The sequence below is a fragment of the Streptomyces sp. NPDC051133 genome, assembly GCF_040682635.1.
In the GTDB taxonomy this organism is placed as follows: Bacteria; Actinomycetota; Actinomycetes; order Streptomycetales; family Streptomycetaceae; genus Streptomyces.
Map to the genome: position 1 here is coordinate 62282 of NZ_JBFBBK010000022.1, position 57671 is coordinate 119952.

At 71.9% G+C, this 57671-nt stretch carries 45 protein-coding genes, 1 tRNA gene and 2 pseudogenes (1 of these 48 cut by a window edge); 20 read left to right on the forward strand and 28 right to left on the reverse strand.

Annotated features, from left to right (window positions below; translation table 11 throughout):
- Positions 1 to 410 precede the first annotated feature (410 nt).
- Positions 411 to 3137 (reverse strand): DNA polymerase I, encoded by a 2727-nt coding sequence (polA, locus tag AB0N17_RS23050; protein WP_366013303.1) that lies wholly within the window; start codon positions 3135 to 3137, stop codon positions 411 to 413.
- A 223-nt stretch (positions 3138 to 3360) separates the two neighbouring features.
- Between polA and AB0N17_RS23055 the strand changes: the two genes are divergently transcribed.
- The 7 genes from AB0N17_RS23055 (at position 3361) to AB0N17_RS23085 (ending at position 12779) form a co-directional block, all read left to right on the forward strand.
- The gene (locus AB0N17_RS23055) at positions 3361 to 5685 is read left to right on the forward strand and encodes an FdhF/YdeP family oxidoreductase (protein WP_366013304.1); all 2325 of its coding nucleotides are present in this window, start codon (positions 3361 to 3363) and stop codon (positions 5683 to 5685) included.
- Between the two features lie 48 nt (positions 5686 to 5733).
- Positions 5734 to 6225 (forward strand): hotdog fold thioesterase, encoded by a 492-nt coding sequence (locus tag AB0N17_RS23060; RefSeq protein WP_366013305.1) that lies wholly within the window; start codon positions 5734 to 5736, stop codon positions 6223 to 6225.
- A gap of 694 nt (positions 6226 to 6919) precedes the next feature.
- A complete protein-coding gene (locus tag AB0N17_RS23065; RefSeq protein ID WP_366013376.1) occupies positions 6920 to 8128 on the forward strand; it encodes a branched-chain amino acid ABC transporter substrate-binding protein in 1209 nt (402 codons plus the stop codon).
- Between the two features lie 111 nt (positions 8129 to 8239).
- Positions 8240 to 9178, forward strand: coding sequence for a branched-chain amino acid ABC transporter permease (locus AB0N17_RS23070; RefSeq protein ID WP_366013306.1), 939 nt, complete (start codon positions 8240 to 8242; stop codon positions 9176 to 9178).
- Between the two features lie 5 nt (positions 9179 to 9183).
- Positions 9184 to 10974, forward strand: a complete 1791-nt coding sequence (locus tag AB0N17_RS23075) for a branched-chain amino acid ABC transporter permease (protein WP_366013377.1) — start codon at positions 9184 to 9186, stop codon at positions 10972 to 10974.
- 6 nt (positions 10975 to 10980) lie between these two features.
- The gene (locus AB0N17_RS23080) at positions 10981 to 12066 is read left to right on the forward strand and encodes an ABC transporter ATP-binding protein (RefSeq protein ID WP_366013307.1); all 1086 of its coding nucleotides are present in this window, start codon (positions 10981 to 10983) and stop codon (positions 12064 to 12066) included.
- Positions 12063 to 12779 (forward strand): ABC transporter ATP-binding protein, encoded by a 717-nt coding sequence (locus tag AB0N17_RS23085; protein WP_366013308.1) that lies wholly within the window; start codon positions 12063 to 12065, stop codon positions 12777 to 12779. The genes AB0N17_RS23080 and AB0N17_RS23085 overlap by 4 nt, the downstream gene beginning before the upstream one ends.
- A 65-nt stretch (positions 12780 to 12844) precedes the next feature.
- On the opposite strand, the gene AB0N17_RS23090 is transcribed toward AB0N17_RS23085, so the two are convergent.
- Complete coding sequence (locus AB0N17_RS23090; protein WP_366013309.1) at positions 12845 to 13501, reverse strand: response regulator; 657 nt, start codon at positions 13499 to 13501, stop codon at positions 12845 to 12847.
- A 101-nt stretch (positions 13502 to 13602) separates the two neighbouring features.
- Here AB0N17_RS23090 and AB0N17_RS23095 point away from each other — a divergent pair.
- Positions 13603 to 13677: transfer RNA gene (locus AB0N17_RS23095), tRNA-Leu, on the forward strand.
- 106 nt (positions 13678 to 13783) lie between these two features.
- Entirely contained in the window at positions 13784 to 14542 is a 759-nt protein-coding gene (locus AB0N17_RS23100; RefSeq protein ID WP_366013310.1) for a helix-turn-helix domain-containing protein, read from the forward strand.
- A 31-nt stretch (positions 14543 to 14573) separates the two neighbouring features.
- Here AB0N17_RS23100 and pyk read toward each other — a convergent pair whose 3' ends face one another.
- The 6 genes and pseudogenes from pyk to AB0N17_RS23130 all read right to left on the reverse strand — a co-directional run.
- Positions 14574 to 16010, reverse strand: a complete 1437-nt coding sequence (gene pyk, locus AB0N17_RS23105) for a pyruvate kinase (RefSeq protein ID WP_366013311.1) — start codon at positions 16008 to 16010, stop codon at positions 14574 to 14576.
- A 154-nt stretch (positions 16011 to 16164) separates the two neighbouring features.
- Entirely contained in the window at positions 16165 to 17574 is a 1410-nt protein-coding gene (locus AB0N17_RS23110; protein WP_366013312.1) for a SidA/IucD/PvdA family monooxygenase, read from the reverse strand.
- Positions 17571 to 18992 carry a pyridoxal-dependent decarboxylase gene (locus AB0N17_RS23115; RefSeq protein WP_366013313.1) on the reverse strand — a complete coding sequence of 474 codons (1422 nt, stop codon included), beginning with the start codon at positions 18990 to 18992 and terminating at the stop codon, positions 17571 to 17573. The genes AB0N17_RS23110 and AB0N17_RS23115 overlap by 4 nt, the downstream gene beginning before the upstream one ends.
- 463 nt (positions 18993 to 19455) lie before the next feature.
- Positions 19456 to 21984 (reverse strand): aminopeptidase N, encoded by a 2529-nt coding sequence (gene pepN / locus AB0N17_RS23120; protein ID WP_366013314.1) that lies wholly within the window; start codon positions 21982 to 21984, stop codon positions 19456 to 19458.
- Positions 21985 to 22110: 126 nt separating this feature from the next.
- Complete coding sequence (locus AB0N17_RS23125) at positions 22111 to 22458, reverse strand: chorismate mutase (protein ID WP_366013378.1); 348 nt, start codon at positions 22456 to 22458, stop codon at positions 22111 to 22113.
- Positions 22459 to 22512: 54 nt separating this feature from the next.
- Positions 22513 to 23382, reverse strand: a pseudogene (locus tag AB0N17_RS23130) (AraC family transcriptional regulator); the annotation flags it as partial.
- A 99-nt stretch (positions 23383 to 23481) separates the two neighbouring features.
- Between AB0N17_RS23130 and AB0N17_RS23135 the strand changes: the two are divergent.
- The gene (locus AB0N17_RS23135) at positions 23482 to 25239 is read left to right on the forward strand and encodes a beta-galactosidase family protein (protein ID WP_366013315.1); all 1758 of its coding nucleotides are present in this window, start codon (positions 23482 to 23484) and stop codon (positions 25237 to 25239) included.
- Between the two features lie 58 nt (positions 25240 to 25297).
- Positions 25298 to 26179 (forward strand): hypothetical protein, encoded by an 882-nt coding sequence (locus AB0N17_RS23140; RefSeq protein WP_366013316.1) that lies wholly within the window; start codon positions 25298 to 25300, stop codon positions 26177 to 26179.
- Between the two features lie 413 nt (positions 26180 to 26592).
- Here AB0N17_RS23140 and AB0N17_RS23145 read toward each other — a convergent pair whose 3' ends face one another.
- The 5 genes from AB0N17_RS23145 to AB0N17_RS23165 all read right to left on the reverse strand — a co-directional run bounded on the left by AB0N17_RS23145 (position 26593) and on the right by AB0N17_RS23165 (position 35289).
- Positions 26593 to 27204 (reverse strand): TetR/AcrR family transcriptional regulator, encoded by a 612-nt coding sequence (locus AB0N17_RS23145; protein ID WP_366013317.1) that lies wholly within the window; start codon positions 27202 to 27204, stop codon positions 26593 to 26595.
- A gap of 10 nt (positions 27205 to 27214) precedes the next feature.
- Positions 27215 to 27940 carry a VWA domain-containing protein gene (locus AB0N17_RS23150; RefSeq protein WP_366013318.1) on the reverse strand — a complete coding sequence of 242 codons (726 nt, stop codon included), beginning with the start codon at positions 27938 to 27940 and terminating at the stop codon, positions 27215 to 27217.
- 112 nt (positions 27941 to 28052) lie between these two features.
- The gene (locus AB0N17_RS23155; RefSeq protein ID WP_366013319.1) at positions 28053 to 29516 is read right to left on the reverse strand and encodes a glutamate synthase subunit beta; all 1464 of its coding nucleotides are present in this window, start codon (positions 29514 to 29516) and stop codon (positions 28053 to 28055) included.
- Positions 29509 to 34107, reverse strand: coding sequence for a glutamate synthase large subunit (gltB, locus tag AB0N17_RS23160; protein WP_366013320.1), 4599 nt, complete (start codon positions 34105 to 34107; stop codon positions 29509 to 29511). The genes AB0N17_RS23155 and gltB overlap by 8 nt, the downstream gene beginning before the upstream one ends.
- Before the next feature lie 450 nt (positions 34108 to 34557).
- Positions 34558 to 35289, reverse strand: a complete 732-nt coding sequence (locus tag AB0N17_RS23165) for a VIT1/CCC1 transporter family protein (RefSeq protein ID WP_366013321.1) — start codon at positions 35287 to 35289, stop codon at positions 34558 to 34560.
- A 262-nt stretch (positions 35290 to 35551) separates the two neighbouring features.
- Between AB0N17_RS23165 and AB0N17_RS23170 the strand changes: the two are divergent.
- The 7 genes and pseudogenes from AB0N17_RS23170 to AB0N17_RS23200 form a co-directional block, all read left to right on the forward strand.
- Positions 35552 to 36571, forward strand: a pseudogene (locus tag AB0N17_RS23170) (ADP-ribosylglycohydrolase family protein); the annotation flags it as partial.
- 1004 nt (positions 36572 to 37575) lie between these two features.
- Entirely contained in the window at positions 37576 to 38709 is a 1134-nt protein-coding gene (locus AB0N17_RS23175) for an ADP-ribosylglycohydrolase family protein (RefSeq protein WP_366013322.1), read from the forward strand.
- An 8-nt stretch (positions 38710 to 38717) separates the two neighbouring features.
- Positions 38718 to 39923 (forward strand): ADP-ribosylglycohydrolase family protein, encoded by a 1206-nt coding sequence (locus AB0N17_RS23180; protein WP_366013323.1) that lies wholly within the window; start codon positions 38718 to 38720, stop codon positions 39921 to 39923.
- Complete coding sequence (locus AB0N17_RS23185; protein WP_366013324.1) at positions 39911 to 41281, forward strand: ADP-ribosylglycohydrolase family protein; 1371 nt, start codon at positions 39911 to 39913, stop codon at positions 41279 to 41281. Before AB0N17_RS23180 ends, AB0N17_RS23185 begins: the two co-directional genes overlap by 13 nt.
- Before the next feature lie 31 nt (positions 41282 to 41312).
- On the forward strand, positions 41313 to 42206 hold the full coding sequence (gene rbsK / locus AB0N17_RS23190; RefSeq protein ID WP_366013325.1) for a ribokinase: 894 nt from the start codon (positions 41313 to 41315) through the stop codon (positions 42204 to 42206).
- Complete coding sequence (locus AB0N17_RS23195) at positions 42203 to 43417, forward strand: CoA transferase (protein WP_366013326.1); 1215 nt, start codon at positions 42203 to 42205, stop codon at positions 43415 to 43417. The genes rbsK and AB0N17_RS23195 overlap by 4 nt, the downstream gene beginning before the upstream one ends.
- On the forward strand, positions 43414 to 44226 hold the full coding sequence (locus tag AB0N17_RS23200; protein WP_366013327.1) for a CoA ester lyase: 813 nt from the start codon (positions 43414 to 43416) through the stop codon (positions 44224 to 44226). The genes AB0N17_RS23195 and AB0N17_RS23200 overlap by 4 nt, the downstream gene beginning before the upstream one ends.
- 84 nt (positions 44227 to 44310) lie before the next feature.
- Here AB0N17_RS23200 and lgt read toward each other — a convergent pair whose 3' ends face one another.
- From lgt to hisI, 10 genes are all read right to left on the reverse strand, one after another.
- Positions 44311 to 45288: a prolipoprotein diacylglyceryl transferase gene (gene lgt / locus AB0N17_RS23205; protein WP_366013328.1), complete on the reverse strand. Its 978-nt coding sequence runs from the start codon at positions 45286 to 45288 to the stop codon at positions 44311 to 44313.
- Positions 45289 to 45370: 82 nt separating this feature from the next.
- Complete coding sequence (locus tag AB0N17_RS23210; protein ID WP_366013329.1) at positions 45371 to 46153, reverse strand: thioredoxin domain-containing protein; 783 nt, start codon at positions 46151 to 46153, stop codon at positions 45371 to 45373.
- 97 nt (positions 46154 to 46250) lie between these two features.
- A complete protein-coding gene (gene trpA, locus AB0N17_RS23215) occupies positions 46251 to 47069 on the reverse strand; it encodes a tryptophan synthase subunit alpha (protein ID WP_366013330.1) in 819 nt (272 codons plus the stop codon).
- A complete protein-coding gene (gene trpB, locus AB0N17_RS23220) occupies positions 47066 to 48349 on the reverse strand; it encodes a tryptophan synthase subunit beta (protein WP_366013331.1) in 1284 nt (427 codons plus the stop codon). Before trpB ends, trpA begins: the two co-directional genes overlap by 4 nt.
- Before the next feature lie 337 nt (positions 48350 to 48686).
- Positions 48687 to 49496 (reverse strand): indole-3-glycerol phosphate synthase TrpC, encoded by an 810-nt coding sequence (gene trpC, locus AB0N17_RS23225; RefSeq protein WP_366013332.1) that lies wholly within the window; start codon positions 49494 to 49496, stop codon positions 48687 to 48689.
- A gap of 134 nt (positions 49497 to 49630) precedes the next feature.
- Positions 49631 to 50029, reverse strand: a complete 399-nt coding sequence (locus AB0N17_RS23230) for a DUF2752 domain-containing protein (protein WP_366013379.1) — start codon at positions 50027 to 50029, stop codon at positions 49631 to 49633.
- A 199-nt stretch (positions 50030 to 50228) separates the two neighbouring features.
- Positions 50229 to 50492: an HGxxPAAW family protein gene (locus AB0N17_RS23235; protein ID WP_366013333.1), complete on the reverse strand. Its 264-nt coding sequence runs from the start codon at positions 50490 to 50492 to the stop codon at positions 50229 to 50231.
- Positions 50493 to 50669: 177 nt separating this feature from the next.
- Positions 50670 to 51308, reverse strand: a complete 639-nt coding sequence (locus AB0N17_RS23240; protein ID WP_366013334.1) for a TIGR02234 family membrane protein — start codon at positions 51306 to 51308, stop codon at positions 50670 to 50672.
- A gap of 71 nt (positions 51309 to 51379) precedes the next feature.
- Entirely contained in the window at positions 51380 to 52858 is a 1479-nt protein-coding gene (locus AB0N17_RS23245) for an anthranilate synthase component I (RefSeq protein WP_366013335.1), read from the reverse strand.
- Positions 52859 to 52869: 11 nt separating this feature from the next.
- Positions 52870 to 53271 carry a phosphoribosyl-AMP cyclohydrolase gene (gene hisI, locus AB0N17_RS23250; protein ID WP_366013336.1) on the reverse strand — a complete coding sequence of 134 codons (402 nt, stop codon included), beginning with the start codon at positions 53269 to 53271 and terminating at the stop codon, positions 52870 to 52872.
- A gap of 83 nt (positions 53272 to 53354) precedes the next feature.
- On the opposite strand from hisI, the gene AB0N17_RS23255 reads away from it, so the two are divergent.
- Complete coding sequence (locus tag AB0N17_RS23255; RefSeq protein WP_366013337.1) at positions 53355 to 53990, forward strand: TIGR03085 family metal-binding protein; 636 nt, start codon at positions 53355 to 53357, stop codon at positions 53988 to 53990.
- An 11-nt stretch (positions 53991 to 54001) separates the two neighbouring features.
- Positions 54002 to 54400: a VOC family protein gene (locus tag AB0N17_RS23260; RefSeq protein ID WP_366013338.1), complete on the forward strand. Its 399-nt coding sequence runs from the start codon at positions 54002 to 54004 to the stop codon at positions 54398 to 54400.
- Between the two features lie 7 nt (positions 54401 to 54407).
- Here the strand turns inward: AB0N17_RS23260 and AB0N17_RS23265 are convergent, their stop codons facing one another.
- The 5 genes from AB0N17_RS23265 to priA all read right to left on the reverse strand — a co-directional run.
- Positions 54408 to 55652 carry an MFS transporter gene (locus tag AB0N17_RS23265; protein ID WP_366013339.1) on the reverse strand — a complete coding sequence of 415 codons (1245 nt, stop codon included), beginning with the start codon at positions 55650 to 55652 and terminating at the stop codon, positions 54408 to 54410.
- A 25-nt stretch (positions 55653 to 55677) separates the two neighbouring features.
- Entirely contained in the window at positions 55678 to 56265 is a 588-nt protein-coding gene (locus AB0N17_RS23270; protein ID WP_366013340.1) for a helix-turn-helix domain-containing protein, read from the reverse strand.
- An 87-nt stretch (positions 56266 to 56352) separates the two neighbouring features.
- Positions 56353 to 57108, reverse strand: a complete 756-nt coding sequence (hisF, locus tag AB0N17_RS23275) for an imidazole glycerol phosphate synthase subunit HisF (protein ID WP_366013341.1) — start codon at positions 57106 to 57108, stop codon at positions 56353 to 56355.
- 6 nt (positions 57109 to 57114) lie between these two features.
- Positions 57115 to 57510 (reverse strand): RidA family protein, encoded by a 396-nt coding sequence (locus AB0N17_RS23280; RefSeq protein WP_366013342.1) that lies wholly within the window; start codon positions 57508 to 57510, stop codon positions 57115 to 57117.
- A 16-nt stretch (positions 57511 to 57526) separates the two neighbouring features.
- Positions 57527 to 57671, reverse strand: the end of a protein-coding gene (gene priA, locus AB0N17_RS23285; RefSeq protein ID WP_366013343.1) for a bifunctional 1-(5-phosphoribosyl)-5-((5-phosphoribosylamino)methylideneamino)imidazole-4-carboxamide isomerase/phosphoribosylanthranilate isomerase PriA. Its footprint extends 578 nt past the window's final position; only the last 145 of its 723 coding nucleotides appear in the window; its start codon lies beyond the right edge, outside the window; it ends in the stop codon at positions 57527 to 57529.

The following is a 57671-nucleotide window of genomic DNA, read 5'->3' on the forward strand; positions in this document are numbered from 1 at the left end:
GGCCCGGCACCGCCCGGATGCACCATCGCGGCCGATCGCCGCTGCCACAAAGACCCGTCGCCGGGCCAGCGGCTGAGAGCAGCCCGTGCGGCGGGCCCGGCACCGCCGGGATGCACCATCGCGGCCAATCACCGCTACCGCAAAGACCCGTCGCCGGGCCAGCGGCTGAGAGCAGCCCGTGCGGCGGGCCCGGCACCGCCCGGATGCACCATCGCGGCCGATCGCCGCTGCCACAAAGACCCGTCGCCGGGCCAGCGGCTGAGAGCAGCCCGTGCGGCGGGGTCGGCATCGCCGGGGTGCACCGCCGGAGCTAAACACCGTTGCCGCGAAGGCTGCCGTCGGAAGGGGCGGGGAGGGGGCGTTGTCGCCGGGCTTTGCCGGGAACGCCCCCTCCGGCCGTGTGCCGTGGGTCAGTGCGCCGCGGACTCCCAGTCCGGGCCCACGCCCACCGAGACGTCCAGGGGGGCGCGGAGCTGGACGGCGCTCGCCATCTCGCGGCGGACGATCTCCTCCACGGCCTCGCGCTCGCCGGCGGCGATCTCCAGGACGATTTCGTCGTGGACCTGCAGCAGCATGCGGGAGGTGAGGTTCGCCTCGCGCAGCGCCCGGTCGACATGGAGCATGGCGATCTTGACGATGTCCGCCGCCGTGCCCTGGATGGGCGCGTTGAGGGCCATGCGCTCGGCCGCCTCGCGCCGCTGGCGGTTGTCGCTGTTGAGGTCGGGGAGATAACGGCGGCGGCCGAACAGCGTCGCCGTGTAGCCCGTCGCCCGCGCCTCGTCGACCACCCTGCGCAGATAGTCCCGCACGCCGCCGAAGCGCTCGAAGTACGTGTCCATCAGGGCGCGCGCCTCGCCCGCCTCGATGTTCAACTGCTGGGAGAGGCCGAACGCCGACAGGCCGTAGGCGAGGCCGTACGACATCGCCTTGATCTTGCGGCGCATCTCCGCGTCCACCGCGGACCGGTCCACCGAGAAGACCTGGGAGGCGACCGTGGTGTGCAGGTCCTCACCGGAGGTGAACGCCTCGATCAGGCCCGCGTCCTCGGAGAGGTGGGCCATCACACGCAGCTCGATCTGGCTGTAGTCGGCGGTCATCAGGGACTCGTAGCCCTCGCCGACCACGAAGCCGCGGCGGATCGCCCGGCCCTCGTCCGTGCGGACCGGGATGTTCTGCAGGTTCGGGTCCGTGGAGGAGAGGCGGCCGGTCGCGGCCACCGTCTGGTTGAAGGTGGTGTGGATCCGGCCGTCGCCCGCGATCGTCTTGATCAGGCCCTCGACGGTGACGCGGAGCTTCGCCTGCTCACGGTGGCGGAGCATGATCACCGGGAGTTCGTTGTCCGTCTGGGCGGCGAGCCAGGCCAGGGCGTCGGCGTCCGTGGTGTAGCCGGTCTTGGTCTTCTTGGTCTTGGGCAGCGCCAGCTCGCCGAAGAGGACCTCCTGCAGCTGCTTGGGCGAGCCCAGGTTGAACTCGTGGCCGGCCGCCGCGTGGGCCTCCTTCACGGCCTGCTGCACCGCACCCGCGAACATCTGTTCCATCGCTTCGAGGTGCGCGCGGTCGGCCGCGATGCCGTGCCGCTCCATGCGGGCCAGCAGGGCGGAGGTGGGCAGCTCCATGTCCCGGAGCAGGTCGGCCGCGCCGACCTCCTCCAGACGGCTCGTGAAGGCCTCGCCCAGGTCGAGGACGGCCCGGGCCTGGATCATCAGGGCCTCGGCCTCGGCGCCCTCGTCCGCGCCGAAGGCCAGCTGGCCGTCGGCCACGGCGGCGGGGGCCAGCTCGCGGTGCAGGTACTCCAGGGACAGCGCGTCCAGGTCGAAGGAGCGGCGGCCCGGCTTGACCAGGTAGGCGGCGAGCGCGGTGTCCATGGCCACGCCCTGAACGGACCAGCCGTGCTCGGCGAAGACGCGCATGGCGCCCTTGGCGCTGTGGAACACCTTCGGGCGGCCGGCGTCGGCCAGCCAGGCCGAGAACGCGTTCTCGTCGGTCTCGTCCAGCTCCGTCGGGTCGAACCAGGCGGCGGCTCCGTCGGCCGCGGCGAGGGCGATCTCGGCGACCGAGCCGGTGCCCAGCGCCCAGGTGTCCACCGTGGCCACGCCCAGGGTCCGGGTGCCGTGCCCGGCGAGCCAGGGGGCCAGCTCACCGGTGCGCAGGACGGTGCCGTCCACCTCCACGCCCTCGGCGGCGACCGGGGTGGTCTCGGCCTCCTCCCCGCCGGGGTCGACGGCGAAGAGACGCTCGCGCAGGGACGGGTTGCGGATCTCCAGGGTGTCCAGGACCAGTGCGACGGCCTTGCGGTCGTACGGCGCCCGCTCCAGGTCGGTGACCGTCCTCGGCAGCTCGACCTGGCGCTCCAGCTCGGTGAGGACGCGGTTGAGCTTGACCGACTCCAGGTGGTCGCGGAGGTTCTGCCCGGCCTTGCCCTTGACCTCCTCGACGCGCTCGACCAGCTCCGCGAACGAGCCGAACTGGTTGATCCACTTCGCGGCGGTCTTCTCACCGACGCCGGGGATGCCGGGGAGGTTGTCGGACGGGTCGCCGCGCAGGGCCGCGAAGTCGGGGTACTGGGCGGGCGTCAATCCGTACTTCTCGAAAACCTTCTCCGGGGTGAACCGGGTCAGCTCCGAGACGCCCTTCGTCGGGTAGAGCACCGTGGTGTGCTCGGTGACCAGCTGGAAGGAGTCCCGGTCGCCGGTGACGATCAGCACCTCGAAGCCCGCGGCCTCGGCCTGGGTGGCGAGGGTGGCGATGATGTCGTCCGCCTCGAACCCCTCGACGGCGAAGCGCTGGGCGTGCATCGCGTCGAGCAGCTCGCCGATCAGCTCGACCTGCCCCTTGAACTCGTCCGGGGTCTTGGAGCGGTTCGCCTTGTACTCGGTGAACTGCTCGGAGCGCCAGGTCTTGCGCGAGACGTCGAAGGCCACCGCGAAGTGGGTGGGGGCCTCGTCACGCAGGGTGTTCGCCAGCATCGACGCGAAGCCGTAGATCGCGTTCGTCGGCTGGCCGGTCGCGGTCGTGAAGTTCTCCGCGGGCAGCGCGAAGAACGCGCGGTAGGCCAGCGAGTGCCCGTCCATGAGCATCAGCCGGGGACGGGTGCCGCCGGGGGTCTTGTCGGATTGCTTCGATGCTGTCTCTGCCACGTCCCCGATCCTGCCACGGCCCACTGACACCGCGGGCCGCGCGGCCCCGGCCGGTGTGAGCCCCGGCACAGCGCCCGGGGCCCGGGCGGGCGTGCCGCGAGTCCCGCACCGCCCCGCGCGCGTTGCCCGCCTCCTCCCCCGCCCGGCCGGGACTCACGGTTGTCAGCGGCTCGTGGGAGGATCGGCGTCGTACTTCTCACACGCAGTCGAAGGGGACCGTGCGATGGCGACGAAGCCGCCCAAGGGTGATCCGGTTCAGGACGCGCCGCAGGTCGCGGAGCCGAAGCACGCGGCGGCGGGGTTGCCGGCCATCGGGCACACCCTGCGCATCGCCCAGCGGCAGATGGGTGTCAAGCGCACCGCGCTGACCCTGCTGCGGGTGAACCAGAAGGACGGGTTCGACTGCCCGGGCTGCGCCTGGCCGGAGCCGGACCACCGGCACAAGGCGGAGTTCTGCGAGAACGGCGCGAAGGCGGTCGCCGAGGAGGCCACCCTGCGCCGGGTCACCCCGGAGTTCTTCGCCGAGCACTCCGTCGCCGACCTGGCGACCAGGAGCGGGTACTGGCTGGGCCAGCAGGGCCGGCTCACGCACCCCCTGTATCTGCCCGAGGGGGCGGAGCACTACGAGCCGGTCACCTGGGAGCGGGCCTTCGGCATCGTCGCCGAGGAGATCACCGCCCTCGGCTCCCCCGACGAGGCCGTGTTCTACACCTCGGGCCGCACCAGCAACGAGGCCGCGTTCCTGTACCAGCTCTTCGCGCGCGAGCTGGGCACCAACAACCTCCCCGACTGCTCGAACATGTGCCACGAGTCGTCCGGGTCGGCGCTCAGCGAGACCATCGGCATCGGCAAGGGCAGCGTCCTGCTGGAGGACCTGTACCGGGCGGACCTGATCATCGTCGCGGGCCAGAACCCCGGGACGAACCATCCGCGCATGCTCTCCGCGCTGGAGAAGGCGAAGGCGAACGGCGCGAAGGTGATCAGCGTCAACCCGCTGCCCGAGGCCGGTCTGGAGCGGTTCAAGAACCCGCAGACCCCGCAGGGCATGCTGAAGGGCGCCGCGCTCACCGACCTGTTCCTGCAGATCCGCATCGGCGGCGACCAGGCCCTCTTCCGCCTCCTCAACAAGCTCGTCCTGGAGACGGACGGGGCGGTCGACGAGGACTTCGTCCGCGAACACACCCACGGCTTCGAGGAGTTCGCCGACGCGGCCCGGGCCGCCGACTGGGACGAGACGCTGCGGGCGACCGGTCTGACGCGCGGCGAGATAGAGGAAGCCCTGCGCATGGTGCTCGCCTCGCAGCGGACCATCGTGTGCTGGGCGATGGGCCTCACCCAGCACAAGCACTCCGTCCCGACCATCCGCGAGGTCGTCAACTTCCTGCTGCTGCGCGGCAACATCGGCCGGCCCGGCGCGGGCGTGTGCCCGGTGCGCGGCCACTCCAACGTGCAGGGCGACCGCACGATGGGCATCTTCGAGCGGCCCGCCCCGGCCTTCCTGGACGCGCTGGAGAAGGAGTTCGGGTTCGCGCCGCCGCGCGAGCACGGCTTCGACGTCGTACGGGCCATCCGCGCGCTGCGCGACGGCGAGGCGAAGGTGTTCTTCGCCATGGGCGGCAACTTCGTCTCCGCCTCCCCCGACACCGAGGTCACCGAGGCCGCGATGCGGCGCGCGCGGCTGACCGTGCACGTGTCGACGAAGCTCAACCGCTCGCACGTCGTCACCGGCGCGCGAGCCCTGATCCTGCCCACGCTGGGGCGCACCGAGCGCGATCTGCAGGGCGGCGGCGAGCAGTTCGTGACCGTCGAGGACTCGATGGGCATGGTGCACGCCTCGCGCGGACGGCTCGCGCCGGCGAGCCCGCAGCTGCTGTCGGAGCCCGCGATCGTGTGCCGGATGGCGCGCCGGGTGCTCGGCGAGAACAGCGTCGTGCCGTGGGAGGAATTCGAGAAGGACTACGCGACGATCCGGGACCGCATCGCGCGGGTGATCCCCGGCTTCGACGACTTCAACGCGCGCGTGGCCCGCCCCGGCGGCTTCACGCTGCCGCACGCCCCGCGCGACGAGCGCCGCTTCCCGACCGCCACGGGCAAGGCGAACTTCACCGCCGCCCCGGTGGAGTACCCCGAACTGCCCGACGGCCGGCTGCTGTTGCAGACCCTGCGCTCGCACGACCAGTACAACACCACGATCTACGGCCTCGACGACCGCTACCGCGGCATCACGGGCGGCCGCCGGGTGGTGCTGGTGAATCCCGAGGACGCGCGGGCGCTCGGCGTCGCCGAGGGCTCCTACGTCGACCTGGTGAGCGAGTGGAAGGACGGCGTGGAGCGGCGGGCACCCGGCTTCCGGGTGGTGCACTACCCGACGGCGCGGGGATGCGCGGCGGCGTACTACCCCGAGACGAACGTGCTGGTCCCGCTGGACGCCACAGCCGACACCAGCAACACCCCGGCCAGCAAGTCCGTCGTCGTACGGCTCGAACAGCACCTGCGGGACCACGAGGACCGGGCTCAGGACCGTCTGGAACAATCGACAGCCGACTGAGCGTTCGCTCAGCCAAGAGACAGCTGGACGATGAACGGAGCCGGGCCGATGGGCGAGCAGCAGCGAGTGAAGTTCCCGCAGGAGATCATCGACGAGTACGCGGCGCTCGGTGTCGACCTGCCCGCCCTGTTCTCGGCCGGACACCTGGGCACGCGCATGGGTGTGCAGATCCTGGAGGCCTCCCCGGAGAAGGTCGTCGGGACCATGCCGGTGGAGGGCAACACCCAGCCCTACGGCCTGCTGCACGGCGGCGCCTCGGCGGTGCTGGCGGAGACCCTGGGCTCGGTCGGCTCCATGCTGCACGGCGGCAGCTCGAAGATCGCGGTCGGGGTGGACCTCAACTGCACGCACCACCGCGGCGCCCGCTCGGGCCTGGTGACCGGCGTGGCCACACCCGTGCACCGGGGCCGCTCGACGGCGACGTACGAGATCGTGATCAGCGACGAGGAGGGCCGCCGGGTGTGCAGCGCCCGGCTGACCTGCCTGCTGCGGGACGTGAACAAGGACGACGCGGCCCGCGCCCGGGGCGAGCGCGGCTGACGACGACACGGCGGGGCCACCCGGCCCCGCCGACCGAATCGCCGCGGACAGAAAGCGATTTGACATACCGCCAGGCCCGGCGGCGCGCCCACCGGCCCGCCCGGCACCCGGCACCCCGGCACACCCCCTGAAACGACGAGCGCGTGCAGACCCCCGCGCCTTCGCACGCCGCCGAACCCCCCCCCCGCACCCCGCACCCCGCGCCCCGCCGGCGCGGCCCCACGGGGAATCACGAAGAAGCTCCGAAGAAGCTCCGGGGCTTGACTTCCTTTCCCCCGTGTAACTCAGCGTAATACGCGTGCAATATGCATTCGTCGTTTCACCCCCTCCCTCCCGTTGCGCACAACCCCCTCGGCGGAGCCCGGAAGTAGCCTGCAGCAACGGTGATGCGTAATCACCAAAACCTCTGAGACGCCTGAACGCATTGCGGTGAGTCCTGCAGGTTCTCAGAATGCGGACGGGGTGAATCGGCCTGAATTCCTGTTTTCCCCCCACGCTGCACCGCTCTGCATTACCGCGTGTCATAACAAGAGCGTCACAGCCTTGGTCAAGCACTCCTCCACGTTCCCCACACACGCTTAGAGTCACCGCCAGTCACCGCTCCATCGGGAGTTCGGTACCGGCGCGGCACCCGTCGCCCCCCACAGGGGGGTGAACGTGCCTGCGGAAAGGATCGATTGTGCGCAAGCGTTCTCTGGTGATTCTTACCTCCGTGCTGACCACCGGAGCTCTGACCCTCACCGCGTGTGGCTCCCGCGACAAGGACAACAAGGGCGGCGACAGCGGCAACGTGACGGTCACGATCGGCGTCGATGCCCCGCTGACCGGCCAGAACTCCGCGACGGGCCTGGGCATTCAGTACGGCGCCCAGATCGCCGTCGACGATGCCAACAAGAACAAGACCGTCCCCGGCGTCACCTTCAAGATCAAGGCGCTGGACGACAAGGCGATCCCCGCCACCGGCCAGCAGAACGCCACCCAGCTCGTCCAGGACAAGACCGTCCTCGGCGTCGTCGGCCCGCTCAACTCCGGTGTGGCCACCCAGATGCAGCAGGTCTTCGCCACCGCGAACATCGTGCAGATCTCCCCGTCCAACACCGCCCCCGAGCTGACCCAGGGCAAGAACTGGCAGACCAGCAAGTCCCGCCCGTTCAAGACCTACTTCCGCACCGCGACCACCGACGCCCTGCAGGGTGCCTACGCGGCGGACTACGCCTTCAACGGCATCCACAAGAAGAAGGCGTTCGTCGTCGATGACAAGCAGACCTACGGCGCGGGCCTCTCCAAGATCTTCAAGGAGCAGTTCACCAAGCAGGGCGGCAAGGTCATCGGCACCGACCACATCAACGTGGGCGACCGTGACTTCTCCACGCTGGCCACCAAGATCAAGAACTCGGGCGCCGACATCCTCTACTACGGCGGCCAGTACGACGAGTCCGAGGTGCTCACCAAGCAGCTCAAGGACGCCGGCGCCAAGATCCCGCTCTTCGGCGGCGACGGCATGTTCACCCCGACCTACATCAAGACCGCCGGCAAGTCCGCCGAAGGCGACCTGGTGACCTCCATCGGCGTCCCCGTCGACACCCTGCCCGCCGCCAAGGACTTCGTGGCCACCTACAAGGCCAAGAAGTACCCCGGCGACTACGGCACCTACGGCTCCTACGCCTACGACGCCACCACGGCCATCATCAAGGCCGTCGGCCAGGTCATCAAGGACGGCAAGCTCCCCGACGACGCCCGCGCCCAAGTCGTCGACGGCGTCCAGAAGACCTCCTTCGACGGCCTCTCCGGCAAGATCTCGTTCGACCAGTACGGCGACACCACCAACAAGCAGCTGACTGTCTACCAGGTCACCAACGGTGAGTGGAAGTCCGTCAAGAGCGGTACCGCCAACCCGAAGTAGACCCACCGCAGCACAACGCACCACCAGGGCCGCGCGGCGCAGACCACCGTCACCGCGCGGCCCGCTCTCTACCGCCCCCCTTGACTCTCCCCACCACATGGAGGCCACGCGGTGAACACCTTGCCGCAGCAGCTGGCCAACGGGCTGTTCCTCGGCTCGATGTACGGGCTGATCGCCATCGGCTACACGATGGTGTACGGCATCGTCCAGCTCATCAACTTCGCCCACGGCGAGATCTTCATGACCGGAGGTTTCGGCGCCCTCACGGTCTACCTCGCCCTGCCGGACGGCATATCCATGTGGATAGCCCTGCCGGCGATGCTCATCGGCGGTGCCCTGGTCGCCGTACTCATCGCCGTCGGCGCCGAACGCTTCGCCTACCGACCACTGCGCGGCGCACCACGCCTCGCCCCACTGATCACCGCCATCGGCCTGTCACTCGCACTGCAGCAGGCGGTCTTCAACTGGTACCACGTCGACGGCGACGCCAAGTCCGCCCGCGTCTTCCCGCAACTGCCCTTCGGCCCCCTGCACATCGGCTCCGTGACCGTGCAGAGCGGTGACGTCTTCCTGATCATCGCCGCCCCCGTGTGCATGGCGGTCCTCGCCTTCTTCGTCCGCCTCTCCCGCACCGGCCGCGCCATGCAGGCCACCGCCCAGGACCCGGACACCGCCCAGCTCATGGGCATCGACACCAACCGCATCATCGTCATCGCCTTCGCCATCGGCGGCTTCTTCGCCGCCGTCGCCGGCGTCTCCTACGGCCTCAAGTACGGCTCCGTCTCCTACGACATGGGCTTCATCGCCGGCCTCAAGGCATTCACCGCGGCCGTCCTCGGCGGCATCGGCAACATCTACGGCGCCATGCTCGGCGGTCTCGTCCTCGGCGTCGCCGAAGCCATGGCCACCGCCTACATCTCCGACATCCCCGGAATGCACCAGCTCGGCGGCGGCAGCTGGGCTCCGGTCTGGGCCTTCGTCCTCCTCATCCTCGTACTCCTCTTCAGGCCACAAGGCCTGCTCGGCGAACGCGTCGCGGACAGGGCGTGAGCAGCATGACCGACACCACCACCGAGACGACCGCCGCGACCCCCGAACCGGCCGGACGCGGACCCGTCCCCCTCCCGCACGCCGCAGCCCGCCTGCTCATCGTGACCGGCGCCATCGGCACCATCGCCAGCGCCTTCCTCAGCTGGACCTGGACCCCCGACTTCCCCGGCGACCTCACCGTCTACGGCTACCCCGCGGGCCTGCAGACCATCGCCCTCGTGACCGGCGCCCTCACCCTGCTCTTCGGCCTCGGCCTGTGGAACGTACGCGGACTGGGCTGGCTCAACCCGGCCAAGGCCACCACCCCGGTCCTCCTCATCGCCCTCTCGGCCTTCGCCGTCTGCTGGTTCACCGGCATCGCCATCGCCGTCGACCTCGGCGGCCTGGTCAACCTGGACCCCGGCGCGTACGTCGCCATGGCGGCCTCCGCACTCCCCGTCATCGGCGCACTCGCGCTGCCCCACCCCGCCCCCGGCGAAGGCCTGCGCGGCTACCTCACCAAGCCCGACCAGCCCCGCCCCGGCACCCTCTCCCCGGTCACCGAACGCCTCGTCATCACCGTCGCCACCGCACTCGCCCTGGTCGTCTTCAGCTACGGCATCGGCATCAACGACGACGACAGCGAGACCTTCATCGGCTTCCTGCTCGTCCTCGTCTTCGGCGCCTGGGGCCTGGTCCACACCGGCCTCCTCGACCGCTACACGACGATGTCCAACCGGCACAAGGGCCTCGCGACCAGCCTCGCCTTCGTCGCCGCCGCACTCTTCCCCTTCACCCAGAACGACGACCACAACGCCAACATCGGCGTCAACATCCTCATCTTCGCCACCGTCGCCCTCGGCCTCAACATCGTCGTCGGCCTCACCGGACTCCTCGACCTCGGATACGTCGCCTTCCTCGGCGTCGGCGCCTACGCGGCCGCCCTGGTCTCCGGATCCGAATACTCCCCCTACAACGTCCACTTCCCCTTCTGGGCCGCCGCCCTCACCGGCATGGCCGCCTCACTCGTGTTCGGCGTACTGATCGGCGGCCCCACGCTGCGCCTGCGCGGCGACTACCTCGCCATCGTCACCCTCGGCTTCGGAGAGATCTTCCGCATCACCGTCAACAGCCTCGACGGCGACTCCGGACCCAACGTCACACGCGGCCCCAACGGCATCACCCAGATCCCCGACATCAACCTCTTCGGGTTCAACCTGGGCAACGCCCACGACGTCGCCGGCTTCACCCTCGGCCGCTTCGCCAACTACCTCATCCTGATGCTCGTCATCACGGCCATCGTCGTCCTCGTCTTCACCCGCGCCGCCGACTCCCGCATCGGCCGCTCCTGGATCGCCATCCGCGAGGACGAGACCGCCGCCACCGCCATGGGCATCAACGGCTTCCGCGTCAAGCTGATCGCCTTCGCCCTCGGCGCCTCCCTCGCCGGCCTCGCCGGCACCGTGATGGCCCACGTCAACTACAGCGTCAACCCCCAGCCGTACCAGTTCGCCGGCGCCGCCCCGCCCAACTCGGCCTTCCTCCTGGCCGCCGTCGTCCTCGGCGGCATGGGCACCGTCAGCGGCCCGCTGCTCGGCGCCAGCGTGCTCTACCTCGTCCCCGAGAAGCTCCAGTTCCTCCAGAACTACGAGCTGTTCGCCTTCGGCATCGCACTCATCCTGCTGATGCGCTTCCGGCCGGAAGGCATCATCGCCAACCGCCGCCGCCAGCTGGAGTTCCACGAGACCGGCCAGCTCGACGTGCCGGCGCAGAAGACGCTCACCGACGAACCGGCCGTCACCAAGGCAGGGGCGTAAGGAACCATGACGACACCTGTACTCGAAGCCCGTGACGTCACGATGCGCTTCGGCGGCCTGACCGCCGTCCGGTCCGTCGACTTCACCGTCAACAGCGGCGAGATCGTCGGTCTCATCGGCCCGAACGGCGCCGGCAAGACCACCTTCTTCAACTGCCTCACCGGCCTCTACGTCCCCACCGAGGGCACGGTCGCCTACCAGGGCAAGGTGCTGCCGCCCAAACCGCACCTGGTGACGCAGGCGGGCATCGCCCGCACCTTCCAGAACATCCGGCTCTTCGCCAACATGACCGTCCTGGAAAACGTCCTCGTCGGCCGCCACACGCGGACCAAGGAAGGCCTGTGGTCCGCGCTCCTGCGCGGCCCCGGATTCCGCAAGGCCGAGAAGGAGTCCGAGGCGAAGGCCATGGAACTCCTGGAGTTCGTCGGCCTCGCCGCCAAGCGCGACCACCTCGCACGCAACCTGCCCTACGGCGAACAGCGCAAGCTGGAGATCGCCCGGGCACTGGCCAGCGAGCCGGGCCTGCTGCTGCTCGACGAACCGACGGCCGGCATGAACCCGCAGGAGACCCGCACCACCGAGGAACTGGTCTTCGCCATCCGCGACAAGGGCGTCGCCGTCCTCGTCATCGAGCACGACATGCGCTTCATCTTCAACCTGTGCGACCGCGTCGCCGTGCTCGTCCAGGGCGAGAAGCTCATCGAGGGCACCTCCGAGGTCGTCCAGGCCGACGAGCGCGTCGTCGCCGCCTACCTGGGCGAGCCCTTCGAGGGCGACCCCGGCGAGGCGGAGGCCGCGGAGGTCGAGGCCGCGGAGGCCGAGGCCGCGGAGGCCGAGGCCGCAGAGGCCGCCGCCGAGACGGACGCCGAACCGGCCGCGGAGGCAGAGCCGGCGGCGGAAGCGGAGCCGGCTGCGGACGCGGCTGAGGAAGCGGACGCGGCTGAGGACACGGAGGCCGAGCCGGCCGCCGACACCGAACCCGCCGACACCGAGCCCGCCGACGCGGCGAACACCGACGCGGACACCACCGACGACCCGGAAGGCACCGCGGACGCGGAGAGCACCAGCACCACCAAGGGAGAAGCCCAGTGACCGCACTGCTGGAGGTCGAAGACCTCAGGGTCGCCTACGGCAAGATCGAAGCCGTCAAGGGCATCTCGTTCAGCGTCGAGGCCGGCCAGGTCGTCACCCTCATCGGCACCAACGGCGCCGGCAAGACGACCACCCTGCGCACCCTCTCGGGCCTGCTCAAGCCCACCTCCGGAAAGATCGTCTTCGACGGCAAGCCACTCACCAACGTCCCCGCCCACAAGATCGTCGCCCTCGGACTCGCCCACTCCCCCGAAGGCCGGCACATCTTCCCCCGCCTCTCCATCGCAGAGAACCTCCAGCTCGGCGCCTTCCTCCGCAAGGACAAGGACGGCATCGAAAAGGACATCCAGCGCGCCTACGACCTCTTCCCCATCCTCGGAGAACGCAGGAAGCAGGCCGCCGGCACCCTCTCCGGCGGAGAACAGCAGATGCTGGCCATGGGCAGGGCACTCATGTCCCAGCCCAAGCTGCTGATGCTGGACGAACCGTCCATGGGACTGTCGCCGATCATGATGCAGAAGATCATGGCGACCATCGTCGAACTGAAGTCCCAGGGCACCACGATCCTCCTCGTCGAGCAGAACGCCCAAGCGGCGCTCTCGCTCGCCGACCAGGGCCACGTCATGGAGGTCGGATCCATCGTCCTGTCCGGCACAGGCCAGGACCTGCTGCACGACGAGTCCGTACGCAAGGCCTACCTCGGCGAGGACTGACCACACATACGACAAGGCCCGCGCCCCCTTCTTTGGGGCGCGGGCCTCTCGTACACCTACGGCACTCAGTCCTTCTTGGCCGCCTTCTTCTCGTCGCTGTCCTCGATGACCGCCTCGGCCACCTGCTGCATCGACATACGGCGGTCCATCGACGTCTTCTGGATCCAACGGAACGCGGCCGGCTCCGTCAGCCCGTACTCCGTCTGGAGGATCGACTTCGCACGGTCCACCAGCTTGCGCGTCTCCAGCCGCTGCGTGAGGTCGGCGACCTCCGCCTCCAGCTGCTTCAGCTCCGTGAAACGGGAGACGGCCATCTCGATCGCCGGGACGACGTCGCTCTTGCTGAACGGCTTCACCAGGTACGCCATGGCACCGGCGTCCCGGGCACGCTCGACGAGGTCGCGCTGCGAGAAGGCGGTGAGCATCAGGACCGGCGCGATGGACTCCTCGGCGATCTTCTCCGCCGCGGAGATACCGTCCAGCTTGGGCATCTTCACATCGAGGATCACGAGGTCCGGGCGGTGCTCGCGGGCCAGCTCGACGGCCTGCTCACCGTCCCCGGCCTCGCCGACGACGGAGTAGCCCTCCTCCTCCAGCATCTCTTTGAGGTCGAGCCGGATCAGGGCCTCGTCCTCGGCGATGACGACACGGGTCGTCAGCGGAGGCACGTGCGACTTGTCGTCGTCGGGCGCGTCTACGGGCTGGGGCGACTCGGGGGTCACGGGGGGCTCCTCGTTCAGGGCAGGGGTACTGCTGACAAGAGCCTACCTAGCTGCGGTAAGGTGGACGCGCGGAGGGTCAGGGAAAACCTTTGATTCCTCGAGCCCCGGTAGCCCAATTGGCAGCAGGCAATGGATTCAAAACCCATACAGTGTCGGTTCGAGTCCGACCCGGGGCACTTTTCCTTGGATTCCAAGGTCGCGAGTTGCAAGCGGAGGATCACGTTCGCGTGGCTCTCCGCTTTTTGCTGCGCGTAGCGCGAGTCGGCGGATCAGAGTGATCACATGTACGACATCAGCACGCGCAAGCGAGCACTCTCGCTGGTGGCACAGGGGCGCAGCCTGAACTCCGTGAGCAAGGAGACCGGTATCTCCCGACACGCGATCACGTGTTGGCTGAGCCGACTGGAGCCCCTGACTCGCATGGCGACCGCAGATCCCGGACCACCCGCCGACGACTGCGCATACTCCTACCTGCTCGGCCTGTACCTCGGTGACGGCTGTATCAGCGCCCACCCACGCGGCACTGGGTACTACCTCGCAATCGCGTGCGCCGACGCGTGGCCCGGTCTGATGCAGCAATGCCGCGAGGCCATCCAGCAAGTGCGCCCCGGCATCGGTGTCTACACCCGTCAGAAGAAGGGCTGCTCGATGGTGACCAGCTACTCCCGCCACTGGCCACGGCTTTTCCCCCAACACGGCCCCGGCAGGAAGCACGAACGTCCCATCGCCCTCGCACCCTGGCAGCAGCAGATCGTCGACGCCCACCCCTGGGAGTTCGTCCGAGGCCTCATCCACTCCGACGGGTGCCGCATCACCAACTGGACAACCCGGCTCGTCGCCGGTGAGCGTAAACGGTATGAATACCCGCGCTACTTCTTCACCAACACCTCGACCGACATCGTCCGCCTCTTTACGGACGCCCTCGATAGGGTCGGCATCGAGTGGAAGCCGCTGAACCAGAGCCGCGCCGCCGTCACCATCTCCGTCGCCCGTAAGGCCTCCGTAGCCCTCATGGACACCCACATCGGCCCCAAGCACTGAAGAGGGGCCCCGCCGAAGGGGCCCCGTCCGCTCACTTCGGGCTGTCGTCCTCGCCGATGTGGTGGACCCGGACCATGTTGGTCGAGCCGGAGACGCCGGGTGGGGAGCCGGCCGTGATGACGACGACGTCACCCTTCTGGCAGCGGCCGTACTTCAGCAGCAGTTCGTCCACCTGGTCGACCATCGCGTCCGTGGAGTCCACGTGCGGTCCGAGGAAGGTCTCGGCGCCCCAGGTGAGGCTGAGCTGGGAGCGGGTGGCCTGTTCGGGGGTGAAGGCCAGCAGGGGGATGGGTGAGCGGTAGCGGGAGAGGCGGCGCGCGGTGTCTCCCGACTGGGTGAACGCGACGAGGAACTTCGCGCCGAGGAAGTCGCCCATCTCGGCGGCGGCGCGGGCGACGGCGCCGCCCTGGGTGCGGGGTTTGTTCCGTTCGGTCAGCGGCGGCAGTCCCTTGGCGAGCATGTCCTCCTCGGCGGCGGTGACGATCTTCGCCATGGTGCGTACGGTCTCGACCGGGTATTTGCCGACGCTGGTCTCGCCGGAGAGCATGACCGCGTCGGTGCCGTCGAGGACGGCGTTGGCCACGTCGGAGGCCTCGGCGCGGGTGGGCCGGGAGTTGTCGATCATGGAGTCGAGCATCTGGGTGGCGACGATGACGGGCTTGGCGTTGCGCTTGGCGAGCTTGACGGCGCGTTTCTGCACGATCGGCACTTGTTCGAGGGGCATCTCGACGCCGAGGTCGCCGCGGGCGACCATGAGGCCGTCGAAGGCGGCGACGATGTCGTCGAGGTTGGCGACGGCCTGGGGTTTTTCGATTTTGGCGATGACGGGGAGGCGGCGGCCTTCCTCGGCCATGATGCGGTGGACGGTTCTGGCGTCGTCGGCGCTGCGAACGAAGGAGAGGGCGATCACGTCGAAGCCGGTGTGCAGTGCCCAGCGGAGGTCGTCCTCGTCCTTTTCGGAGAGGGCGGGGACGGAGACGGCGACGCCGGGGAGGTTGAGGCCTTTGTGGTCGGAGACGACGCCGCCTTCGACGACCTCGGTGTGGACGCGGGGGCCGTCGATGTCGGTGACCTGGAGGCAGACCTTGCCGTCGTCGACGAGGATGCGTTCGCCGGGGGTGACGTCGGCGGCGAGGCCGGCGTAGGTGGTTCCGCAGTGGTGGCGGTCGCCTTGGGCGCCGTCTTCCACGGTGATGGTGAAGGTGTCTCCGCGTTCAAGGAGTACGGGGCCTTCGGTGAAGCGGCCGAGGCGGATCTTCGGGCCTTGAAGGTCGGCGAGGATTCCGACGCTGCGGCCGGTTTCGTCGGCCGCCTTTCGCACGTGCCGATACCGCTCCTCGTGTTCGGTGTGGGTGCCGTGGCTGAGATTGAATCGGGCGACGTCCATTCCGGCTTCGACCAGTGCTTTGATCTGGTCGTACGAGTCGGTGGCGGGTCCCAATGTGCAGACGATCTTTGCTCGGCGCATGGGTCGAGCCTAGGGCTTACCCGCGGGTAGAGAATTGGCCGCCCATGACTACTCAACACACTTTGGGTGAAGGCTTATTAACAAGTGTTGAATTGTGCGGCCACTCGCTCCGATGAGCGAATTCTCTTACCGACCCGCGCTCACCGATCCCCGCTCACTGATCCACGAGTGGGGTGAGTCGCTGTGACTCCCGGGCCTGAGGCAGCCGGCTCCGGGGGTGTTCGAGGCCGAAGGTGGTGAAGGCCGTGCGGGGTGCCAGGCGGTACGTCTCCTTGCCGGTGAGGGAGTTGAGGATGGTGGCGCTGCGCCAGGCGGCGAGGCCGAGGTCGGGGGCGCCGACGCCGTGGGTGTGCAGTTCGGCGTTCTGGACGTACACGGAGCCGGTGACGGAGGGGTCGAGGACGTAGCGGAACTCCTCGTCGATGCGCGGGCGTTCGCTGCTGTCGCGGCGCAGGTAGGGGTCGAGTCCGGCGAGGAGTGCGCCGAGGGGGCGTTCGCGGTAGCCGGTGGCGAGGACGACGGCGTCGGTGGTGAGGCGGGAGCGGCTGTCCTGCTGGAGGTGTTCGAGGTGGAGTTCGACGCGGGTGTTGGCGATGCGGCCGGCGGTGCGGACCCGGACGCCGGGGGTGAGGACCACGTCGGGCCAGCCGCCGTGGAGGGTGCGGTGGTACAGCTCGTCGTGGATGGCGGCGAGGGTGCCGGCGTCGATGCCTTTGTGGAGTTGCCATTGGGCGGTGACGAGCCGGTCGCGGACGGGTTCGGTGAGGGCGTGGAAGTAGCGGGTGTAGTCGGGGGTGAAGTGTTCGAGGCCGAGTTTGGAGTATTCCATCGGGGCGAATGCCTCGGTGCGGCCGATCCAGTGGAGTTTTTCGCGGCGGGCGGGGCGGTGGCGGAGCAGGTCGAGGAAGATTTCGGCGCCGGATTGTCCGGAGCCGACGACGGTGATGTGGTCGGCGGTGAGGATGTCGGTGCGGTGGTCGAGGTAGTCGGCGGCGTGGATGACGGGTACGCCGGGGGTGTCGACCAGTGGTTTGAGGGGGTCGGGTACGTGGGGGACGGTGCCGACGCCGAGGACGATGTTGCGGGTGTAGGTGCGGCCGAGGGCTTCGGCCTCGCCTTGGGTGTCGAGTTGGGTGTAGTCGACTTCGAAGACGTCGCGTTCGGGGTTCCAGCGCACTGCGTCGACCTGGTGGCGGAAGTGGAGTCCGGGGAGGTTGTGGGCGACCCAGCGGCAGTAGGCGTCGTACTCGGTGCGCTGGATGTGGAAGCGCTCGGCGAAGTAGAAGGGGAAGAGGCGTTCGCGGTTCTTGAGGTGGTTGAGGAAGCTCCAGGGGCTGGTGGGGTCGGCGAGGGTGACGAGGTCGGCGAGGAAGGGGACCTGGATGGTGGCGCCTTCGATGAGCAGGCCGGGGTGCCAGTCGAAGCCGGGGCGCTGTTCGTAGAAGACGGTGTCGAGTTCGGCGAGTGGGTGGGCGAGGGCGGCGAGGGAGAGGTTGCTCGGTCCGATGCCGATGCCGACGAGGTCGCGGGGGGTCTCGGGGGTGTGGTGTGGGGGGATGGTCATGCGGGGGTGCCTTCTTCTGCGAGTTTCAGGAGTCGGGCGAGGTCGTCCGGTCCGGTGTGGGGGTTGAGGAGGGTGGCTTTGAGCCAGAGGCGGCCGTCGAGGTGGGCGCGGCCGAGGACGGCGCGGCCTTCGTGGAGGAGTCTGCGGCGTACGGCGGCGACGGTGGTGTCGTCGGTGTCGGTGGGCCGGAACAGGACGGTGCTGATGGTGGGTTGGTCGTACAGCTCGAAGCGGGGGTGTTCCTGGACCAGTGCGGCGAACTCCTGGGCGCGGGCGCAGACTTGGTCGATGAGGGTGCCGAGTCCGTTGCGGCCGAGGGTTTTGAGGGTGACGGCGGTTTTGAGGATGTCGGGGCGGCGGGTGGTGCGCAGGGAGCGGCCGAGCAGGTCGGGGAGGCCGGCTTCGGTGTCGTCGTCGGCGTTGAGGTAGTCGGCGTGCTGGTGGAGGACGGCGAGTTCGTGGGGGTGGGCGACGGCGAGGAGGCCGGCGGGGACGGGTTGCCAGCCGAGTTTGTGCAGGTCGAGGGTGATGGTGTGGGCGGCTTCGAGTCCGGCGAGTTTGGTGCGGTGTCGTGTGCTGAACAGGAGGGCTCCGCCGTAGGCGGCGTCGATGTGCAGGCGGGTGCCGTGGGTGGTGCAGAGGGCGGCGATGTCGGGGAGGGGGTCGATGAGTCCGGCGTCGGTGGTGCCTGCGGTGGCGGCGACGAGGAGGGGGCCGGTGAAGGTGGTGAGGACGTCGTCGAGGGCGGCGGGGTCGAGGGTGCCGCCGGGGGCGGGGACGACGATGGGGTCGGGGAGGCCGAGGAGCCAGGCGGCGCGTGGCAGGGAGTGGTGGGCGTTGGCTCCGCAGACGAGTTGGATGCTGCCGCCGTGGGCTTCGCGGGCGAGCAGGAGGGCGAGTTGGTTGGATTCGGTGCCGCCGGTGGTGACCAGGGCGTCGGCGAGTCCGGTGGTGTGGGCGAGGGTTCGGGTGAGGGTGGTTTCCAGGGCGGAGGCGGCCGGGGCCTGGTCCCAGGAGTCGAGGGAGGGGTTGAGGGCGCTGACGGCGAGGTCGGCGGCGGTGGCCACGGCGAGTGGGGGGCAGTGCAGGTGGGCTGCGCAGAGGGGGTCGGCGGGGTCGGCGGCGCCTTCGGCGAGGGTGTGGACGAGGGTGCGCAGGGCGTCGGGGTCGCCGTGGTCGGGCAGGACGTCGCCGAGGGCGGCGGTGACGCGGGCGGCGACGTTTTCCGGGCCGCCGGCGGGGAGTGGTCCGCCGCGTGCGGTGCGGCCGGTTTCGAGTGCGTCGAGTACGACGTCGATGAGCGGCCGCAGGGCCTGGGTTCCTGTGGGGCCGGAGGCGAGGGGTGGGGTCGTCCGGGTGTCCGTGGGGTGTGGGGTGTTGGTCTGCGGGCCGCCGCGTGTGGGTGAAGCCTCGTGCATGGGCTCTCCTCCACTCGTGGCTGTCCTCCGGGCGCGGCGCGGGGCGTGCGGCGGGCTTCCGGGGCGTGGGTCTCCGGGCCGGTGGGTTCCGGCTGGGGGTGGAGGTCCAGCTTGTACGGGAGGGGGGCCGTGTGTCCCGGAGGAGCAACGATCGGAACCCGAAAGTGGGTACTGCGGTGTGGGGAGAGGTGGGGAGGCGGGGTTGACGTCCGCCGGGCACGGGAGTCGCGGGTGTGGTCGCGGGTCCGTGGGGTGAGGGTGGGGCCGGGGTGCCGGTGGGTTCGGCGGAGCCGCGGCGGCGGGTTCACCTGGGCGGTGCTGTCTGCGGGGGCGTGGCTGGTCGTGTCGGCCCGTTCGGGCTCCGACGCGGCCGGTGTCCCCGCCGCGTCGGGGGCGGGGACACCGCCGGCCGCGTCGGCGGCGGGGACGGGCCGTGGCCCGGGTGGGGAGGTCGTCTGGTCCGTCAGGCCTCCTGCCGGCGTTCGCGCACGCGCAGGGCGCGGGCGAGGTCGTCGAGCCGGTCGGCGAGGGTGCGGCGCAGGGCGGGGGTGGGGTCGGCGTCGCGCAGGCAGTCCTGGCCGAGGCGCAGGTGGTCGGTGTCGACGGCGTGGGCGGGGAAGGCCCAGCGGCCGGCGGCCTGGGCGATGGCGGGGCCGCGGCGGGCGGCTGTGGGGATCGCGTCGGTGTAGAAGCGGGGGACGTAGGTGCTCAGCAGCTCGGCCTGTTCGGGCTGCCAGAAGCCCTGGGCGGTGGCGGTGAACAGGTAGTTGGACAGGTCGTCGCCGGCGAACATGGCCTGCCAGGCGGCGTGCTTGGCGTCGGGGTCGGGGAGGGCGGCGCGGCAGCGGGCGGCGCCCTCCTGGCCGCTGGCGCTCGGGTCGCGTTCGAGTTCGGCGGCGATGGCGGTCTCGTCGGTGGCGCCGAGTACGGCGAGCCGGGCGAGGATGCGCCAGCGCAGTTCGGGGTCGAGTTCGGGTCCGCCGGGCACGGTGCCGTCGGCGAGCCAGGCGGCGATGGTGTCGGGGTGGGCGGCGGCGCCGATCAGGTGGCGTACGGCGATGAGGCGCAGGCCGGGGTGGTCGCCGTCCTCGGTGCGGCGCAGCAGGTCGCGGCAGAGGGAGGTGAGGGTGGCCAGGGCGGCCGGGCGGTCCTGCGGCGGCAGGTACTGGTCGGCGATGTGGCCGGTGGCGAAGGCGAGGACGCCTTGGGTGACGGCGAGGTCGGTCTCGTGCGGGAGGTGGGTGCGGGCGGTGTCGAGGTAGGCGGCGGGCGGGAGTTCGCCGTCGCGTACGGCGTCCCTGAGGGCGTTCCAGACGACCGCGCGGGTGAGGGGGTCGGGCAGGCCGGACAGGCGGGTGCGGACGGCGTCGGCGGAGCCGGTGTCGAAGCGGATCTTGGTGTAGGTGAGGTCGCCGTCGTTGAGGAGGACGAACGCGGGGCGGGGTCCGGTGGCGGTCAGTCGGGCGTCGCCGTCGGCGGGGATGTCGGCCTCGACGCGGTCGCGGGGCGTGAGTGCGCGTTCGTCGTGCAGGTCGTGGTCGTAGATGCCGACGGTGATGCGGTGCGGGCGGCCGGCCGTGGCCCCGGCGCCGTCCTGGTGCCGGATGTCGAGGTGCCAGGTGCCGTTGTCGGTGCGGATCTGGGGGCGGAGGGTGTCGACGCCGGTGGTGCGCAGCCAGCTGTCGGCCCAGGCGGGTACGTCGCGGTCGGTGGCGGAGGCGAGGGAGTCGATGAAGTCGGCGAGGGTGGCGTTGGCGAACCTGTGCCGCTTGAAGTGGGTGTTGATGCCGGCGAGGAAGTCCTTCTCGCCGAGCCAGGCGGCCAGCTGGCGCAGGGCGGAGGCGCCCTTGGCGTAGGAGATGCCGTCGAAGTTGAGCAGGGCGGAGGCGGTGTCGTCGACGTTCTCGGGGGCGACGGGGTGGGTGGTGGGCCGTTGGTCGGCGTCGTAGCCCCAGGCTTTGCGGGTGACGCCGAACTCGGTCCAGGGGTCGGTGAAGCGGGTGGCTTCGGCGGTGGTCTGGTAGCCCATGTACTCGGCGAAGGACTCGTTCAGCCAGATGTCGTCCCACCACTTGAGGGTGACGAGGTCGCCGAACCACATGTGGGCCATCTCGTGCGCGATGACCATGGCGCGGGTCTGGCGTTCGGTGTCGGTGACGGCGGAGCGGTAGACGAATTCGTCGCGGAAGGTGACGAGGCCGGGGTTCTCCATGGCGCCCGCGTTGAATTCGGGGACGAAGGCCTGGTCGTAGGAGTCGAAGGGGTAGGGCTCCTCGAACTTCTCGTGGTAGCGGTCGAAGCAGGCGCGCGTGATGTCGAGGATTTCCTCGGCGTCGCTGTCGAGGTGGGGTGCGAGGGAGCGGCGGCAGTGGATGCCGAAGGGCAGTCCGCGGTGTTCGGTGTGTACCGAGTGCCAGGGGCCGGCGGCGACGGCGACGAGGTAGGTGGAGATCGGCGGGGTGGGTGCGGCCTGCCAGTGGCCGTCGCCGCGGTGGTCGGTGACGCCGTTGGCGAGGACGGTCCAGCCTTCGGGGGCGCGTGCGGAGACCTCGAAGACGGCCTTCAGGTCGGGCTGGTCGAAGGCGGCGAAGACACGCTGGACGTCGTCCATGAACATCTGCGTGTAGACGTAGGTCTCGCCGTCGCTGGGGTCGGTGAAGCGGTGCATGCCTTCGCCGGTGCGGGAGTAGCGCATGGCCGCGTCGATGGTCAGCTCGTGTGCGCCGGCGGTGAGGTTGTTCAGCGGCAGTCGGCCGTCGTGCAGCGACTCGGGGTCGAGGGGGTGTCCGTCGAGCGTGGCGGTGCGCAGCTCGGCGGGCTTCAGCTCGACGAACGTGTCCCCCGTGGTGCGGGCGGTGAAGCGGATCACGGTGCGGGAGTCGAAGGTCTCGTCCCCGGTGGTGAGGTCCAGTTCGACCGTGTAGCGGTGGACGTCGAGGAGCTGTGCTCGGAGCTGCGCTTCGTCGCGCGTGAGTACGGACATGCGGGCCATGCTGCCTGATGGGGCCGACAGCGCACAGGGGCGGATCGGTACACGGCTTATGTCCGGTACGGCGCGCGGTCTCGGGTGCGCGCCCCTGGCGCCCTCTTGACGCCGGTCGTCCGCCGCTGCCCGGTGTCAGTCCCCGGCCGGTTGTCCGTTGGCGGTGTCCTCGGCGATGCGCTCGTGGTGCCGGATCACCTCGGCGATGATGAAGTTCAGGAACTTCTCGGCGAAGGCCGGGTCGAGTTTGGCGTTCTCGGCGAGGCGGCGCAGCCGGTCGATCTGCCGGGCCTCGCGTGCGGGGTCGGCGGGCGGCAGCTGGTGCACGGCCTTGAGCCGGCCGACCTGCTGTGTGGCCTTGAAACGCTCGGCGAGCATGTGGACGACGGCCGCGTCGATGTTGTCGATGCTGTCGCGCAGCCGCTCCAGTTCCTGGCGGACCTCGGGGTCCACGTCACCGGTGCCGGTGTTGCTGGTGCTCATGGGGGTCAACCCTATGTGGTCGCGGGGCCGCGTCCACGGGGTGTCCGGAGAGTGGATCATCGGGGGGTCGTCGGGGTCGGGGACGCGGTCGCTCCAGCCGCCGGGGACGGTGCGGCCCTGCTGGGCGCGGAAGCGGACCGGGGCGAGTCCGACGCGGCGGGTGAAGAGCCGGGAGAAGTAGGCGGGGTCGTCGTAGCCGACGCGCCGGGCGACGGCCGCGACGGGCAGTTCGGTGCCGGCGAGGAGTTCCTTGGCGCGGCCGAGGCGGATGCCGAGCAGGTAGTCCTTGGGGCTGCATCCGGCGGCCCGGCGGACGGCGCCGCGCAGTTCGGCGGGGGTCATGCGGTGCACGCGCGCGTGGTCGGCGACGCTCATGGGGGTGCAGGCGTCCCGTGCGAGCGCTTCGAGGACCTGGTCGCCGTCGGGGGCGAGGTCGGCGCGGGCGCGGCGCAGGACGACGAGGAGTTCGTGCACGGCGGCGCCGGTCTCGACCTCCAGCAGGGGGTTGCCGCGGCGGGCGGCGCGGGCGATGCGGGCGACGACCGCGCGGGGTGCGGAGGGGTCGGAGAGCGGGACGACGGGCCGCTCGGGTTCGATGTAGCCGAGTTCGGTGTAGGTGCCGGTGGCGGGTCCGGCGAAGTCGACGAATCCCTCGTCCCAGCCGGTGTCGGGGTCGGGTGCGTAGTGGTGGGGGACGCCGGGGGTGAGCCACAGCAGGGCGGGGGCGGTGACGGTGGTGCGGCGGCCGTCGGCGCTCCGGTGCCAGCCGCGGCCGGAGCTGATCACGACGGCCACGTGGTGGTCGAGGGTGCGGGGGCCGACCGTGGGCAGTGCGCCGTGCTGGAGGCCGACGCCGAGGCAGACCAGGCCGAGGCGGTGGTGGGCGGGGCCGGGGCTGAAGAACCGCATCCAGGTCTGGTACATCGTCGCTCCTCCCGGGCCTGCCGTGCGGCGGACTTTTGTCCAAGCAGCGCCGATCTTCGTCCATGGCGCTGATCACGGGAAGGGGTGAGGCTGGGGCGCATGAGCGAGTTCACGGTGGGGGAATCGGACTTCCTGCTGGACGGGCGGCCGGTGCGGCTGCTGTCCGGGGCGCTGCATTACTTCCGGGTGCACGAGGGTCATTGGCGGCACCGGCTGGCGATGCTGCGGGCGATGGGCCTGAACTGTGTGGAGACGTACGTTCCGTGGAATCTGCACCGGCCGGCTCCGGGGGGTCACCGGGACGTGGAGGCGCTCGGCCGGTTCCTGGACGCGGCCGGGGAGGTGGGTCTGTGGGCGATCGTGCGGCCGGGCCCGTACATCTGCGCCGAGTGGGAGAACGGCGGTCTGCCGCCCTGGGTGTCGGGCGGGGCGGGCACGCGCGTGCGTACGCGTGACGAGCGTTTTCTGGCGCCCGTGCGGAGCTGGTTCCACCACCTGATGCGCGAGGTCGTGCCCCGGCAGATCGACCGCGGCGGTCCGGTGGTGCTGGTGCAGGTGGAGAACGAGTACGGCAGTTACGGCAGCGACCGCGGCTATCTTCAGGAGCTGGCCGGGCTGCTGCGCGCCGAGGGCGTCACGGTGCCGCTGTTCACCTCGGACGGCCCCGAGGACCACATGCTGACCGGTGGTTCGCTGCCCGGCGTGCTCGCGACGGTGAATTTCGGCTCGCACGCGCGCGAGGCGTTCGCCACGCTGCGCCGGCATCGTCCTGAGGGCCCGCTGATGTGCATGGAGTTCTGGTGCGGCTGGTTCGACCACTGGGCGGGCGAGCACGTCGTACGGGACCCTGCTCAGGCCGCCGGGGTGCTGCGGGAGATCCTGGAGTGCGGGGCGTCGGTGAACCTGTACATGGCGCACGGCGGCACGAGTTTCGGTGGCTGGGCGGGCGCCAACCGGGGCGGCGGCGAGCTGCACGAGGGTCCGCTGGAGCCGGATGTGACGTCGTACGACTACGACGCGCCGGTGGACGAGTGCGGGCGCCCGACGGAGAAGTTCTGGCGCTTCCGTGAGGTGCTGGCCGGGTACCGCGGCGGTCCGCTGCCCGAACTGCCGCCGCTGCCCGCTGCGTTGAGCGAGGCGGCGGATGTGGTCCTGGACGGCTGGTCGTCGCTGGGCGAGGTCCTGGAGACGCTGGGCGGCGAGGAGAGGGTGGGCCCGGTGCCGCCGTCCTTCGAGGAATTGCACGTCACCCGGGGCCTGGTGCGCTACGAGGTGGACGTGCCCGGGCCGCGGCGGCCGTATCCGCTGACGCTGCGCGGGTTGCGCGACCTGGCGGTGGTGTACGCCGACGGCGAACGGGCCGGGGTGCTCACGGAGGAGGAGCCGCGTCTGAAGGAGCCCGTCGCGGGGCCCGCGCGCGTGGAGGTGTGGGTGGAGTCCCTCGGGAGGGTGAACTACGGGCCGCGTTTCGGGGAGACCAAGGGGATCACCGGCGGCATCCTGCACGAGCGGCAGTATCTGCACGGGGTACGCGCGCGTGGGCTGGACCTGGAGGCCTTCCGTGACGGCGTGGCGGCGGTGCCGTGCGGCGCGCTGCCCCGGGAGGGCGGCCCCGGTTTGTACCGGGGCACCGTGACGGTCGGCGGGGCCGGGGACGCGCGGCTGGAGCTGCCCGGCTGGACCCGGGGCTTCGTCTGGATCAACGGCTTCGGTCTGGGCCGCTACTGGTCGGTGGGCCCCCAGCGGTCGCTGTACGTGCCCGGCCCGGTGCTGCGGGACGGCGCGAACGAGGTGTGGGTGCTGGAACTGCAGGAGGCGGGCCGGGACCGCGCGGCGCCGCGTCTGCTGCCGGTGTGACAGGTGGCCCGCCGCGCCTACAGTGGAGAGGAGTTCCGGCGTCTTTGGGGGTGCGGACGTGGCGAACGGCGGACCGGTCCGGCACGGCTTCCCGCACCTGGAGACGGTGCGGGCGGCCGTCACCGCACTCTACAAGCGCCTGTCCTGCGACACCGTCCAGACGTTCTCGGCCAGCGTGGCCCCCGCCGACGTGGCCTTCTGCGACACCGACGACCTGCATCTGGGCGCGCAGCGGGTGGCCCACGAGATGGTGCGGCACTTCCGGCTGCCGGACGCGCGGCTGATCGTCGGCTTCCGGGAGATGACGCACGCGGCGAACGTCGAACTGGCGGCGGGTCCCGAGTACTTCGTCGAACTGAACGACCGTTTCCGCACCCACCGCAGGGACATCGGCGCGGCGCTCGCCCACGAGGTGGCCCACGTCTATCTGCACCGCCTCGACCTGTCGTTCCCCGGCACGGCGGAGAACGAGATCCTCACGGACACCGTGACGACCTATCTGGGTGCCGGGTGGCTGCTCCTGGACGCCTACCGGGAGGACGCGGTCTCCTCCCAGAAGCTGGGCTATCTCACGCCGGAGGAGTTCGGTTACGTCCTCGCCAAGCGGGCCCTGCTGTTCGGTGAGGACCCGTCGGTGTGGTTCACCAGCCCGCAGGCCCACACCGCCTACGTCAAGGGGATGGCCCAGGCCCGCCGGGACGAGCAGCAGCCTCCGCTGACCGCGGCCGGCTGGGCGGGCCGGCGCCGCTACGCCCACGACCGCCGGCACGCGCCCGCCGTGCAGCCGGCGGCCCCCTACGCCTTCAGCCCCGACCCCGCCGGCCGCCTCCGTGTCTCCTTCCCCTGCCCCACCTGCCACCAGCGGATCAGGGTGCCGGTACGGGGGCGCGTCCGCGCGCGGTGCGGGCTGTGCCGGACGGTGCTGGAGTGCGACACGTAGACCCGGTGACCGCCCTGGGGGCCCGGCCCCCAGACCCCCGGCTTCGCCCACCCCCACCCGACGCGGTGGGCCGGAGGAGGGCGAGGGCCGCGATTCGGCCGGCCGGGGGCCGGGGGCTCGTCTCCGTGGCGGGACGCACGGGTGCGTTCGGTCAGCGGTCAGCGGGGCCGCGCGGGTTGCCTCGGCGGCGGGATTCCGCAGACCCGCTCGGTCGGCGGGGCGCGTGACGTCGGCTCGGCGGCGGGGGCCCGCGGACCCGCTCGGTCGGGCGCCCGGAGGTGCGCTGTCCACCTCGCTTCCCAGGCGACCGAGACGGATGGGCGGGTGGGCGCGTGGGAAGCGGGGGTCTGGGGGGCGGAGCCCCAAGGAGGGCCGGGAGTGTCAGTGCGCGCTCGGCGCAGGGGCGGCCGGTGTCAGGAGCGTACGGCGATGCCGTCGAGCACCATCGACAGGTACTGGCGGGCGATCTCCTCGGGGCTGTGCTGTCCGCCGGGCCGGTACCAGGAGGCGGCGACCCACACGGTGTCGCGCACGAAGCGGTAGGTGAGCCGGACGTCCAGGTCGGCGCGGAAGGCCCGCTCGGCCACGCCCCGTTCCAGTGTGGACAGCCACGCCTCCTCGAACCGGCGCTGGGACTCGGCGAGGAACGCGAACCGGTCCTGGGCCACCAGCTGCCTGCTCTCCTTCTGGTAGATCGCGACGGCCGCGCGGTGCCGGTCGATCTCCCGGAACGACTCGGTGACCAGGGCCTCCAGGGTCTCGCGCGGGCCGAGTCCGGCGGCCAGGACGGTGTCGTAGCCGCCCCACAGCTCGTCGAGGAAGGTCCGCAGGATCTCCTCCAGCATCGACTCCTTGGAGTCGAAGTGGTAGTAGAGGCTGCCCGCGAGCATCCCGGCGTGGTCGGCGATCCTGCGGACGGTGGTGGCGTTGTAGCCGTGCTCGGCGAAGACCTCGGCAGCGGTGCTGAGGAGTTCGCCGCGCCGGGCCGCCGCCGCGGTCACCTGGGGCTTCTTCTTGGTCGGCACGGACCCATTGTCACGCCGGGCGCACGATGCCCGCGGCGCGCGCGGCCCTCAGCCACTGCGGGAACTCGGCGACGAGACGGTCGTACAGCTCGCTGTCGGAGACCCGGCGCGGGTCCTCGCCGGCGTGGAAGAAGCCGGCGTTGTCGACGATCCGCTTTCCGGGCACGGCCAGGTCGTCCAGTTTGCGCAGGAACTCGAACTGCCGGCTGTGCGGGTCGCCGAAGCCGACGAACTGCCAGAACAGCGGGAGTTTCGCCGCCTTGCACAGGTAGCGCTCCGCGGCGAGCTTGTTGATCGGACCGCCGTCGGTCTGGAAGACGACCAGGGCGGGGTCGGTGGCGCCGCTGTCCAGGTAGTGGTCGATGACGGCGTCCATGGCCAGGTGGTAGCTGGTCTTTCCCATGTGCCCGAGCCCGGCCACGATCTGCTCGATGCGGCCCTCGTGGGCGTCGAGGGCGATGTCGGTGACCGCGTCGACGTCCGTGGAGAAGAAGACCACGGGCACGCGTCCGTCGTCGTCCAGGTGCGCGGACAGGCCCAGCACCCGGTCGGCGAGCGTCTGCACGCTGCCGTCCCTGTAGTAGGGCTTCATCGAGCCGGAGTGGTCGACCACCAGGTAGACGGCGGCGCGCAGCCCGTCCAGGCCGTGCTTGGTGAGCGAGACCCCGGCCGACCTGTAGGCGCCGACGAGCGCGGGCGCGGTCTCCTCCATCTTGCGCAGACTGATCGCGGCCATGGCTCCCCCTCGACGTGCGGACATGCGACGACGCCTGCCCGGGTCCGGTCGGGGACGGGGCAGGCGTCGTCAGTGTTCCGCACGCCGTTGTACGGGACGTTCTCGGGTGCCGTCAGACCGCCAGGGCGCGGTCCGTCGGGCGGATCGGGGCCGGCAGGTCGCTGGCGCCGGTCAGGTGGCGGTCGACACCGCGGGCGGCCGAGCGGCCCTCCGCGATCGCCCACACGATGAGGGACTGCCCGCGGCCGGCGTCACCGGCGACGAACACACCCGGCACGTTGGTCTGGAAGTCGGCGTCGCGGGCGATGTTACCGCGTTCGTCGAGGTCCAGGCCGAACTGCTCCACCAGGCCGTTCTCCCGGTCGGTGCCGGTGAAGCCCATGGCGAGGGTGACGAGCTGGGCCGGGATCTTGCGTTCGGTGCCCGGCTTGGAGGTCAGCTTGCCGTCGACGAACTCCACTTCGGCCAGGTGCAGCCACTGGACGTTGCCGTCCTCGTCGCCCTCGAAGTGGGTGGTGGAGGCGGAGTAGATCCGCTCGCCGCCCTCCTCGTGGGCCGAGGTGACCTTGTACAGGATCGGGAAGGTCGGCCAGGGCTGGCCGGTCGGGTGCCGCTCGTCGTTCGGGCGGGGCATGATCTCCAGCTGGGTGACGGAGGCCGCGCCCTGGCGGTGGGCGGTGCCCACGCAGTCCGCGCCGGTGTCACCGCCGCCGATGACGACGACGTGCTTGCCCTCGGCCGAGACGGGGGGCGCCACGTAGTCGCCCTCCTGGACCTTGTTGGCCAGCGGCAGGTACTCCATCGCCTGGTAGACGCCCTTGAGCTCGCGGCCGGGGACCGGCAGGTCGCGGGAGGTCGTCGCGCCGGCGGCGATGACGATCGCGTCGTAGCGCTTCTTCAGGTCTCGGGCGCCCAGGTCACGGCCGATCTCGATGCCGGTGCGGAAGCGGGTGCCCTCCGCGCGCATCTGCTCGATACGGCGGTTGATGTGCCGCTTCTCCATCTTGAACTCGGGGATGCCGTACCGCAGGAGGCCTCCGATGCGGTCCGCGCGCTCGTAGACGGCGACCGTGTGACCGGCCCGGGTCAGCTGCTGGGCGGCGGCGAGACCGGCCGGGCCCGAGCCGATGACCGCGACCGTCTTGCCGGACAGGCGCTCGGGGATCTGCGGGGCGACGTCCCCGGTCTCCCACGCCTTGTCGATGATCGAGACCTCGACGTTCTTGATGGTGACCGGCTGCTGGTTGATGCCGAGCACGCACGCCGACTCGCAGGGGGCCGGGCAGAGGCGGCCGGTGAACTCCGGGAAGTTGTTGGTGGCGTGCAGGCGCTCCTGGGCGGCCGCCCAGTCCTCGCGGTAGGCGTAGTCGTTCCACTCGGGGATCAGGTTCCCCAGCGGACAGCCGTTGTGGCAGAACGGGATGCCGCAGTCCATGCACCGGCTGGCCTGCTTGCTGATGATCGGCAGCAGGGAGCCGGGGACGTAGACCTCGTTCCAGTCCTTGACGCGCTCACCGACGGGACGGGACTTGGCGACCTCACGGCCGTGGTTCAGGAAGCCCTTCGGGTCAGCCATTGATCGCCGCCTCCATCATCTTCTCGGTGATCTCGGTCTCGGTGAGACCGGCTCGCTCGGCGGCGTCCTTGGCGGCGAGCACTGCCTTGTACGTGCTGGGGATGATCTTGCTGAACCGCTCCGCGGCCGTGTCCCAGTCGGCGAGCAGCTTCTCGGCGACCGTCGAGCCGGTCTCCTCGGCGTGCCGGCGCACCACGTCGTGCAGCCACTGCTTGTCCGTGTCGTCGAGCGCCTCGACCGAGCCGGCGTTGCCGACGTTGACGTTGTCGCGGTCGAGGTCGATGACGTAGGCGATACCGCCGGACATGCCCGCCGCGAAGTTGCGGCCGGTCGGGCCGAGGACGACCGCGTGACCGCCGGTCATGTACTCGCAGCCGTGGTCGCCCACGCCCTCGGAGACGACCAGCGCGCCGGAGTTGCGGACGCAGAACCGCTCACCGGTGCGGCCGCGCAGGAACAGCTCGCCGCCGGTGGCGCCGTAGCCGATGGTGTTGCCCGCGATGGTCGAGTACTCGGCGAGGTGGTCGGCCGCGCGGTCCGGGCGGACGACGATCCGGCCGCCGGACAGGCCCTTGCCGACGTAGTCGTTGGCGTCGCCCTCCAGGCGCAGCGTGACACCGCGCGGCAGGAACGCGCCGAAGGACTGGCCGGCGCTGCCGGTGAAGGTGATGTCGATGGTGTCGTCGGGCAGGCCCGCGCCGCCGAACTTCTTCGTCACCTCGTGCCCGAGCATGGTGCCGACCGTGCGGTTGATGTTGCGGATGGCGACCTGGGCGCGCACCGGCTGGGCCTCGGTCGCGTCGTTCGCGGCAAGGGCGTCGGCGGCGAGCTTGACCAGCTCGTTGTCCAGGGCCTTCTCCAGGCCGTGGTCCTGGGCGATCAGCTGGTGGCGGACGGCGCCCTCGGGCAGGTCCGGCACGTGGAACAGCGGCTCCAGGTTCAGGCCCTGCGCCTTCCAGTGGTCGACCGCGCGCTCGACGTCGAGCACCTCGGCGTGGCCGACGGCCTCCTCGATGGAGCGGAAGCCCAGCTCGGCCAGCAGCTCGCGGACCTCCTCGGCGATGAACTGGAAGAAGTTCACCACGTACTCGGCCTTGCCCGCGAAGCGCTCGCGCAGGACCGGGTTCTGGGTGGCGATGCCGACCGGGCAGGTGTCCAGGTGGCAGACGCGCATCATGATGCAGCCGGAGACGACGAGCGGCGCGGTCGCGAAACCGAACTCCTCGGCGCCCAGCAGCGCGGCGATGATCACGTCACGGCCGGTCTTCAGCTGGCCGTCGGTCTGCACGACGATGCGGTCGCGCAGGCCGTTGAGCAGCAGGGTCTGCTGGGTCTCGGCGAGGCCCAGCTCCCAGGGGCCACCGGCGTGCTTCAGCGAGGTGAGCGGCGAGGCGCCCGTACCGCCGTCGTGGCCGGAGATCAGGACGACGTCCGCGTGCGCCTTGGAGACGCCCGCGGCGACCGTGCCGACGCCGACCTCGGAGACCAGCTTGACGTGAATCCGCGCCTGCGGGTTCGCGTTCTTGAGGTCGTGGATCAGCTGGGCCAGGTCCTCGATGGAGTAGATGTCGTGGTGCGGCGGCGGGGAGATCAGGCCGACGCCCGGCGTCGAGTGACGCGTCTTCGCGACCCACGGGTAGACCTTGTGGCCGGGCAGCTGGCCGCCCTCGCCGGGCTTGGCGCCCTGGGCCATCTTGATCTGGATGTCATCCGCGTTGACGAGGTACTCGCTCGTCACACCGAAGCGGCCGGACGCGACCTGCTTGATGGCGGACCGGCGGGCCGGGTCGTACAGGCGGTCCGGGTCCTCGCCGCCCTCACCGGTGTTGGACTTGCCGCCCAGCTGGTTCATGGCGATGGCGAGGGTCTCGTGCGCCTCCTTGGAGATGGAGCCGTACGACATGGCGCCCGTCGAGAACCGCTTGACGATCTCGCTCGCCGGCTCGACCTCGTCGAGGGGGATCGGCTGCCGGTCGGACTTGAAGCCGAACAGGCCGCGCAGCGTCATCAGGCGCTCGGACTGCTCGTTCACGCGGTCGGTGTACTGCTTGAAGATGTCGAAGCGGCCGGTGCGCGTGGAGTGCTGGAGGCGGAAGACCGACTCCGGGTCGAACAGGTGCGGCTCGCCCTCGCGGCGCCACTGGTACTCGCCGCCGATCTCCAGCGCGCGGTGCGCCGGGGCGATGCCGGAGGCCGGGTAGGCCTTGGCGTGGCGGGCGGCGACCTCACCGGCGATGACGTCGATGCCGACGCCGCCGATCTTGGTGGCGGTGCCGTTGAAGTACTCCTCGACGAAGGCCTCGTCCAGGCCGACGGCCTCGAAGACCTGGGCGCCGCGGTAGGAGGCGACGGTGGAGATGCCCATCTTCGACATGACCTTCAGGACGCCCTTGCCGAGCGCGTAGATCAGGTTCTTGATGGCCTTCTCGGGCTCCAGGCCGTCCAGGAAGGTGCCGGCGCGCAGCAGGTCCTCGACCGACTCCATCGCCAGGTACGGGTTGACGGCGGCGGCGCCGAAGCCGATCAGCAGGGCGACGTGGTGGACCTCGCGGACGTCACCGGCCTCGACCAGCAGGCCCACGTGGGTGCGCTGCTTGGTGCGGATGAGGTGGTGGTGGACGGCCGCGGTGAGCAGCAGCGACGGGATCGGCGCGTGCTCGGCGTCCGAGTGCCGGTCCGACAGGACGATCAGGCGGGCGCCGTTGTCGATGGCGGCGTCGGCCTCGGCGCAGATCTCCGCGATGCGCGCGGCGAGGGAGTCACCGCCGCCGGAGACGCGGTACAGACCGGAGAGGGTCGCGGCCTTGAAGCCGGGCATGTCGCCGTCGGCGTTGATGTGGATGAGCTTGGCCAGCTCGTCGTTGTCGATGACCGGGAAGGGCAGCACGACGGACCGGCAGGAGGCGGCGGTCGGGTCGAGCAGGTTGCCCTGCGGGCCCAGCGAGGAGCGCAGCGAGGTGACCAGCTCTTCGCGGATCGCGTCCAGCGGCGGGTTGGTGACCTGCGCGAACAGCTGGGTGAAGTAGTCGAAGAGCAGCCGCGGGCGCTCGGACAGGGCCGCGATCGGGGAGTCCGTGCCCATGGAGCCGATCGGCTCGGCGCCGGAGCGGGCCATCGGGGCGAGGATGACGCGCAGCTCCTCCTCGGTGTACCCGAAGGTCTGCTGGCGGCGGGTGACCGAGGCGTGGGTGTGGACGATGTGCTCGCGCTCGGGCAGGTCGCCCAGCTCGATCTCGCCGGCTTCCAGCCATTCGGCGTACGGCTGCTCGGCGGCGAGGGACGCCTTGATCTCGTCGTCCTCGATGATGCGGTGCTCGGCGGTGTCGACGAGGAACATCTTGCCGGGCTGGAGGCGGCCCTTGCGGACGACCCTGGCCGGGTCGATGTCGAGGACGCCGACCTCGGAGCCGAGGACGACGAGGCCGTCGTCGGTGACCCAGTAGCGGCCGGGGCGCAGACCGTTGCGGTCGAGCACGGCGCCGACCTGGGTGCCGTCGGTGAAGGTGACGCAGGCGGGGCCGTCCCAGGGCTCCATCATCGTGGAGTGGAACTGGTAGAAGGCGCGCCGGGCCGGGTCCATGGAGTCGTGGTTCTCCCACGCCTCCGGGATCATCATCAGCACCGAGTGGGGCAGCGAACGGCCGCCCAGGTGCAGCAGCTCCAGCACCTCGTCGAAGGACGCCGAGTCGGAGGCGTCGGGGGTGCACACCGGGAAGATGCGCTCGATGGCCTTCTCGTCCGAGCCGAAGAAGTCCGAGAGCAGCTGGGACTCGCGGGCGCGCATCCAGTTGCGGTTGCCCTTGACGGTGTTGATCTCACCGTTGTGCGCGACGAACCGGTAGGGGTGCGCGAGCGGCCACGACGGGAAGGTGTTCGTGGAGAACCGGGAGTGCACGAGCGCCACCGCGGAGGCGAAGCGGCGGTCGGACAGGTCCGGGAAGAAGGGCTCGAGCTGGCCGGTGGTCAGCATGCCCTTGTACACGATCGTGCGCGCGGAGAGCGACGGGAAGTAGACACCGGCCTCGCGCTCGGCGCGCTTGCGCAGCACGAAGGCCTTGCGGTCCAGCGCGATGCCCTCGCTGGCGCCGTCGGTCACGAAGATCTGCCGGAACGCCGGCATCGTGGAGCGGGCGGTGGCGCCGAGCAGCTCGGGCGCGACCGGGACCTCACGCCAGCCGAGGACCGTGAGGCCCTCCTCGGCGGCGATCGTCTCGATCTTCGAGACGGCGTCGGTGGTCCCGTCCTCCGGCAGGAAGGCGATACCGACGGCGTACGAACCCGCGGCGGGGAGTTCGAATCCGGCCACCTCGCGGAGGAAGGCGTCGGGCACCTGGCAGAGCAGACCCGCACCGTCGCCCGAGTCCGGCTCGGAGCCGGTGGCCCCGCGGTGCTCCAGGTTGCGCAGCACGGTGAGCGCCTGCTCGACCAGCGTGTGGGACGCCTCGCCGGTAAGGGTGGCGACGAAACCGACGCCGCAGGCGTCGTGTTCGTTGCGGGGGTCGTACATACCCTGCGCAGCAGGGCGAGCATCCATGAACGACCAGTTCTGGCCATTCGCGGAATGCTGGGACGGCTGGCGCGGCGTACGCATCGGCTCTCCCGTCGTCGTCATGAGGCATGTGGCAAGTGCCGAGGGACGACGTTGGCCCTCTGCGGAAGTGGCTAAATTTCGTGCAGGTTACATGATGGAGGGGTTCCCGGGAAGCGGATACTCCGTTCCAACATGCGGACGCCACGGGGTCCGTGGCAACGGTGCCGCACGGTCCGCGGCGGGGTGCCGCGCAGGGCGGCGGAGGTGCCGCGCGACGGCGGCGGGTGCCGCGCTCGGCGGCAAACGTCTGTGCGGGGCCGTCGCGGACAAGATCGGTCGGATCGGTGCGTCCGGCGGCCCGAAGGGGCGGGGAGAGCGTCTTCACTCTCCCCAGGGGGGTGCGGCAGGCGTCATTGCCTGCGGCGCTTACGGCTCATGCCCGGTGGTCACGCATCTGAAACCAGCGGGTAACGGCTATTTATGCGGCCCGTCGCATAAGTACCGGCGGCGCTATCCTACGGCCGTTCCGAACAGGCTGCCCAGGGCGTACGTCACACCGGCCGCCGCACCACCGAGAGCGAGCTGCCGCAGACCGCTGAACCACCAGCTGCGCGCGGTCACCTTGGCCACCACGGCACCGCAGCCGAAGAGCCCGGCGAGGGCGAGCAGTACGGCGGGCCACAGGGCGGTCGCGCCGAGCAGGTACGGCAGCAGGGGCAGGAGGGCGCCGAGGGCGAAGGACGCGAACGACGACACGGCCGCGACCAGCGGCGACGGCAGATCGCCGGGGTCGATGCCCAGTTCCTCGCGGGCGTGGATCTCCAGGGCCTGCTCGGGGTCCCGGGACAGCTGCCGGGCGACTTCGCGGGCCAGGTCGGGCTCGACCCCGCGGGCCACGTACAGTGCCGCCAGCTCGTTCTCCTCGTCCTGCGGGTGCTTGCGCAGCTCGCGCCGCTCGACGTCGAGCTCGGCCTCGACGAGTTCACGCTGGGAGGCGACGGAGGTGTACTCGCCGGCCGCCATGGAGAAGGCGCCGGCGGCGAGCCCGACGAGGCCGGTGATCACCATGGTCTGCTGGCCGACGGAGCCGCCGGCCACGCCGGTCATCAGGGCGAGGTTGGAGACCAGGCCGTCCATCGCGCCGAAGACGGCGGGGCGCAGCCAGCCGCCGTTGACGTCACGGTGAGTGTGGTTGTCACGGTGCGCCTCGTGCAGCGCGGCCTCGGTTTCGATGATGGCCATGCGGGCCCCCCGGATAGCTTAGCCAAAGCTAACTTTGGACGAGATCTACTTTTCGACTCCACTGAACCTACGCTCATCATTTCTTCTCCGCCAGCAAGGAAAGGCTGGGCTAACCTGCGGTTTTCGGTCGGGTCGCTCGTTCGTGCGAAACCCTGCTCAGTTGCCGAGCGGGTGACTCCGGAGCGGGGCAGGCTCCCGTCGGCGCTTCCCGTGGGACACATCAGGTCTCGCCGCATTCGTGGTCCGCCGAAGGAGGCCGTCCATGGCATCGATCGCCCGCACTCCCCCGGGCCCGGCGCCCGGGGACGCCCGCGGACTGCGCGACCGGGCCCGTGGCGCGCTGCTGGGCCTCGCCGTCGGCGACGCGCTGGGAGCCCCCGCGGAGAACCTGAAGCCCTCCGAGATCCGCGCCCGCTGGGGCCGCATCACGGGCTACCTCACCGAACGGCCCTCCGGCACGGACGACACGGAGTACGCGATCTTCTCCGGTCTGCTGCTGGCCCGGCACGGCTCGGCGCTGACCCCGGCGCATGTCGAGGCCGCCTGGCACGAGTGGATCGCGAACCGGGCCGAGGGCCCCTTCCGGGGTGCGGGCTTCAGCGAACGCGGCACCCTGGAGAACCTCCGCCGGGGCCTGGCCGCGCCCATCTCCGCGCAGCACCGGCACGCCTGGAGCGACGGACTGGCGATGCGGGCGGCGCCCTTCGGGGTCTTCGCGGCGGGCCGGCCCACCGAGGCGGCCCGGCTGGTGGCGATCGACGGCTCGGTCAGCCACGAGGGCGAGGGCATCTACGGCGGCCAGGCGGTCGCCGCCGGGGTGGCGGCGGCGATGACCGGAGCGGCGCCCCCGGTGGTGATCGCCGCCGCCCTCGCGGTGGTGCCCGAGGACTCCTGGACGGCCCGCTCCCTGCGCCGCGCGGTGGCCGTGGCCCACCGGGGCGAACGCGCGGTCCGCTCCGCGGTCGTCATCGGCGGCTACCCCTGGACCGACCTGGCCCCCGAGGCGGTCGCCCTCGCCTTCGGCGCGTACGCGGCGGCGGACGGAGACTTCGAGGACGCGGTCCTGACGGCCGTCAACATGGGCCGCGACGCCGACACGACGGCGGCCGTGGCGGGCGCACTGGCCGGCGCCACCCGGGGCATCTGCGCCATCCCGCCCGCCTGGGCCTCGGCCATCGGCCCGGCCCGCGGCCGCTGCCTGCCGTCCATGGCGGGCCACCACGTCCTGGACGTGGCGGAACTCCTGGTACCGGAGGAGGGCGGAAAATGGGGGGCCGGGGTGGTGCTGCCGGGGGTCGTCCCGGAGCCGTTGCGGGAGCTGCCGCCCGCGGCGGCTCCCCAGGAACTCACGGGGCGGGTCGCATCGGCGGTGACGGCGAAACCGGTCGACCCGGCGGAGCCGCAGGCGGTCGTCCCGGCGGAGCCGAACGCAGCCATCCCGAAGGAGCCGAAGACAGCCATCCCGGCCGAGCCGCAGGCGGTCGTCCCGGCGGAGCCGCAGGCGGTCGTCCCGGCGGAGCCGAACGCAGCCACCCCGGCCGAGCCGAACACAGCCACCCCGGCCGAGCCGCCGGCGGTCGTCCTTGCGGAGCCGCAGGCGGTCGTCCCGGCGGAACCGCCGGCGGTCGTCCTGGCGGAACCGCAGGCGGTCGTCCCGGCGGAGCCGAACGCAGCCGCCTCGGCAGAACCGAAGGCGGTCGTCCCGGCGAAGCCGAAGACAGCCACCTCGGCCGAGCTGAACGTAGCCACCCCGGCCGAGCCGCAGGCAGCCATCCCGGCGAAGCCGAAGACAGCCACCCCGACCGAGCCGCCGGCGGTCGTCCTTGCGGAGCCGCAGGCGGTCGTCCCGGCGAAGCCGAACGCAGCCGCCCCGGCCGAGCCGCAGGCAGCCATCCCAGCGAAGCCGAAGACAGCCACCCCGACCGAGCCGCAGGCGGTCGTCCTTGCGGAACCGCAGGCGGTCGTCCCGGCGAAGCCGAACGCAGCCACCCCGGCCGAGCCGCAGGCAGCCATCCCAGCGAAACCGAACACAGCCACCCCGGCCGAGCCGAACACAGCCACCCCGGCGGAGCCGAACGCAGCCATCCCAGCGAAGGCAAAGGCAGCCACTCCGGCCGAGCCGAACACAGCCCTCCCGGCGGAGCCGCCCCCGCCGGTCCCGTGCTCGTCCCGGCCGGCCGGGCCGGACGGGCGGGCCGGTGAGCGGGGAGCCGGGCGGGGGGCCCGGGGGCCGGGACCGCTGGTCAGCGCGGCGAAATCCGGGTGCTCCGACGGCGAGGGGCTGTCGTGACGCGGCACCGCGACCCCGCGCGCCGGATCGAGGGGCTCCTGCTCGGCCTCGCCGCGGGCGACGCCGCCGGCTGGCCCGCCGCACGGCACCGAGCCGCCCGGATGCCCGAGTGGACCCGCCGGCTGACCCGGGAGCTGGACACCTTCGCGGAGCAGAACGCGACCACCACCCTCCCCGTCCCCATCGCCCTCAACCAGCCACCCGAGCCCCTGCGCCTCGGCCCCTCCGACGACGCCGAGTGGGCCGTCTTCGCCGCGGAAGCGGTGCTGCGGGCCGGCGACGACGACGCCCTCGGCGACCTCGGCCGGGACCGCCGTATGCGCGCCGCCATCGACCTCACCTGGAGCGCCGTGGCCGCGGAGGTCGCCGCGGCGGCGGAGCGGGCACCCGAGATCGAGTCCGCCGTACTCCCCCTGCGCGCCCGCATCTCGGTCCGCGCCGGCCTCGGCAACCTCGCCGCCGGCCTGCGTCCGCCCGCCACCGGCCACGACAACCCGCACTACTTCGACGACGCGGCCTGCGTCCGCGCCTGCGTCCTCGCGGTGGCCCACCCCGGCGACCCCGAACGCGCCGCGGCCCTCGCCGAGTTCGACGCCCGCTACACCCAGGACGGTGACGGCGTGCACGGCGCGCGGGCCATGGCGGCGGCCCTGGCCTGCGCCCTCGCCGACGCGGACACCGACGCCTGCGTACGGGCCGCCCTCGCCCAGCTCCCCGCCGACACGGAGATCGGCCGCAACACCCGCCACGCCCTCGCCCTCACCGAGGACGGCGAGTCCGCCTTCGCCCTCGTCCCGCTCCTCGAGCACCAGATCGTCGACCACGTCTACAGCTACGGCATCGCCGCCGCCGAGACCGTCCCCGTCGCCCTCGCCCTGGCCACGGCCGCCCGGGGCCGGATCGCCGAGGCCGTGCCCGCCGCCGCCTGTCTGTCCCGGGTCGCCGACTCCGCCCCCGCCCTGGTGGGCGCCCTCACCGGGGCCCTCGGCGGCGGCGGTGCCGTCCCGCGGACCTGGCGGGACGCCTGCCGCACCCTGCCCGGCTGCGCCCTGCCCCGTCTCACCGGCACCGACCTGGTGGAACTCGCCGGACTCCTGGAAGCCACGCAACCGGCCCCCACAGGGGGATGATTCGGGACATGACGCCCGAAGAACCCGAACGACCTGACACCCCCGAGCGGTCCGGGGACCCAGGTCCGCACACCCTCGACGAACGGATCACCGGCGCCCTGGTCGGCGCCGCCGTCGGTGACGCCCTCGGCGGCCCGGTCGAGGGCTACTCCCCCGACCAGATCGCCGAGCGCCACGGCGGCCGGATCCACGGCGTCGTCGGCCCCTGGCACGGCGACGACTGGCGCACCGCCCGCCCCATCGCGCCGTACCACAAGGGCGACGGCCACGTCACCGACGACACCCTGATGACCCACGCCCTGGTCCGGGTGTACGCCCGGGTCCGCGACCACCTCGACGCGTACGCCGTCGCCGACCACCTGGTCCCGGACCTGATGACCCGGCCCCGCTGGATTCCGGAGCTGGAGACCGAGGCCCTGCCCCTGCAGCGCCTCTTCCTCGCCGAGAAGTGGCTCGTGGCCCGGCTCGCCTACGGCCACGCCGATCCCCGGGAGGCGGGCGTCGGCAACATCGTCAACTGCGGGGCCGCCATGTACATGGCCCCCGTCGGCCTGGTCAACGCCGCCGACCCGGCCGCCGCGTACGCCGAGGCGCTGGACGTCGCCGGTGCGCACCAGTCGTCGTACGGCCGGGAGGCGGCCGGTGTCCTCGCCGCGGCCGTCGCCGCCGCCACCGCCCCGGGCGCGACCCCGGACTCGGTGGTCACCGCCTGTCTGTCCCTGGCCAAGGACGGCACGCGCACGGCGATCGAGAAGGTCTGCGAAGTGGCGTCACGGCACCGGGACTTCGAGTCGGCGCTCGGCCCGCTGCGCGCGGCGGTCGAACCGTACGACACGGTCGGCCCGGACTACCGCGCCCCCTCCCTGGGCGCCCGCCGCCCCTCCCGCCTGCACTCGATCGAGGAACTGCCCGTCGCCCTCGGCATGGTGCTGATCGCCGGCGGCGACTACCGGCACGCCGTCCTCGGCTCGGTCAACTACGGCCGCGACTGCGACTCGATCGCCACGATGGCCGGTGCCGTCACCGGCGCCCTCGGCTCGCCCGTCCCTCAGGACTGGGCGAAGACGGTCGCGGAGGCCAGCCGCCTCGACCTGTGGGAACCCGCCCGCACGCTCGCCGGGGTCGCGCGCGAGGTGTTCGCACGGGACGTACGCCGCCGCCGTGCGCACGAGCGGGCGTTCACCGCGCTCGGGGGCACCGCGTGCTCCGCCTGACCTGGGTCCAGCCGGAGGACCTGCTCGGCCACGAACTGCGCCAGGCCCGCCTCGACGGCCGGGAGCCGTCGGCGATCGAGGCGCGCTGGCGGGCGGCGGGCGGCCCGGACGCGCCGGAGCGGGCGGGGGCCTCCCCGCACCCGGTCTCCCGGTATCTGCGGCTGCTGGCGGAGGACCTGCTGGACGAACTCGCCGATCTGCCCAGCCGGTTGTCCGAGGACGAGCCGACGGACCTGGAGCGGATCAGGTCCCTGTGCGGGGACTGGCCGGCGCCACCGGGCCGCGGACGGCCGTCACCGTGCGCCCCGGCCGCCCTGGAAGCGGCCTGGCTCGGCCGGGCCGTCGGCTGTCTCCTCGGCAAGCCCGTGGAGAAGCTGCACCTCGACGGCGTCCGCGCCCTCGCCGAGGCGGCCGGGAACTGGCCCCTCACCACCTGGTTCACCGCCAGGGGAGTCCCGGCGGACCTCCTCGCCGCACACCCCTGGAACCGCCGCTCGGCCGGCACCTCCCTCGCCGAGAACATCGACGGGATGCCCGAGGACGACGACCTCAACTACCCGCTGCTCAACCTGCTTCTGCTGCAGCGTCACGGGCGGTCGTTCAGCACCGCGGACGTGGCCCGGCTCTGGCTGGACGAACTCCCGCCCGGCCGCACCTTCACCGCCGAGCGCATCGCCTGCCGCAACCTCCTCACCGGCATCGAACCCCCGCGGACGGCCCGCCACCGCAACCCCTTCCGCGAGTGGATCGGCGCCCTGATCCGCGCCGACGTGCACGGCTGGACCAACCCGGGCGACCCGGCCGCCGCCGCCGGACAGGCGCACCGCGACGCGGTCCTCACCCACACCGCCAACGGCGTCTACGCGGCGATGTTCACGGCCGCCGTGATCGCCACCGCCGCCACCGGAACGCACGACGTGCACGCCTGCCTCGACGCCGGCCGCCGGGTGATCCCGCCCCGCTCCCGCCTCGCCAGGGCGATCGACCACGCCCGCGAACTGGCCGCGCACCACGAGGACTTCGACGACGTCGTGGACGCGCTCCACGCCGTCCACACCCCCGCCCACCACTGGGTCCACGCCATCCCCAACACCGCGCTGATCGCCGCCGCCCTCAGCCACGCGGACGGCGACTTCGGCGGCTCCGTCTGCCGTGCGGTCGCGGGCGGCCTCGACACCGACTCGGCCGGCGCCACCGCCGGCAGCGTCGCCGGGCTGCTCGCGGGCGCACCGGACGCGCTTCCCGAGCGCTGGCGGGCCCCGCTGAAGAACCGGCTGGCCACCACCGTCGCCGACTTCGACGGCGTCGGATTCGACACCCTCGCCCACCTCACCCACCGGGAGGCGACCCGCCCATGACCCCCCTCATCGCCGTGGAGGCGACCCGCCCATGACCCATATCGCCGTCCTCGGCAGCACGAACATGGACCTCGTCACCTATGTCGCGAAGGCCCCGCAGCGCGGGGAGACCGTGACGGGCCGGGAGTTCGTCACGATCCCCGGCGGCAAGGGCGCCAACCAGGCGATCGCCGCGGCCCGCGCCGGCGCCACCGTCTCGATGATCGGCGCGGTCGGCAACGACGCCTTCGGGGCCCGCATGCGCGACACCCTGGAACACTCCGGGGTGGACACCGACTCGCTGCGCACGGTCGAGGGCCCGTCCGGCACCGCGCACATCGTGGTCGACGACGAGGGCGGCAACTCCATCGTCGTCGTCCCCGGCGCGAACGGCACCGTCGACCACCTCTCCCCCGGCGACGAAGGGGTGATCGCCTCCGCCGACACCCTGCTGCTGCAACTGGAGATCCCCACGGCCGCGGTCCTCGCGGGCGCGCAGGCCGCCCGCCGGCACGGTGTCCGTACGGTCCTGACCCCGTCCCCCGCCCAGCCGCTGCCGCCCGAACTCCTCGCCGCCGTCGACCTGTTGGTGCCCAACGAGTACGAGGCGGTCACCCTGTCCGGCCGCACCGACCCGCGGGAGGCCGCCGCCGCCCTGCTGGACCTGGTGCCCGAGGTCGCCGTCACCCTGGGTGCGGCGGGCAGCCTGTACCTGGCCCGGGGCGCCGAGCCGCTCGTGGTGCCCGCTCCTCAGGTGACCGCGGTGGACACCACGGGCGCGGGCGACACCTTCGTCGGCGCGCTCGCGGTGGCCCTCGCCGAGGAGAAACCGGTGCGCGAGGCGCTGTCCTGGGCCGCGGCCGCGGCGGCGATCTCCGTGCAGCGGGAAGGGGCGTCGGCGTCGATGCCGTACCGCCCGGAGATCGACGCCCAGTGCACCGCATGAGTACGGCGGACCGCGGGACCGCGACGGCACCGCCGCTGTCGGGTCTGCGGGTGCTGGACCTGGCGACCCTGTTCGCCGGGCCGATGGCCGCCACGCTGCTCGGTGACTACGGCGCCGAGGTGATCAAGGTCGAACATCCGCGGCGGCCGGACCCGTCCCGGGGGCACGGCCCCGGCAAGCACGGCATCGGCCTGTGGTGGAAGGTGCTCGGCCGCAACAAGCGGACCGTCACCCTCGATCTGTCGGCACCCGGCGGCCGTGCCACCCTGCTCCGGCTCGCCGCCACCGCCGACGTGGTGATCGAGAACTTCCGCCCCGGCACGCTGGAGAAGTGGGAGCTGGGCTGGCAGGAGCTGTCCGCGGCCAACCCGCGGCTGGTCCTCGCCCGGGTCACCGCCTTCGGCCAGTTCGGCCCGTCCGCGCACCGACCGGGATTCGGCACCCTCGCCGAGGCGCTGAGCGGCTTCGCCGCGCTCACCGGCGAACCGGACGCACCCCCGACACTGCCCCCGTTCGGGCTCGCGGACTCGATCGCGGGCCTGGCCACCGCGTACGCCGTGCTGACGGCGCTGGCCGCACGCGAGCGCACGGGCGCCGGGCAGGTCGTGGACATGGCGATCATCGAGCCGATCCTGTCGGTGCTCGGCCCGCACCCGACCTGGTACGACCAGCTCGGGTACGTGCAGGAACGCACCGGGAACCGGTCCGCGAACAACGCCCCGCGCAACACCTACCGCACCGCCGACGGCGCCTGGGTCGCCGTCTCCACCTCCGCGCAGTCGGTCGCGGAGCGGGTGATGCACCTGGTGGGCCGCCCCGATCTGATCGCCGAACCCTGGTTCGCCACGGGCGCCGGCCGGGCCGCGCACGCCGACGTCCTGGACGAGGCGGTCGGCTCCTGGATCGCCGCCCGCCCCCGCACCGAGGTGCTGGCCGCGTTCGAGAAGGCGGAGGCCGCGGCGGCCCCCGTGCAGGACGTCCGGGACCTCCTGGGAGACCCCCAGTACCAGGCCCTGGACACGATCACCACGGTCCCCGACCCCGAGCTGGGCCCGCTGCGCATGCAGAACGTCCTCTTCCGCCTCTCGCAGACGCCCGGCGCGATCCGCTGGGCTGGCCGCCCGCACGGCGCCGACACGGACGCCGTGCTCACCGAGCTGGGCCTGACCGCGGCCGACATCGCGGCCCTGCGCGCGGAGGGCGCCCTGTGACCCGCACCCCGCTCACCTGGCTCTACGTCCCCGGCGACCGCCCGCCCGTGGTGGCCAAGGCGCTGGCCGCGGGCGCCGACGTGGTGGTGATCGACCTGGAGGACGCGGTCGCCCCGGCCCGCAAGGAGTACGCCCGCGCGGTGACGGCCGAGCTGCTCCGCGACACCCAGCCGGTCCCGGTGCACGTCCGGATCAACGCCCTGGACAGCGCGTGGGCCGCCGGCGACCTGACCGCGCTGGCCACGCTGCCGGGCCTGTCCGGCCTCCGCCTGCCGAAGGTCACGGCCCCGGACACGGTCAGGCAGGTCGCCGCGCTCACCCCACTGCCCCTGTACGCCCTGCTGGAGACGGCCCTGGCCGTGGAGCACGCGCACGCCATCGCCACCGCCCACCCGGCCCTGCGGGGCATCTCCCTCGGCGAGGCGGACCTCCGGGCCGACCTGGGGGTACGGGCCGACACGGGCCTGGACTGGCCGCGCTCACGGGTGGTCGTCGCCGCTCGCGCGGCCGGGCTCGCCCCACCGCCCCAGTCGGTCCACCCCGACATCCGCGACCTGGACGGCCTCGCCGCGTCCTGCGCCCACGGCCGCGCCCTGGGCTTCCTGGGCCGCGCGGCCATCCATCCGCGCCAGCTCCCGGTGATCGAACGGGCCTTCCTCCCGACCCCGGCGGAGATCGAACACGCCGAGACGATCATCAAGGCGGCGGCCACGGAGGAAGGCGCCCAGGCCCTCCCCGACGGCCGCTTCGTCGACGCGGCGGTGGTGGCCACGGCCCGGCGGATCCTGTCGCTGGCGAGCCGGAACTGACCGCTTCCGTACCGCCGCAGCCCCCCTCACGCACCGAGGGCGCCCGGAAGTCTCCGGGCGCCCTCGGTGTCGTACAGCCGGCCGTCAGCTCTTCTTCGTCGCCGACCCGGCCTCGTCCTTCGCCTCGACCGCCTCGACGGCAGCCGCCCCGGCCTCGTCCCCGGCCTGGTCCGCGGGCTCGTCCCCGGCCTCTTCCCCGGCCTCGGCGGCACCGGCGGCCCGGTCGTCTCCGGGCACCTCGTCCGCGGCCCCGGGTTCGACGACGGCTTCCCGCCCGGGCCGCTTCTTCGCCGACACGACGAAGTACGTCACCGCCAGCAGGAAGACGATCAGCGCGGTCCAGACGTTGAGGCGGACACCCAGGATGTGGTGGGCGTCGTCCACGCGCATGTACTCGATCCACGCGCGGCCGGAGCAGTACGCGGCGACGTACAGGGCGAACGCCCGGCCGTGGCCCAGCTTGAAGCGGCGGTCGGCCCAGATCACCAGGAAGCCGACGCCGACGCACCACAGCGACTCGTACAGGAAGGTCGGGTGGTAGTAGCCCGGCACCCGTCCGCCCTCGGCGGAGGTGATGTGCAGCGCCCACGGGACATGCGTCTCGTGGCCGTACAGCTCCTGGTTGAACCAGTTGCCCCAGCGGCCGATGGCCTGGGCGAAGGCGATGCCGGGCGCGACGGCGTCGGCGTACGCGGGCATCGGGACGCCCCGGCGTCGCGCGCCGATCCACGCACCGAGCGCTCCCAGCGCGATCGCGCCCCAGATGCCGAGGCCGCCCTCCCACACCTTGAAGGCGTCCACCCAGTCACGGCCCGGGCTGAAGTACAGCTCGTAGTCCGTGATCACGTGGTACAGCCGGCCGCCGACCAGGCCGAACGGGACGGCCCAGACGGCGATGTCGGCGACCGTGCCGGCCCGCCCGCCACGGGCGATCCAGCGCCTGTTGCCGAGCCAGACGGCGACGAAGACGCCGATGATGATGCAGAAGGCGTAGCCGCGCAGCGGGATGGGGCCGAGGTACAGCACCCCGCGGGACGGGCTGGGAATGTAGGCAAGTTCCATGGCAAGTCCGACGCTACCGTGCCGGGCCGTGGGGACGGCAAGCAGCCCGGCTACGGGTCCATAACGGGGGCATGAGAAATGCTTACCCCTGGTTCGCCGCCTCCACCATCTGCTTGAGCTTGGCCGGGGTCATCGTCCGGTCCTCGTAGATGTTCTTGCCGCCGAACAGAACGGTGGGCGTGCCGCCGAAGCGCGCGGCCTCGAACGCCTGGTGGGACTTGTTCACCCAGCTGTTGTGGGTGCCGTCCTTGACGCACTTGCGGAAGGCGGGCGTGTCCAGGCCCTGCACCTTGCCGGCCAGCGCGATCAGCTTGTCGTTGTCGGCGAAGGCGTCGTCCGTCTCCTGGGGCTGGTTCGCGTAGAGCACGTCGTGGTAGTCACGGAACTTCCCGGCGTCCTGAGCGCAGGCCGCGGCGTTCGCCGCGTGCAGGGATCCCTGGCCGTTGGTGTTGTTGTCGATCAGGCGGACCAGGTGGTACTCGACTCTGAGCTTGCCGGCGTCGACCAGTTCGTGCAGCGTCGGCCGGTACGCCGCCTCGAAGGCCTGGCAGGCCGGGCAGCGGAAGTCCTCCCAGACGGTGAGCGTCGCCCTGGCGCTGTCCTTGCCGACCGGGATGGCGAGGCTGTCCTTGCCCTGCGCGCCCGAGGGCGCCACGACCGGGCCCGCGTTCTGGCTGCTCTTGCCCTTGTTGTGGCCGGAGTTCGCGGCAAGGACGCCGATCACCGCCGCCAGGGCGAGGACGCAGACGACGCTCCCGCCCACGATCAGCGCGCGCCGACGCTTCTCCGCCGATTTCTGCTTCTCGCGCTCGACCGCCAGCCGCTCCCGGGCCGTGCGCTTTCCGTCACGGTTCTTCTCGCTCACACCCCCAGAACGAACCGGGGAGGCGCAGCGCGCCTCCCCGGCCCGAGGTCCACCCGTTCGGGTGACGGAGTGTTCTGATAGGGAAAGTGACCTGCGGTTACGCCTGTCCGCGCACGCCCTTGGCCAGGTCGCCGGCCAGCTCGCGGACCGCGTCGAGGCCCGAGGCGTCGTCCGGGGCGTCCAGCATCCGCTTCACGAACGCCGAGCCCACGATCACGCCGTCGGCGAAGCCGGCGACCTCGGCGGCCTGGGCCGCGTTGGAGACGCCGAGCCCGACGCAGACGGGCAGGCCGGTGCCGGTGGCGCGGGTGCGTTCGACCAGGTCCTGGGCCTGCGCGCCGACGGACTCGCGGGTGCCGGTGACGCCCATCAGGGAGGCCGCGTAGACGAAGCCGCTGCCCGCCGCGGTGATCCGGGCGAGCCGCTCGGCCTTGCTGCTCGGCGCCACGACGAAGACCGTCGCGAGGCCGTGCTTGTCGGCGTGCTCCCGCCACAGGGCCGACTCCTGGACCGGCAGGTCGGGCAGGATGCAGCCCGCGCCGCCCGCCTCGGCCAGCTCGGTGGTGAACCGCTCCACGCCGTACCGGTCGATCGGGTTCCAGTAGGTCATGACCAGCACGGGCTTGCCGGTGGCCGAGTAGGCCTCCTTCACCGTGCGCATGACGTCGGCGATCTTCACGCCGCCGCGCAGGGCGATGTCGTCGGCGGTCTGGATGACGGGGCCGTCGAGGACCGGGTCGCTGTGCGGCAGCCCCACCTCGACGACGTCCGCCCCGCCGTCGAACACGGCCTTGACCGCCTCGATGCCGCCGTCCACGGTCGGGAAGCCGGCCGGCAGGTAGGCGATGAGCGCGGAGCGTCCCTCGGCCTTGGCGGCGGCGAGGGTGTCCGACAGCAGCTGAATGTTCCCGCTCACTTGGCGTCCCCCTCGATCTCGGCGGTGTCGGCTTCGTTGGCGGCCACCTCGGCGTCGGTGTCGTACAGGCCGAAGTAGCGGGCGGCGGTGTCCATGTCCTTGTCGCCGCGGCCGGACAGGTTGACGACGATCAGGCCGTCCTCGCCGAGCTCCCGGCCGACCTCCAGGGCGCCGGCGAGGGCGTGGGCGCTCTCGATGGCCGGGATGATGCCTTCGGTCCGCGACAGCAGGCGCAGGGCCTGCATGGCGGCGGCGTCGGTGACCGCGCGGTACTCGCCGCGGCCGGAGTCCTTCAGGTAGGAGTGCTCGGGGCCGATGCCCGGGTAGTCCAGACCGGCCGAGATCGAGTACGGCTCGGTGATCTGGCCCTCCTCGTCCTGCAGGACGTACGACCGGGAGCCGTGCAGGATGCCGGGCTCGCCCGCGGTCAGGGTGGCCGCGTGCTCGCCGGTCTCGATGCCGTGTCCCGCGGGCTCGCAGCCGATGAGCCGGACGCCCTCGTCGGGGATGAAGGCGTGGAAGAGGCCGATGGCGTTGGAGCCGCCGCCGACGCAGGCGATCGCCGCGTCGGGCAGGCGTCCGGCGCGCTCCAGGATCTGGCGGCGGGCCTCGACGCCGATCACCCGGTGGAAGTCGCGGACCATGGCCGGGAAGGGGTGCGGCCCGGCGACGGTGCCGAAGAGGTAGTGGGTGTGGTCGACGTTGGCGACCCAGTCGCGGAACGCCTCGTTGATGGCGTCCTTCAGGGTGCGGCTGCCGGACTTCACGGCGACGACCTCGGCGCCGAGCATGCGCATGCGGGCCACGTTGAGGGCCTGGCGCTCGGTGTCGATCTCGCCCATGTAGATGGTGCAGTCGAGGCCGAAGAGGGCGCAGGCGGTGGCGGTCGCGACGCCGTGCTGGCCGGCGCCGGTCTCGGCGATGACCCGCGTCTTGCCCATTCTCTTGGTGAGCAGGGCCTGGCCGAGCACGTTGTTGATCTTGTGGGAGCCGGTGTGGTTCAGGTCCTCCCGCTTGAGGAAGACCCTCGCGCCGCCGGCGTGTCCGGCGAACCTCGGCACCTCGGTCAGCGCGCTGGGCCGGCCGGTGTAGTGGACGAGCAGGTCGTCGAGCTCGCGGGCGAACTCCGGGTCGGCCTTGGCCTTGTCGTACTCGACGGCGACCTCGTCCACGGCGGCGACGAGGGCCTCCGGGATGAACTTGCCGCCGAACGCGCCGAAGTAGCCCTCGGCGCTGGGCACCTGGCCGGTGGGGTCAGGGATGAAGAACTCGCTGGGCATGCGGAAACCTCACGGTGAGTGCGTGTGGAAGGACACTGCCGTGGGGGGCGGAGCTTGTCGGGCGGCCTCGGACCATCGGTGGCCGGTCGCGTCCATGCGGCTCCATGCGGCGGGACCGCACGATCAGGACTGCTCCGCGCCCCTTGCGGGGCGCTGCCATCGCATGCCGTTCACCTGACCGGGCTCGTCACCGATCACATAGCGGACCCGCCGCCCGTGCACCCGTCGCGCGGGCGCACGGCAGCCTCGGGGTCGGCAGCCACGGGCGAGGCGGGCATAGGGGTCCCGCGTCGCCGGGGTGATCGGAAGCGTCATCGCGCGTCAGCTTAGCGGGGGATCAGCCGCGCCCGTGCCGCAGAGCGGGGTGTTCGCCCGCGGCGACCAGGTCGGAGACGGCGGCCTTCGGGTCCCGCCCGGTGACGAGGGACTCGCCGACCAGCACCGCGTCGGCACCGGCGTTGGCGTAGGCGATCAGGTCGTGCGGGCCGCGGACACCGGACTCGGCGACCTTCACGAGGTGGCCGGGGATCTCCGGGGCGATCCGCTCGAACGTGCCGCGGTCGACCTCCAGGGTCTTCAGGTTGCGCGCGTTGACGCCGATGATCTTGGCGCCCGCGTCCACGGCCCGCTCCACCTCGTCCTCGTCGTGCACCTCGACGAGGGGGGTGAGGCCGATGGAGACCGCGCGCTCGATCAGGGACTCCAGGGCCGGCTGCTCCAGGGCGGCCACGATCAGCAGCGCGAGGTCGGCGCCGTACGCCCGGGCCTCCCACAGCTGGTACGACGTGACGATGAAGTCCTTGCGCAGGACCGGGATGTCCACGCGCGCGCGGACGGCCTCCAGGTCGGCCAGCGAGCCGCCGAAGCGGCGCTGTTCGGTGAGGACGGAGATGACGGCCGCGCCGCCCGCCTCGTAGTCCGCCGCGAGCCCGGCCGGGTCGGCGATCGCGGCCAGCGCGCCCTTGGAGGGGCTGGAGCGCTTGACCTCGCAGATCACCTTGACGCCGTCGCCCTTGAGCGCGGCCACCCCGTCCTTGGCGGGCCGGGCGTTGGCCGCACGCTCCTTGAGCTCGTCGAGGCTGACGCGTGCCTGCCGCTCCGCGAGGTCGGCACGGACTCCGTCGATGATCTCGTCGAGCACACTCACGCGAGCGGCCCCCTTCCTGCCGGTGGTTCCTTCAGGTTTTGAAAACCCGTGGTCATTGCGATGGTATCCGGAGGAACGCGCAGGTCTCGCATCCGGTGGACGGCGGTCCCACCACCTGGACGTTCACCCCGTGATCAAGGATGCAGCCAGCCTCCGAACGGCAGGTTCCGGACAACGGTGAAGACCAGCAGCAGCGCGCCGATCCCGTACAGCTGCGCCGGTCCGAGGTCGAGCCGCAGCGGCCGGCCCCGTACGGCGCGGACCGTCCAGAGCGTCCACAGGACTGCGAAGCCCAGGTAGGCGGCCACGGCCGGTGCGTTGTCGTGCAGGGCGGTGACGAGATCACCGTGGACGAAGGCGTGCGCGCTGCGCAGTCCGCCGCAGCCCGGGCAGTACAGGCCGGTGATCCGGTACAGGGGGCAGACCGGGTAGTGCCCGGGCTCGTCGGGGTCCACCGCACCGACGTACGCGAAGGCCCCGGCGACCGCGGCCAGCACCCCGGCGGGGACGGCGAGCCGTCGCCACAGCGGCACGGCGACGGGGGCGGGCGCGACCGGGTACGGGGCGGTCCGGGGGGCCGTCGGCGGGGCCGGGCGGCTGTCGGCGTTCACCCGAGCATTGTCTCCCGAGAACCCGCCGGACCGCGCGCCCGTGGGTACCGCGACGCACGGCGAGGGGCGGCCGTCACCCTCTCGGGATGCCCGGCCGCCCCTCGCCCGTGAAACCGTCGGCTCAGCCCTCGACGCCCGCCGGCTCGCGGGTCGCGGCCGCGGCGGAGTTCGGGAAGGCGTGGGTCTGCTTCGGCGCACCGAGGCCCATGGCGCGCATGATGCCGCCGACCACGGCGCCGCCGAGGATGAGGACCATGCCGGCCCAGAAACCGACGGGCTCGGCCATCACCATGAAGGCGCCCGAGACGCAGAAACCGATGAAGGAAATGATGACACCGGTCCAGGCGGCCGGGGTGTGACCGTGGCCGTGGCTGCTGCCCGCCATGTCTGTGCTCCTCGTTGCTGTGTACGTGTCCCAGGAGAGCGGCGTACGAGTCGTACGGTCTCCGAGCCAGCCCGTCACTGTCCGAGCCGGACGCTCACCGTCCATTGTCCCGTACGGACCCTCGTGCCGGACGCGGGGGTGGCGTCTCGTTCGCCACACCGGCCGGAGGAATAGCCGTCAGGCCCCCGTCGGGTCCTCGCCCCTGTCCAGCGCCTTCCAGATCTCCTCGGGCCGCTCCGGGTCGACCGGCCGGGCCTTGCGCCGCGGACGGTCGGTGCCGCGCTCGTAGCGGCCGGACATGGCGGGCCACAGGCTGCCGTAGCGCAGGGCGAGCAGACCGGCGAGCAGGATGAGGGCGCCGCCGGCGGCCGCGACGTAGGGCCAGCCGGTATGGCTGAGCGCGGCGACCGTGGCGGACGTGTCGCCACTGGCCTGGGCGGCCTTGTCGTCCAGCGCGGAGTTGTCGGAGGCGGCCACGAGGGCGGCGGCGACGATGCCGGCGCCGGAGAGCGCGAGCAGACCGGCGACGACGAGGCGACCGGCCCTGCGGACGGCGAAGACGGCGACGAGCGCGGCGAGGCCCACTATGGCGAGGGCCGCGGGGACGCCCGTGACGTCGCTGCCCTTGGCGGTCAGCGGGAAGGCGCCGCCGGCCACCGTCGCGGTGCCCTCCGCCCAGCGCTGCCGGGTCGCGAGCAGCGCCACGGCCGCGCCGAGCGCACCGCACAGGAGGGCCACGGCGAGGCTCCGCCGGCCGGACCGGGCGGGTGCGGCGGCTTCGGAACGGGAGTGAGGAACAGCAGTCACGTACTCCACTATCGCCTGAACCCCGGGCGAACCGTCACCCGGGGCTCATATGAGAAGCACCCCACTTGCCGGGAAGGGCCCTACCTGCCCAGTCGGTTGGCCGTGTGCACGGCCCGCAGGACCGCCGCCGCCTTGTTGCGGCACTCCTGGTCCTCCGCGACCGGGTCGGAGTCGGCGACGATGCCGGCGCCCGCCTGGACGTAGGCCGTGCCGTCCCGCAGCAGGGCCGTGCGGATGGCGATGGCGGTGTCGGAGTCGCCCGCGAAGTCCAGGTAGCCGACGCAGCCGCCATACAGCCCCCGGCGGGACGGCTCCAGTCCGTCGATGATCTGCATCGCGCGCGGCTTGGGGGCGCCGGAGAGGGTGCCCGCCGGGAAACAGGCGGTGAGCACGTCGAAGGCCGTGCGGCCCTCGGCCACCTTGCCGGTGACCGTGGAGACGATGTGCATCACGTGCGAGTAGCGCTCGACGGACATGAAGTCGACCACCTCGACCGAGCCGGGCTCGCAGACCCGTCCGAGGTCGTTGCGCCCGAGGTCGACCAGCATCAGGTGCTCGGCGCGCTCCTTGGGGTCGGCGAGCAGTTCGTCGGCGAGGGCCTGGTCCTCCTGCGGGGTGGCGCCGCGGTGCCGGGTACCGGCGATGGGGTGCACCATGGCCCGCCCGTCCTCGACCTTCACCAGGGCTTCCGGGGAGGACCCGACGACGTCGAAGCCGTCGAAGCGGAACAGGTACATGTACGGGGACGGGTTGGTCGCCCTGAGGACCCGGTAGACGTCGAGCGCGCTCGCCGTGCACGGCGTCTCGAAGCGCTGGGACGGTACGACCTGGAAGGCCTCGCCCGCGCGGATGCGCTCCTTGATGTCCTCGACGGCCGTCCGGAAGTCCGGGCCGCCCCACAGCGCGGTGTACTCGGGCAGCTCGGAGGGCGGCAGCACGGCCGGGGGCTGGGCCACCGCGCGCGAGAGGTCGGCCTCCATGGCGTCGAGACGGGCCACGGCGTCCGCGTAGGCCTCGTCCACGCCGGTGTCGAGGTCGTTGTGGTTGATCGCGTTGGCGATCAGCAGGACCGAGCCCTCCCAGTGGTCCATCACGGCGAGATCGCTGGTCAGGAGCATGGTCAGCTCGGGCAGCCGCAGGTCGTCGCGCTCGCCGGGGCCGATCTTCTCCAGGCGGCGGACGACGTCGTAGCCGAGGTAGCCGACCATGCCGCCGGTGAAGGGCGGCATGCCCTCCTGGTGGGGGGTGTGCAGGGCCTGGATGGTGGCGCGCAGGGCCTTCAGCGGGTCGCCGTCGACCGGGACGCCGACCGGCGGGGTGCCGAGCCAGTGGGCCTGCCCGTCCCGCGCGGTGAGCGTGGCGGCGCTGCGGACGCCCACGAAGGAGTAACGGGACCAGGAGCGGCCGTTCTCCGCGGACTCCAGCAGGAAGGTGCCGGGGCGCTCGGCGGCGAGCTTGCGGTAGAGCGCGACCGGGGTGTCGCCGTCGGCGAGGAGCTTGCGCGTGACCGGGATGACGCGCCGGTCGGTGGCCAGCTTGCGGAAGGTCTCGAGGTCCATGGCGGCTGACCTTACTGATCAGTGGTCGGGACGGCGGAATCGGCGTCCTTGAGGAGCACGTCCTCGTCGAAGCAGGTGCGCGCGCCGGTGTGGCAGGCGGCGCCCACCTGGTCGACCTTGACCAGGACGGTGTCGGCGTCGCAGTCGAGGGCGACCGACTTCACCCACTGGAAGTGGCCGGAGGTGTCGCCCTTGACCCAGTACTCCTGGCGGCTGCGCGACCAGTAGGTGCAGCGGCCGGTGGTCAGCGTGCGGTGCAGCGCCTCGTCGTCCATCCAGCCGAGCATGAGCACCTCGCCGGTGTCGTACTGCTGGGCGACGGCGGGCACGAGACCGTCGGCGCTGCGCCTGAGGCGCGCGGCGATCTCCGGGTCGAGGCTGCTGGGCCGGGGGATACCGGGCGTACTGGTCATGGGTGCCATTGTGCCGCGCGGGACCGGGGGCGCCGGGGCCGTGTCCACTGCGCGGACTCGGCGGCTGGCCGTAGGCTGACCCCATGTCGACCTTCGCCAAGCGTGAACGGCTCCTGCTCGCCGACCTCTTGGAAACCGTCGGTCCGGACGCCGAGACCCTCTGCGAGGGCTGGCGCACCCGGGACCTGGCCGCGCACGTGGTGGTGCGCGAGCGCCGGCCGGACGCCGCCGGGGGCGCGCTGCTCAAGCCCCTCGCGTCGCGCCTGGAGAAGGTGATGGCCGAGTACACCGCGAAGCCGTACGAGGAGCTGATCCAGCTGATCCGTACCGGTCCCCCGCGCTTCTCGCCCTTCCAGCTCAAGCAGGTCGACGAGGCCGCCAACATCGTCGAGTTCTACATCCACACGGAGGACGTCCGCCGCGCCCAGCCGGACTGGACCTCGCGGGAGCTGGACCCGGTCTTCCAGGACGCGCTGTGGTCCCGGCTGGAGCGCGCCGCGCGGCTGGTGGGCCGGGGTGTGCCGACGGGGCTGGTGCTGCGCCGCCCGGACGGCCAGACGGCGGTGGCGCACCGGGGCGCTCCGGTGGTGACGGTGACGGGTGAGCCGTCCGAGCTGCTGATGTTCGCCTTCGGGCGGCAGGACGCGGCGAAGGTGGAGGTGGACGGCGAGGCGGACGCGATCGCCACGCTGCACGAGTCCCGGCAACTGGGCATCTGAGAGGGGCGCTCGTGATCAAGGTCGCCATGACCGGGGTGTACGTGGACGACGTGGCGCGCGCCCACGCCTTCTACACGGACGTCCTCGGCTTCGAGACGCGCCTGCACATGGACCTGGGCGACGACACGCTGTTCGTCACGGTCGGTGCACCCGACGGCGCCCAGCCGGACCTCCAGCTGCTGCTGGAGCCCGGCCAGGGCCCCATCGCGGAGCCGTACCGCCGGGCGCTGTACGAGGCGGGCATCCCGTGCATCGTCTTCTCGGTGGACGACCTCCCTGCGGAGTACGCGCGCCTGACCGGGCTCGGCGTCCGGTTCACGCACGAACCGCGGGAGCAGGGCCCGGTGCTGGCGGCGGTGTTCGACGACACGGTGGGCAACCTGGTGCAGCTGGTTCAGCCGAAGGGGTGAGGCGCGGTCAGCCGGGGAGTTCCGCGCGGCGCAGGGCCGGTACGGCGAGGGCGACGACCCCGCCGAGGCCGCAGACGGCGGCGCTGACTGCGTAGACCGGCCCGAGCCCCCAAGCGCCGATGGCGGCGGCGGCCAACGGCATGCTCAGCGGGGTGAGGCCGAGGCTGATCAGGCCGGCGACGGCGGTGACGCGGCCGAGGCAGGCGGGGTCGGAGTGGGTCTGCAGCAGAGCCCCGCACAGGGCGCCGCTGAGCCCGGTGAGCAGGCCGACGAGGAGGGCCGTCGTGACGGCCGCGGCCAGGGTGGGCACGAAGGCGAGGGCGCCGACGGCGACGGAGCCCGCGGCGCACGCGCACCCGGTGGCCAGTCCGGCGCGCGGCAGCCGCCCGCGGACGGTCAGCACCAGTGAGGCGGCCGCGGCGCCGGTCCCGAACCCGGCGAGCACCCCTCCCATGCCGGAGGCGCCCCAGCCCCGGTGGTCGGCGAGCAGGGTCAGACCGACGTTCAGCGGGCCGACGAAGCCGAGGTCGCCAAGGGCGATGGCCAGCATCAGCGGGGCGAGGACACGGTGCCGGCGGATGTGGCGCAGTCCGGCGCGCAGGTCGCTCCAGGCGGTCCCGGCGGGCCCGGGCGTGCCGTCCTGGGGCAGGTCCCGTACGCGCACGCGGAGCAGCAGCGGGACCGAGGCGGCGATGAGCACTCCGGCGAGCGCGAAGGCGGCGGCCGCTCCCCCCACGGCCACGCCCAGCCCGCCGAGCGGGGCGCCGGCCACGCTCGCGAAGCGGATGGCGAGGCCCCGCATGCCCTGGACCCGGGCGAGCTGGCCCCCCTCGGTGAGGCGGGCCGGGAGGGCGCCCACGGCGGGCATGAAGACGGCGTCGACGGTGCCGAAGACCATTGCCAGCAGGGCGAGCGGCCACAGCCCGGGCCGGGTGAGGAACAGCAGGGCGGCCACGGCGAGGACGGCCGCGCAGCGCACGGCGTCGCTGCCGATGACGACCCGGCGTGGCCCGATGCGGTCCGCGACGACTCCTCCGCCGAGCATCAGCACGGCCCGGGGCAGCGCGCCGGCGGACATCACGAGACCGGCCTGGGCGGGGGTTCCCTCCTGGACCGCGGCCCAGGACAGGGCGAGGTAGAAGATGTTGTCGCCCAGCATCGAGGAGGTGTAGGCGGCGAGCCAGCGCCGGACGTGGGGGTCGCGGTGGGCCTGCGCCGCGGTCGCAGGGGGTGTCAGCGCGGTGGCGGTCACGGGGACGTCCTCTCAGACGCGGAACTCAGACGCGGAACGGGAAGCCGTACACGTGCAGCGCGACGTGTTCGCGCCCCTCGGTGTCGCCGACGGCCTCACGGCCGCGCCCCAGCTCGTCGTAGCGCTTGAGCACGTCGTGCACGTCCTTCTTGAGCTGGGCCAGTTCCCCGGCGGTCAGCCTGAGCAGCGACTCGGAGTCGTGGGCGGCCTCGTGCCAGTCGGTGCCCCAGTGGGCGCGCTCGTCGAGGTACCTCAGGTACATCCCGGCGCGCTGCTCCAGGAACAGCCGCGAGGCCGCCAGGTGGGCCGCGACCTTCTCGGGGGCGTCCTGGAAGTCCTCGTCGCGGATGGAGACGCCGTCGGAGGCCGGCTGCCACCAGCGCTCACGCGCGTCCCCGCTGCGCGGCTCGGCCGCCTCGACCAAGCCGTGCTCGGCGAGCTTGCGCAGGTGGTAGCTGACCAGGGAGACGGCCTCGTCGACCTGTTCGGCGAGCTGGGAGGCGGTGGCCGCCTCGGCGACGAACAGCAGCCGGTACAGCTGCATGCGCAGGGGATGCGCGAGCGCCTTCAGGGTGCCCACGTCCGTGATCCGGCGTTCCTCGTTGCGAGCCATGCCCCGAACCTAGATACGAAAGAAAAATTGCACAATAGATTTTGCGCAACTTCTCTTTCGCATCTCTTCGACTCTCCGGGAGGTGCGTCAGCGCACCGGGTGGCCCGCCTCGCGCAGGGTCTGCTTGACCTCGCCGATGCGCAGGTCGCCGAAGTGGAAGACCGAGGCGGCCAGGACCGCGTCCGCGCCGGCGGCGATCGCCGGGGGGAAGTCGGGCAGCTTGCCCGCGCCGCCCGAGGCGATCACGGGGACCGTCACGTGCTTGCGGACGGCGGCGATCATCTCCAGGTCGTAGCCGTCCTTGGTGCCGTCCGCGTCCATGGAGTTCAGCAGGATCTCGCCCGCGCCCAGCTCGGCCGCCCGGTGCGCCCACTCCACGGCGTCGATGCCGGTGCCGCGCCGGCCGCCGTGCGTGGTCACCTCGAAGGAGCCCGACCCGGTGCGGCGGGCGTCCACCGACAGGACCAGCACCTGGCGCCCGAAGCGCTCGGCGATCTCGCGGATCAGCTCGGGGCGGGCGATCGCCGCGGTGTTCACCCCCACCTTGTCGGCGCCCGCCCGCAGCAGCTTGTCCACGTCCTCGGCCGTACGGACGCCGCCGCCGACCGTCAGCGGGATGAACACCTGCTCGGCGGTGCGGCGCACCACGTCGTACGTCGTCTCCCGGTTGCCCGAGGACGCGGTGATGTCCAGGAACGTCAGCTCGTCGGCGCCCTCGGCGTCGTACACCTTCGCCATCTCGACGGGGTCGCCCGCGTCGCGCAGGTTCTGGAAGTTGACGCCCTTGACGACCCGGCCGTTGTCCACGTCCAGGCAGGGGATGACTCGGACCGCCAGGGTCATGACTGCTCAGGCTCCTCTGAATGCTTCAAGTTCTACTTCGACCAGGATGCGCGGATCGACGAACCCCTCCACGACCAGCAGGGTCGAGACCGGGCGCACAGAGTCGAAGATCTCCTTGTGGGCCCGGCCCACCGCGTCCACGTCCCGCACATGGGTCAGATACATCCGGGTACGGATCACGGCCCCGATGCCGAGCCCGAACTCGCCGATCGCCTCGACGGCGCCGGTGAAGGCCACCTTGGCCTGCTCGTACGGGTCGCCCTCGCCGTAGAGCACATCGCCACGGAAGGCCGTCGTCCCCGCCACCAGCACACGGTCGCCCGCCGCGACGGCGCGCGCGAAACCGAAACTCTCCTCCCAGGGACTTTCGCTCTGCACGCGCCGCACGGCATCGGACGTCATGACACTGTGTCCGTGTTCAAGATGTAGCCTCCAAGGCCTCTTCCAGGGTGAACGCCTTCGCGTACAGGGCCTTCCCGACGATGGAGCCCTCGACACCGAGGGGTACCAGCTCGGCGATGGCACGGAGGTCGTCCAGGGACGACACGCCGCCGGAGGCCACG

Coding starts and splice junctions, on each gene's coding strand:
- trpB (WP_366013331.1), bottom strand. CDS start 48,349: ATGCCCAGCGAGTTCTTCATCCCTGACCCCACCGGCCAGGTGCCCAGC.
- rbsK (WP_366013325.1), top strand. CDS start 41,313: ATGACCCATATCGCCGTCCTCGGCAGCACGAACATGGACCTCGTCACC.
- AB0N17_RS23180 (WP_366013323.1), top strand. CDS start 38,718: ATGACGCCCGAAGAACCCGAACGACCTGACACCCCCGAGCGGTCCGGG.
- AB0N17_RS23270 (WP_366013340.1), bottom strand. CDS start 56,265: ATGGCTCGCAACGAGGAACGCCGGATCACGGACGTGGGCACCCTGAAG.
- AB0N17_RS23255 (WP_366013337.1), top strand. CDS start 53,355: ATGTCGACCTTCGCCAAGCGTGAACGGCTCCTGCTCGCCGACCTCTTG.
- AB0N17_RS23150 (WP_366013318.1), bottom strand. CDS start 27,940: ATGGCCGCGATCAGTCTGCGCAAGATGGAGGAGACCGCGCCCGCGCTC.
- AB0N17_RS23115 (WP_366013313.1), bottom strand. CDS start 18,992: ATGCACGAGGCTTCACCCACACGCGGCGGCCCGCAGACCAACACCCCA.
- AB0N17_RS23100 (WP_366013310.1), top strand. CDS start 13,784: ATGTACGACATCAGCACGCGCAAGCGAGCACTCTCGCTGGTGGCACAG.
- AB0N17_RS23055 (WP_366013304.1), top strand. CDS start 3,361: ATGGCGACGAAGCCGCCCAAGGGTGATCCGGTTCAGGACGCGCCGCAG.
- lgt (WP_366013328.1), bottom strand. CDS start 45,288: ATGGAACTTGCCTACATTCCCAGCCCGTCCCGCGGGGTGCTGTACCTC.
- AB0N17_RS23280 (WP_366013342.1), bottom strand. CDS start 57,510: ATGACGTCCGATGCCGTGCGGCGCGTGCAGAGCGAAAGTCCCTGGGAG.
- AB0N17_RS23165 (WP_366013321.1), bottom strand. CDS start 35,289: ATGGCCATCATCGAAACCGAGGCCGCGCTGCACGAGGCGCACCGTGAC.
- AB0N17_RS23135 (WP_366013315.1), top strand. CDS start 23,482: ATGAGCGAGTTCACGGTGGGGGAATCGGACTTCCTGCTGGACGGGCGG.
- AB0N17_RS23235 (WP_366013333.1), bottom strand. CDS start 50,492: ATGGCGGGCAGCAGCCACGGCCACGGTCACACCCCGGCCGCCTGGACC.
- hisF (WP_366013341.1), bottom strand. CDS start 57,108: ATGACCCTGGCGGTCCGAGTCATCCCCTGCCTGGACGTGGACAACGGC.
- AB0N17_RS23080 (WP_366013307.1), top strand. CDS start 10,981: ATGACGACACCTGTACTCGAAGCCCGTGACGTCACGATGCGCTTCGGC.
- AB0N17_RS23245 (WP_366013335.1), bottom strand. CDS start 52,858: ATGGACCTCGAGACCTTCCGCAAGCTGGCCACCGACCGGCGCGTCATC.
- hisI (WP_366013336.1), bottom strand. CDS start 53,271: ATGACCAGTACGCCCGGTATCCCCCGGCCCAGCAGCCTCGACCCGGAG.
- AB0N17_RS23075 (WP_366013377.1), top strand. CDS start 9,184: ATGACCGACACCACCACCGAGACGACCGCCGCGACCCCCGAACCGGCC.
- AB0N17_RS23125 (WP_366013378.1), bottom strand. CDS start 22,458: ATGAGCACCAGCAACACCGGCACCGGTGACGTGGACCCCGAGGTCCGC.
- pyk (WP_366013311.1), bottom strand. CDS start 16,010: ATGCGCCGAGCAAAGATCGTCTGCACATTGGGACCCGCCACCGACTCG.
- AB0N17_RS23060 (WP_366013305.1), top strand. CDS start 5,734: ATGGGCGAGCAGCAGCGAGTGAAGTTCCCGCAGGAGATCATCGACGAG.
- pepN (WP_366013314.1), bottom strand. CDS start 21,984: ATGGCCCGCATGTCCGTACTCACGCGCGACGAAGCGCAGCTCCGAGCA.
- AB0N17_RS23195 (WP_366013326.1), top strand. CDS start 42,203: ATGAGTACGGCGGACCGCGGGACCGCGACGGCACCGCCGCTGTCGGGT.
- gltB (WP_366013320.1), bottom strand. CDS start 34,107: ATGCGTACGCCGCGCCAGCCGTCCCAGCATTCCGCGAATGGCCAGAAC.
- AB0N17_RS23110 (WP_366013312.1), bottom strand. CDS start 17,574: ATGACCATCCCCCCACACCACACCCCCGAGACCCCCCGCGACCTCGTC.
- AB0N17_RS23155 (WP_366013319.1), bottom strand. CDS start 29,516: ATGGCTGACCCGAAGGGCTTCCTGAACCACGGCCGTGAGGTCGCCAAG.